General features: G+C 34.6%; 54 protein-coding genes (2 of these 54 running past the window's edge). 44 read left to right on the plus strand and 10 right to left on the minus strand.

Going from position 1 to position 57,671, the window contains the following annotated elements; genetic code table 11:
* Both DS830_RS08295 and DS830_RS08300 read left to right on the plus strand, forming a co-directional pair.
* On the plus strand, positions 1–418 hold the end of the coding sequence (locus DS830_RS08295; RefSeq protein ID WP_240366803.1) for an ABC transporter permease. Its footprint begins 668 nt before the window's first position; the window shows 418 of its 1,086 coding nt (coding positions 669–1,086); its start codon lies off the left edge, out of view; the stop codon is at positions 416–418.
* Positions 415–1,371: an ABC transporter permease gene (locus tag DS830_RS08300; protein WP_118908988.1), complete on the plus strand. Its 957-nt coding sequence runs from the start codon at positions 415–417 to the stop codon at positions 1,369–1,371. The genes DS830_RS08295 and DS830_RS08300 overlap by 4 nt, the downstream gene beginning before the upstream one ends.
* A gap of 54 nt (positions 1,372–1,425) precedes the next feature.
* On the opposite strand, the gene DS830_RS08305 is transcribed toward DS830_RS08300, so the two are convergent.
* Entirely contained in the window at positions 1,426–2,232 is an 807-nt protein-coding gene (locus DS830_RS08305) for a tyrosine-protein phosphatase (protein ID WP_118908989.1), read from the minus strand.
* Positions 2,233–2,373: 141 nt separating this feature from the next.
* Here DS830_RS08305 and DS830_RS08310 point away from each other — a divergent pair, with 141 nt between their 5' ends.
* The 11 genes from DS830_RS08310 (at position 2,374) to celB (ending at position 16,774) form a co-directional block, all read left to right on the plus strand.
* Positions 2,374–2,874, plus strand: coding sequence for a universal stress protein (locus DS830_RS08310; RefSeq protein ID WP_118899849.1), 501 nt, complete (start codon positions 2,374–2,376; stop codon positions 2,872–2,874).
* Between the two features lie 73 nt (positions 2,875–2,947).
* Positions 2,948–4,744: an oligoendopeptidase F gene (pepF, locus tag DS830_RS08315; protein ID WP_205526815.1), complete on the plus strand. Its 1,797-nt coding sequence runs from the start codon at positions 2,948–2,950 to the stop codon at positions 4,742–4,744.
* 45 nt (positions 4,745–4,789) lie between these two features.
* Positions 4,790–7,288, plus strand: a complete 2,499-nt coding sequence (locus tag DS830_RS08320; protein WP_118908991.1) for an excinuclease ABC subunit UvrA — start codon at positions 4,790–4,792, stop codon at positions 7,286–7,288.
* A 292-nt stretch (positions 7,289–7,580) separates the two neighbouring features.
* Positions 7,581–8,078: a hypothetical protein gene (locus tag DS830_RS08325; RefSeq protein WP_118899845.1), complete on the plus strand. Its 498-nt coding sequence runs from the start codon at positions 7,581–7,583 to the stop codon at positions 8,076–8,078.
* Positions 8,079–8,152: 74 nt separating this feature from the next.
* Positions 8,153–8,674, plus strand: coding sequence for a GNAT family N-acetyltransferase (locus tag DS830_RS08330; protein WP_118908992.1), 522 nt, complete (start codon positions 8,153–8,155; stop codon positions 8,672–8,674).
* A 76-nt stretch (positions 8,675–8,750) separates the two neighbouring features.
* Entirely contained in the window at positions 8,751–10,028 is a 1,278-nt protein-coding gene (locus tag DS830_RS08335; RefSeq protein WP_118908993.1) for a metallophosphoesterase family protein, read from the plus strand.
* A 90-nt stretch (positions 10,029–10,118) separates the two neighbouring features.
* On the plus strand, positions 10,119–11,390 hold the full coding sequence (locus tag DS830_RS08340) for a carboxylate--amine ligase (protein WP_162887576.1): 1,272 nt from the start codon (positions 10,119–10,121) through the stop codon (positions 11,388–11,390).
* An 18-nt stretch (positions 11,391–11,408) separates the two neighbouring features.
* Positions 11,409–11,882, plus strand: coding sequence for a universal stress protein (locus DS830_RS08345; RefSeq protein ID WP_118899840.1), 474 nt, complete (start codon positions 11,409–11,411; stop codon positions 11,880–11,882).
* 131 nt (positions 11,883–12,013) lie between these two features.
* Complete coding sequence (locus DS830_RS08350; protein ID WP_118908994.1) at positions 12,014–13,960, plus strand: M13 family metallopeptidase; 1,947 nt, start codon at positions 12,014–12,016, stop codon at positions 13,958–13,960.
* Positions 13,961–14,049: 89 nt separating this feature from the next.
* Positions 14,050–15,444, plus strand: a complete 1,395-nt coding sequence (locus tag DS830_RS08355) for a glycoside hydrolase family 1 protein (RefSeq protein WP_118908995.1) — start codon at positions 14,050–14,052, stop codon at positions 15,442–15,444.
* Positions 15,428–16,774, plus strand: a complete 1,347-nt coding sequence (gene celB, locus DS830_RS08360) for a PTS cellobiose transporter subunit IIC (protein WP_118908996.1) — start codon at positions 15,428–15,430, stop codon at positions 16,772–16,774. The genes DS830_RS08355 and celB overlap by 17 nt, the downstream gene beginning before the upstream one ends.
* Positions 16,775–16,837: 63 nt before the next feature.
* On the opposite strand, the gene DS830_RS08365 is transcribed toward celB, so the two are convergent.
* Positions 16,838–17,917 (minus strand): GntR family transcriptional regulator, encoded by a 1,080-nt coding sequence (locus tag DS830_RS08365; protein ID WP_118908997.1) that lies wholly within the window; start codon positions 17,915–17,917, stop codon positions 16,838–16,840.
* A 280-nt stretch (positions 17,918–18,197) separates the two neighbouring features.
* Here DS830_RS08365 and DS830_RS08370 point away from each other — a divergent pair, with 280 nt between their 5' ends.
* From DS830_RS08370 to DS830_RS08400, 7 genes are read left to right on the plus strand one after another with little or no spacing between them, the layout of a single operon-like run.
* Entirely contained in the window at positions 18,198–19,793 is a 1,596-nt protein-coding gene (locus DS830_RS08370) for a xylulokinase (protein WP_118908998.1), read from the plus strand.
* Positions 19,794–19,814: 21 nt separating this feature from the next.
* Complete coding sequence (locus DS830_RS08375) at positions 19,815–20,546, plus strand: L-ribulose-5-phosphate 4-epimerase (RefSeq protein ID WP_118908999.1); 732 nt, start codon at positions 19,815–19,817, stop codon at positions 20,544–20,546.
* A 19-nt stretch (positions 20,547–20,565) separates the two neighbouring features.
* Entirely contained in the window at positions 20,566–21,990 is a 1,425-nt protein-coding gene (araA, locus tag DS830_RS08380; protein ID WP_118909000.1) for an L-arabinose isomerase, read from the plus strand.
* A 28-nt stretch (positions 21,991–22,018) separates the two neighbouring features.
* Positions 22,019–22,993 (plus strand): glycoside hydrolase family 43 protein, encoded by a 975-nt coding sequence (locus DS830_RS08385; protein WP_118899822.1) that lies wholly within the window; start codon positions 22,019–22,021, stop codon positions 22,991–22,993.
* 15 nt (positions 22,994–23,008) lie between these two features.
* Positions 23,009–24,289 (plus strand): oligosaccharide MFS transporter, encoded by a 1,281-nt coding sequence (locus tag DS830_RS08390; RefSeq protein WP_118899820.1) that lies wholly within the window; start codon positions 23,009–23,011, stop codon positions 24,287–24,289.
* A 20-nt stretch (positions 24,290–24,309) separates the two neighbouring features.
* Entirely contained in the window at positions 24,310–25,809 is a 1,500-nt protein-coding gene (gene arfA / locus DS830_RS08395) for an arabinosylfuranosidase ArfA (RefSeq protein ID WP_240366804.1), read from the plus strand.
* Positions 25,810–25,836: 27 nt separating this feature from the next.
* Positions 25,837–26,979, plus strand: coding sequence for a sialidase family protein (locus DS830_RS08400; protein WP_118899818.1), 1,143 nt, complete (start codon positions 25,837–25,839; stop codon positions 26,977–26,979).
* Between the two features lie 848 nt (positions 26,980–27,827).
* Here the strand turns inward: DS830_RS08400 and DS830_RS08405 are convergent.
* A complete protein-coding gene (locus tag DS830_RS08405) occupies positions 27,828–28,832 on the minus strand; it encodes a LacI family DNA-binding transcriptional regulator (protein ID WP_118899814.1) in 1,005 nt (334 codons plus the stop codon).
* 113 nt (positions 28,833–28,945) lie between these two features.
* Here DS830_RS08405 and DS830_RS08410 point away from each other — a divergent pair, with 113 nt between their 5' ends.
* The 8 genes from DS830_RS08410 to DS830_RS08445 all read left to right on the plus strand — a co-directional run bounded on the left by DS830_RS08410 (position 28,946) and on the right by DS830_RS08445 (position 37,422).
* Complete coding sequence (locus tag DS830_RS08410) at positions 28,946–29,704, plus strand: sugar phosphate isomerase/epimerase family protein (protein ID WP_118909001.1); 759 nt, start codon at positions 28,946–28,948, stop codon at positions 29,702–29,704.
* A gap of 20 nt (positions 29,705–29,724) precedes the next feature.
* Entirely contained in the window at positions 29,725–31,179 is a 1,455-nt protein-coding gene (locus DS830_RS08415; RefSeq protein WP_118909002.1) for a PTS galactitol transporter subunit IIC, read from the plus strand.
* Positions 31,180–31,197: 18 nt separating this feature from the next.
* Positions 31,198–32,169 (plus strand): amidohydrolase family protein, encoded by a 972-nt coding sequence (locus DS830_RS08420; RefSeq protein WP_118899808.1) that lies wholly within the window; start codon positions 31,198–31,200, stop codon positions 32,167–32,169.
* 20 nt (positions 32,170–32,189) lie between these two features.
* Positions 32,190–33,146, plus strand: a complete 957-nt coding sequence (locus tag DS830_RS08425; protein WP_118909003.1) for an NAD(P)-dependent oxidoreductase — start codon at positions 32,190–32,192, stop codon at positions 33,144–33,146.
* A gap of 107 nt (positions 33,147–33,253) precedes the next feature.
* On the plus strand, positions 33,254–34,255 hold the full coding sequence (locus tag DS830_RS08430; protein WP_118909004.1) for a hypothetical protein: 1,002 nt from the start codon (positions 33,254–33,256) through the stop codon (positions 34,253–34,255).
* A 12-nt stretch (positions 34,256–34,267) separates the two neighbouring features.
* Positions 34,268–35,812, plus strand: a complete 1,545-nt coding sequence (locus DS830_RS08435; protein WP_118909005.1) for an FGGY-family carbohydrate kinase — start codon at positions 34,268–34,270, stop codon at positions 35,810–35,812.
* Positions 35,808–36,677 (plus strand): L-ribulose-5-phosphate 3-epimerase, encoded by an 870-nt coding sequence (locus tag DS830_RS08440; protein WP_205526816.1) that lies wholly within the window; start codon positions 35,808–35,810, stop codon positions 36,675–36,677. Before DS830_RS08435 ends, DS830_RS08440 begins: the two co-directional genes overlap by 5 nt.
* A gap of 13 nt (positions 36,678–36,690) precedes the next feature.
* On the plus strand, positions 36,691–37,422 hold the full coding sequence (locus tag DS830_RS08445; RefSeq protein WP_118909006.1) for an L-ribulose-5-phosphate 4-epimerase: 732 nt from the start codon (positions 36,691–36,693) through the stop codon (positions 37,420–37,422).
* Positions 37,423–37,464: 42 nt separating this feature from the next.
* On the opposite strand, the gene DS830_RS08450 is transcribed toward DS830_RS08445, so the two are convergent.
* From DS830_RS08450 to menB, 3 genes are read right to left on the minus strand one after another with little or no spacing between them, the layout of a single operon-like run.
* Positions 37,465–37,992 (minus strand): DUF308 domain-containing protein, encoded by a 528-nt coding sequence (locus DS830_RS08450; protein WP_118899799.1) that lies wholly within the window; start codon positions 37,990–37,992, stop codon positions 37,465–37,467.
* 58 nt (positions 37,993–38,050) lie between these two features.
* Complete coding sequence (locus DS830_RS08455; protein ID WP_118909007.1) at positions 38,051–39,496, minus strand: o-succinylbenzoate--CoA ligase; 1,446 nt, start codon at positions 39,494–39,496, stop codon at positions 38,051–38,053.
* 21 nt (positions 39,497–39,517) lie between these two features.
* Positions 39,518–40,333 (minus strand): 1,4-dihydroxy-2-naphthoyl-CoA synthase, encoded by an 816-nt coding sequence (menB, locus tag DS830_RS08460; RefSeq protein ID WP_118909008.1) that lies wholly within the window; start codon positions 40,331–40,333, stop codon positions 39,518–39,520.
* A gap of 26 nt (positions 40,334–40,359) precedes the next feature.
* Here menB and DS830_RS08465 point away from each other — a divergent pair, with 26 nt between their 5' ends.
* Positions 40,360–40,731: a PaaI family thioesterase gene (locus DS830_RS08465; RefSeq protein WP_118909009.1), complete on the plus strand. Its 372-nt coding sequence runs from the start codon at positions 40,360–40,362 to the stop codon at positions 40,729–40,731.
* A gap of 181 nt (positions 40,732–40,912) precedes the next feature.
* On the plus strand, positions 40,913–42,640 hold the full coding sequence (locus DS830_RS08470; RefSeq protein ID WP_118909010.1) for a pyruvate oxidase: 1,728 nt from the start codon (positions 40,913–40,915) through the stop codon (positions 42,638–42,640).
* A gap of 90 nt (positions 42,641–42,730) precedes the next feature.
* On the opposite strand, the gene DS830_RS08475 is transcribed toward DS830_RS08470, so the two are convergent.
* Entirely contained in the window at positions 42,731–43,060 is a 330-nt protein-coding gene (locus DS830_RS08475; protein WP_118899789.1) for a hypothetical protein, read from the minus strand.
* A gap of 63 nt (positions 43,061–43,123) precedes the next feature.
* Positions 43,124–44,320, minus strand: a complete 1,197-nt coding sequence (locus DS830_RS08480; protein WP_118909011.1) for an MFS transporter — start codon at positions 44,318–44,320, stop codon at positions 43,124–43,126.
* A gap of 93 nt (positions 44,321–44,413) precedes the next feature.
* On the opposite strand from DS830_RS08480, the gene DS830_RS08485 reads away from it, so the two are divergent.
* The 7 genes from DS830_RS08485 to DS830_RS08515 all read left to right on the plus strand — a co-directional run bounded on the left by DS830_RS08485 (position 44,414) and on the right by DS830_RS08515 (position 50,940).
* Positions 44,414–45,601, plus strand: coding sequence for a MalY/PatB family protein (locus tag DS830_RS08485; RefSeq protein WP_162887565.1), 1,188 nt, complete (start codon positions 44,414–44,416; stop codon positions 45,599–45,601).
* Positions 45,602–45,707: 106 nt separating this feature from the next.
* Complete coding sequence (locus DS830_RS08490; protein WP_118909013.1) at positions 45,708–46,424, plus strand: lantibiotic protection ABC transporter ATP-binding protein; 717 nt, start codon at positions 45,708–45,710, stop codon at positions 46,422–46,424.
* The gene (locus DS830_RS08495; RefSeq protein WP_118899782.1) at positions 46,408–47,172 is read left to right on the plus strand and encodes a lantibiotic immunity ABC transporter MutE/EpiE family permease subunit; all 765 of its coding nucleotides are present in this window, start codon (positions 46,408–46,410) and stop codon (positions 47,170–47,172) included. The genes DS830_RS08490 and DS830_RS08495 overlap by 17 nt, the downstream gene beginning before the upstream one ends.
* Positions 47,156–47,890, plus strand: coding sequence for an ABC-2 family transporter permease (locus DS830_RS08500; protein WP_118909014.1), 735 nt, complete (start codon positions 47,156–47,158; stop codon positions 47,888–47,890). Before DS830_RS08495 ends, DS830_RS08500 begins: the two co-directional genes overlap by 17 nt.
* Positions 47,891–47,894: 4 nt before the next feature.
* Complete coding sequence (locus tag DS830_RS08505) at positions 47,895–48,563, plus strand: response regulator transcription factor (RefSeq protein ID WP_118909116.1); 669 nt, start codon at positions 47,895–47,897, stop codon at positions 48,561–48,563.
* A 17-nt stretch (positions 48,564–48,580) separates the two neighbouring features.
* The gene (locus DS830_RS08510; RefSeq protein ID WP_205526784.1) at positions 48,581–49,897 is read left to right on the plus strand and encodes a sensor histidine kinase; all 1,317 of its coding nucleotides are present in this window, start codon (positions 48,581–48,583) and stop codon (positions 49,895–49,897) included.
* A gap of 50 nt (positions 49,898–49,947) precedes the next feature.
* Positions 49,948–50,940, plus strand: coding sequence for an aldose epimerase family protein (locus DS830_RS08515; protein WP_118909016.1), 993 nt, complete (start codon positions 49,948–49,950; stop codon positions 50,938–50,940).
* 61 nt (positions 50,941–51,001) lie between these two features.
* On the opposite strand, the gene DS830_RS08520 is transcribed toward DS830_RS08515, so the two are convergent.
* Entirely contained in the window at positions 51,002–51,424 is a 423-nt protein-coding gene (locus tag DS830_RS08520) for a Fur family transcriptional regulator (protein WP_162887566.1), read from the minus strand.
* Positions 51,425–51,530: 106 nt separating this feature from the next.
* Between DS830_RS08520 and DS830_RS08525 the strand changes: the two genes are divergently transcribed.
* From DS830_RS08525 to DS830_RS08550, 6 genes are all read left to right on the plus strand, one after another.
* Positions 51,531–52,424 (plus strand): metal ABC transporter solute-binding protein, Zn/Mn family, encoded by an 894-nt coding sequence (locus tag DS830_RS08525; protein ID WP_118909018.1) that lies wholly within the window; start codon positions 51,531–51,533, stop codon positions 52,422–52,424.
* Entirely contained in the window at positions 52,421–53,053 is a 633-nt protein-coding gene (locus DS830_RS08530; protein WP_240366805.1) for a metal ABC transporter ATP-binding protein, read from the plus strand. The genes DS830_RS08525 and DS830_RS08530 overlap by 4 nt, the downstream gene beginning before the upstream one ends.
* On the plus strand, positions 53,053–53,844 hold the full coding sequence (locus tag DS830_RS08535) for a metal ABC transporter permease (protein WP_118899768.1): 792 nt from the start codon (positions 53,053–53,055) through the stop codon (positions 53,842–53,844). The genes DS830_RS08530 and DS830_RS08535 overlap by 1 nt, the downstream gene beginning before the upstream one ends.
* A 159-nt stretch (positions 53,845–54,003) precedes the next feature.
* Positions 54,004–54,471 carry a DUF6978 family protein gene (locus DS830_RS08985; RefSeq protein WP_240366806.1) on the plus strand — a complete coding sequence of 156 codons (468 nt, stop codon included), beginning with the start codon at positions 54,004–54,006 and terminating at the stop codon, positions 54,469–54,471.
* A gap of 28 nt (positions 54,472–54,499) precedes the next feature.
* Complete coding sequence (locus DS830_RS08545) at positions 54,500–55,285, plus strand: DUF1828 domain-containing protein (protein WP_162887567.1); 786 nt, start codon at positions 54,500–54,502, stop codon at positions 55,283–55,285.
* 239 nt (positions 55,286–55,524) lie between these two features.
* Positions 55,525–56,169 carry a flavodoxin gene (locus DS830_RS08550; RefSeq protein WP_205526817.1) on the plus strand — a complete coding sequence of 215 codons (645 nt, stop codon included), beginning with the start codon at positions 55,525–55,527 and terminating at the stop codon, positions 56,167–56,169.
* A gap of 62 nt (positions 56,170–56,231) precedes the next feature.
* Here the strand turns inward: DS830_RS08550 and DS830_RS08555 are convergent, their stop codons facing one another.
* Entirely contained in the window at positions 56,232–57,110 is an 879-nt protein-coding gene (locus tag DS830_RS08555; RefSeq protein WP_118909020.1) for a LysR family transcriptional regulator, read from the minus strand.
* A 99-nt stretch (positions 57,111–57,209) separates the two neighbouring features.
* On the opposite strand from DS830_RS08555, the gene DS830_RS08560 reads away from it, so the two are divergent.
* Positions 57,210–57,671: the 5' portion of a carboxymuconolactone decarboxylase family protein gene (locus DS830_RS08560; protein ID WP_118909021.1), read on the plus strand. 234 nt of this gene lie beyond the right edge of the window; the window shows 462 of its 696 coding nt (coding positions 1–462); it begins with the start codon at positions 57,210–57,212; the stop codon falls past the right edge of the window.

The following is a 57,671-nucleotide window of genomic DNA, read 5'->3' on the forward strand; positions in this document are numbered from 1 at the left end:
CTATAATTCTCGGGCTGCCAAGTATGCTGGTATGAATGTACGTAAAACAATTATTGTATCGATGCTAATTTCGGGAATTTTAGCAGGCTTAGGTGGAGCTTTAGATGGATTGGGTAATTTTCAAAATATTTCAGTGTCTAATTCTTTACCTCAAGTAGGATATGATGGGATGGCAGTAGCACTTTTGGCAGCTTATAATCCATTAGGTATTATATTATCTGCTTTATTATTTTCTGCTTTACAAATTGGTGGAATGAGTATTTCAGTTTATTCTAGTACTCCTACTGAAATTGTGAATATCGTTACTGCGGCTATTATTTTCTTTATAGCGATTAAATATGCCTTCGAAATTATAATGAACAAATATAAATTTTCCCATTCAAAAAACAAAAATAAACGGAGAGTAGGGCAAATATGAATTTAACAACGATTTTAATGACAATTTTTTCTACTACTTTGGTTTATTCTGCGCCCCTCATCTTTACTGCGCTAGGTGGTACATTTTCTGAACGTAGTGGCGTGGTTAATGTTGGCTTAGAAGGTATGATGATTGTAGGTGCTTTTTGTAGTACTATTTTCACTTTGAATTGGACTTCAAAATTAGGCGCTGAAACTGTTTGGATAGCATTATTAATTGGTGGGATGTCCGGATGTTTATTCTCGTTACTACATGCGGTAGCTACTATTACCTTTAGAGCAGATCATATCATTTCAGGAACAGTACTAAATATGATTGCTCCTGCGCTTTGTGTGTTTTTAACGCGAATATTGTATGGTGGCAAAGGTCAGACTCCAATTATTAGTCAAGGATTAGGAACAATGACAATTGCTGGTTTAGCTAAGATTCCAATTTTGGGTAAAATTTTTTTTACACAAACTTCATTAATTGCTTGGCTAGCAATAATTATAGCGGTCATTTGTTGGTATGTTCTATATCGTACTTCTTTTGGCTTGCGACTTCGCTCAGTTGGTGAAAACCCTGCAGCAGCTGACACACTAGGAATTAATGTTAGTCGTTATCGTTATTTAGGAGTATTGATCTCTGGTTTTTTAGGAGGATTAGGTGGGGCTGTTATGGCTCAATCTATCACGTTGAATTTTTCTGTGAGCACAATTTCAGGACAAGGTTTTATGGCATTAGCTGCCATGATTTTTGGTAACTGGAATCCGCTGGGAGCTATGGGAGCTGCAATTTTCTTTGGCTTAGCACAAAGTTTGCCTATTATTGGTGCTTATATTCCTGGTTTAAATCATGTTAATTCTGTTTGGTTTCAAGTGGCGCCATATTTAATTACAATTATTGTCTTGGCAATTTTCTTTGGTAAGTCAGTAGGCCCTGCAGCAGATGGCAAAAATTATATTAAAAATTAATTAGGATATAAAATTAAAAACTTCCGCTGTATTCAATAACGGAAGTTTTTATTTTTATTGTAAATAGATTTTCTTTAAATCAGCAATTTCTTGGTCAGTAACTTTGATTTGTGTTTGCAAATAATTTATCCAACTGCCAGCTTCTTTTTTAACTTCTTCATCTGCAGCTTTAAGATAATCAGGACTCACTTGCATTAATGCTTTTACGGAATCATACATTAACGGATTATTAGTAAAAGGTTGTAGTTGTTCCTCGACAAAATCCTTAGTAACTTCATTAGTCATTAAATAATCGTTAAGAATAGTTTGGCGATCCACACCTAAAGCAGTCATAAAAAAGACTGCGCCCATACCGGTGCGATCCTTACCGGCTGTGCAATGAAAAAGTAGCACTTGGTCTGCTTGGTTGTTTTCTAGTAATTTATCGAAGAAAATCCGATAAGCCTTTTTGGCGCTATCTAAATGGATTAATTCGCGATAAGTATTGCACATATTTTCATGTCCATCACTAGGTATATCCGTTAAACCTTCGATATTGTGATCAGGAGTTGCGGCCTTTTCTTGGTCATCAAATTTTGATGCTTGCGTCAAATCCACTCCAAATACAGGATCGAAAAGATATTCAACATGTTCAGGTACTCGATCTGGTACTTTTTGTTGTTCGTCAGCCGAACGAAAATCGATATCATATTTCAGACCATAATCAGTTAAGAAGTTTAAATCATGGTCAGTTAATTGTCCTAAACTAGCTGAGCGTATGATTTTGTGATACTTAATAGTATTTCCATCTTTGGTTTGATATCCTCCTAACTCCCGAAAATTCCTGCCGGCTTCTAAGTTTAAAAGACGATTGTTTTTCATATAATTTCCTGCCTCTACTAAGATATTTACTTCATTCTATCAAATATTTTCCAGAAAATAACTAATTTGTTTTTAGCCTAAAATGATTGAAATTTCTAGCTAATAGACGTATTCTGATAGTATATGGAAAGGGTGAAGCCAATGTTACAAGAATACAAAAGAATCTTAGCTCCAGTTGATGGTTCAGATGAAGCTGAAATTGCTTTGAAAAAGGCGACCCAAATTGCGATTCGTAATCATGCAACTTTAGATGTATTAGATGTCTTAGATACGCGGCAATTTGTTGGTGCTTACGGTGGAATGCTAACAAGTGATGTTATTTATCAAATTACAGAAGATACACAAGATTATTTATCAGGACTACAAGAAGAACTTATAAAAGCGGGATTACCTAAAGAACAAATCAAAATTCATATTCGTTTTGGTGATCCTAAAACGATTATTTCTTTAGATTTTCTAAAAGATTATCATGACGATTTAATTATTTTGGGTTCTACTGGTTTGAATGCTGTAGAGCGTTTGTTAGTTGGGTCGGTATCCTCTTATGTAACCCGCAATGCTTTAACTGATGTTATTGTGGTTCGGACTGATTTGAATAATCAAGCTATTAAAAAAAGTAATAAAAAAAATAATAAGAAATAATCATTTAGACAAGCAATTTCAGTAGGTATTGATGCTGATATTGCTTGTTTTTTTAGGAGATATGATGAATAAAATTCAAAAACTGCCAACTCGCGCTGAAGTTCCAGTCGAATTAACTTGGGATTTAACTAAAATTTTTATTAATGATCAAGAATTTGAAGACAATTTGCAACAGGCAATAGATTCTAACCAGAAAATCACCCGCATTGCTGGAACTTTAGCACAATCAGCGTCAGCTCTAAAGAAAGGGATAGATGCAGTATTAGCTTTATATCGGCAAGTAGAAAAATTAGCCGTTTATGCAAGTATGAAAAGTGATCAAGACACTGCTAATAATCATTACCAAGCTTATCAAGCTCAAGTTAATAGCTTATTAGCCCAAGTAGATGCCAATGTAGCGTTTTTAGAGCCAGAAATTTTGGAGATTCCACCAGAAAAATTAAATAAGTTTAAACAAGATTTTCAATTGCAGAGCTATCAACATTTTTTAGATATGATTACAATTAATCGCAATCACGTTTTAGATGCTCAAAGTGAGGCATTACTTTCAGCGGCTGGTGATGTTATGCAGACCGCTAGTAACACTTTTAATGTGTTAGATAATTCGGATTTAAAATTTCCAGTGGTCACAGATGAAAAAGGGCAACAATATCAATTATCAGACGGTGTTTACAGTCGATTATTAGAGTCTGGAGATCAAAGTGTTCGCCAAAAAGCATTTATGGCTTTGTATCAAGTGTACGGTCAATTTAAAAATACTTTTGCCACGACTTTAGCCGGAGAAGTTAAAAAGAATAATTATTTAGCACAAGTACATCATTATTCCAGCGCGCGTGAACAAGCAATGTCCCAAAATTATATTCCGACTACAGTTTACGACACTCTGATTACAGAAGTTAATCAACACTTAGATTTACTCCATCGTTATGTTGCTTTACGCAAACAAATTTTGAATGTTTCAGAGTTGCATATGTATGATATGTATACCCCCTTAGTTGGTCAACCTCCTTTAACTTATACTTTTAGTAGTGCTAAACAAACGGCTAAACAGGCTTTAGCCGTGTTGGGTGCAGACTATTTGGAGCATGTCGATGAAATTTTTAATAATCGCGATATTGATGTGGTAGAGAATCAAGGTAAAGTTTCAGGAGCTTATTCAGGTGGTTCTTATGATACTGCACCCTATGAATTATTAAATTGGCAGGATAATTTGGACAATTTATATACATTAGTTCATGAAACCGGACATAGTGTGCATAGCTGGTATACTCGTCACTATCAACCTTATATGTATGGTGATTATCCGATTTTTATCGCAGAAATTGCTTCCACAACAAATGAAAATATTTTGACAGAATATTTATTACAGACGCAAACAGATCCCAAAGTTCGCGCCTATGTTTTAAATTATTATTTAGATGGTTTTAAAGGTACTATTTATCGACAAACCCAATTTGCCCAATTTGAACATTTTATTCATCAGGCAGATGCTCAAGGTAAAGCCTTAACAGCAGATTATATGTCTAGTTATTATGAGCAGTTAAATGCACGTTATTATGGTAATGATGTGATTAATGATCCGCAAATTGCGTTCGAATGGACACGGATCCCACATTTTTATATGAATTATTATGTTTATCAATATGCGACTGGTTTTGCGGCCGCTTCATATCTTAGTTCCCAGATTATGCAACAAAAGCCCCATGCACGTGACAAGTATCTCCATTATTTACAAACAGGAAGCTCAGAATATCCAATTCAAATTATGCAACAAGCAGGAGTAGATATGACGAAACCGGATTATTTAGAAGCTGCTTTTGCCACTTTTGCCCAAAGATTAGATGAATTAGAAAAGTTACTTAGCAAATAAAGAGACTATTTTGCTTAATTAATGAATCATTAAGGAAGTAAGAAATTGCAATCTATAGAAAAAATTGAAGTTATCGGCGGTCGCGTCCATAATTTAAAAAACATCAATGTCCAAATTCCCTTGAATAAGTTTGTCGCTATTTCAGGTTTGTCGGGATCGGGTAAGAGTTCTTTGGCAATGGGTATTTTATATGCTGAAGGTTCACGGCGATATTTAGAAGCATTGTCGACTTATACTAGACGCAGAATTAATCAAGCTAAACGTTCTCAAGTGCAAGAAGTTCGCCATATCCCAGCAGCAATAGCTTTGCGTCAACGCCCAACTGTGCCTTCAGAACGCTCCACAGTTGGTTCTATGAGTGAAATTTTTAATGTAGTGCGGTTGATTTTTTCTCGCTTAGGTTCGCCAGTTTGTCCTAATGGACATCGACTAAAACCCAATATTAAAATTGCCCAGGTGATGGATTTGCCAGATGAACGTATGGGACAATTGACTTGCCCTGTTTGTGGAATTAATTTTATGGCTAAATCTGCCGAAGATTTTGCGTTTAATGCTAGTGGTGCTTGTCCAACTTGTCACGGAAGTGGTCATGTTCAAGAAATTAATCCCGATAAATTGATTGGTGATCCTAATCTGAGTTTACAAGAAGGAGCTGTGGCTTCATGGCACTTACCAGGGCGTAATTTTATGCCGAAGGTAGTTCAAACTTTAGGGGTACGCATTGATGTTCCATATAAGGACTTGACTGCGCAAGAACAAGATATTGTCTTGCATGGAGCCAAAAAACAATACCCGATAGATTTGAATACATCCACGGGGCGAGTGTTTCATATGGAAAAAGCCCTTTATGAAAATGCTTATGAAGCAGTATATGACACAGCCAAAAAATCTTTAAGTGAGCGGGCTCAAAAACAATTAAATCAATTTTTTCATTTTTCTATTTGTCCAACCTGCCATGGCTCACGCTTAAATCCGCAATTATTGACGCAACTTAGTGGAAAATTAAATATTGCTCAAGTATCGGAATTGGATTTAGGACAATTACCACAATGGTTACAATCTGTTAAACAAGAATTACCTTCAAATATGCAAGCAATGGCAAAAATTCTATTTGAAGATTTGCAGGATAACTTGCGGCCCTTATTAGAATTAGGATTGGATTATCTTACTTTAGCTCGCAGTGGTAATACCTTATCAACGGGTGAATTGCAACGCATTCAATTAGCCAAAACATTGCGGACGCAAACGACAGGGGTGTTGTATGTTTTAGATGAGCCATCGATTGGTTTACATCCGGATAATGTCCAAGGCTTAATTAAAATTTTGCGCAGTTTGATTGCTCAAGGAAACTCATTAGTGGTAGTAGATCATGATGTTGATATTATTGCTGCAGCTGATTGGGTTATTGAAATGGGACCAGGTTCTGGTGCTGCTGGTGGTCAAGTGATTTGTCAAGGACCTCCCCAAGATTTAGTACATGATAAAAACTCATTAATTGGACCTTTTATTGCAGGTACTGCTAATATTTGGCATGAAAAAGAAGCTTCACCCGCTCAGCAAACAATAACTACAGATTTTACAGTTGAAAATTATTTTAATTTAAAAAATGTTCAAGTTAAGCTGCCTGAACAGCAAATTACAGCAGTTACAGGTTTTTCTGGAGCGGGTAAAACTAGTTTGATTTTAGATAGTTTGGTGCCGGCAATTAAGCAAGCGTCGCTGCCCAAACAGGTTACTCAATTACAAACGAATTTACAACAAGTTATTAGTGTTGATGCTGCTCCTATTGGCAAGAATGCACGTTCTACAGTAGCTACTTATACAAATATTATGGATAATTTACGGCAATTATTCGCTCAAGTATCATTAGCTAAGCAAAAGCATTATGGACGAGCTTATTTTTCTTACAATAATAAACAAGGTGCTTGTCCTAATTGTGGCGGATTAGGTACGATTACTTTAGACATTCAGTACTTACCTGATATGGAAGAAATTTGTCCAGTCTGCCATGGACAACGTTTTAATCCCGAAGTGCAGCAAATTAAATGGCACAATTTTAGTATTGTTGACCTCTTAGGCTTGTCAGTTCAAGAAGCATTACCGATATTTGTCTCAGTTCCAGCAATTGAGCGCCAATTAGTTTTGTTACAGCAGGTAGGATTAAGTTATTTACATTTGGGAGAAAGTACGCCCAGTTTATCCGGTGGAGAAGCACAACGGTTAAAGCTAGTAAAACATTTAAATAAACAACAGGCACACACACTTTTTGTTTTTGATGAGCCGTCGGTTGGCTTACATCCACTAGATGTTCAAACTTTATTAGGTGTGATTAATCGTTTAAAAGCTCAAGGAGCAACAGTAATTATTATTACGCATGATTTAGATATTATGGCTAATGCGGACTATTTGATTGATTTAGGTCCCAAGGGTGGTAATCAAGGTGGCCAAATCATGGCTGCTGGCCAGCCGAAAAAATTAATCAAGCATCCAAATAGTTTGACTTTGCAATATTTAAAAAAGCATTGGTATAAATATCAACGTTAACTTTCATAGATAGTTATGATACTGCTTTAAAAAAAGATATTCCGCAAGTATTTTCTAAAAAATAACGAGACTATTAATATGAGTTGGTTTCCTCAAGATTAATTACCACCATTAACCTTAAAACTAACTACTTATCAGCAATTAAAACAATTATTTATCCCGGATAGTTTGCAGGTTGATTAATTGGGCCAGTAATTACAGTGCAATTGCAAAATAAAAAACGATAGAAACTGGAAAGTAAGTACTAAAACAGTTATAATTTGCTAGTAAAGATTTTGGGGAGGCAATTATTATGCAAGCAGAAGCAGTGAGTCAAATGGCCGATTGGCTGGAAGATCATGTTTCCGAAATTGTAGCACACAAGACACAACTTGACGTCCAAAAAATTAATGAAATCATTGATGATTTGGCCATTTTGCGACACCCAGTCCAAGAATATCTAACAATGACTGAAGAACAATATTATGAAAATGAATCTGATCATCAATTAACGCTGCAAAACGATAAACAACCATTAAGTAAATTACAAGATCGAGTTTTGGTGAACCATGTTGATGGCAGTTTTGCTAAGAGTGAAATAAACTTCACTTATAATCATGAGCATCCCTTTGCTGGTGGACAATACGATGTTACTAACGATTTGCATACAATTGAATATGCATTAGAAGTGATTGGCGCAGTGGTAGCTAACACAATTATGGCGGATGTGCGTAATAATTTATCTCAAGATGCAGTTTTATCAATTGCTCTGGCTGCAGCTGCTGTAGATAATTGGCAGAAAAATAATTAACGAGTCTTTTTATTTGCAAAATAAAATTTAATTCGCTAATATATCCCGGTGTTTGTTTTTAGGAGGGATGTATTATGCCAGTAACATATTTACGTAAAGTACAAGCTGATGAATTAGATCAAGTAGTAGAAATTATTGAAGAAGCCAAGCAAGTTTTAAAAGGACGGGGCGTAGATCTTTGGCAAGATGGATATCCCGACCAAAAGATTTTGCGTAGTGATATTCAGCGTGGAATTGCTTATTTTTTGATTAAAGATGATAAAATAGCTGGTGTAGCTGCTTTGGAAGACCAAGGCGAATCAAGCTATGATCAAATTGAAGATGGCAGTTGGAGTCCTAAGTCACAAGAACGCTATGCTATTTTTCATCGGGTTGCTATTGCTCAAGGTCATCAAGGTGAAGGTCTAGCTTCTGTTTTTATTCAACATTTACTATCTATTACAGCTTCGTTGAATATTCATGATGTGCGAATTGATACTCATTTTGATAATTTAGCAATGCAGCATGTAATTGAAAAGAATGGTTTTCAAAAGTGCGGAACTATTCGGGATGCACAGCAACGTCCATTAGTTGCTTATCAACGTTTTATTCGCTGAGATAATCGTATGCTTAATATGGGGGGATTAGGACATGATTGTGTTCCAATCCCCTTATTTATAAAGAGGCTCAAAAATGAGATTTTGGGAATATTGTTTACAAACTATCTTATTTGCACCCTTACAAAAATTAGGTGTTTATCGAGTTAACTATTTACAACAACCATATTTATTACAGGTCAAAAAGCACCAACAAATTTTATGGCCACAAAATAGTACTGCAATTTATTATCGTAAACAGCATCAAGCACATTTTTTGCCAGTACCGGTGCAGATTCGCTTTTTTGTACAAGACTATTTGCGTAGTTTTAGCCAGTTTGTCAATACTTTAGTCGCAGACGAGGACTTGACCTTTGGTGTCATTACAGATACACATATTAAATTTGCAGATAGTCATAGTTATTATGGATTTAATGGTTTGCAACATGTTGGAGAATTTTTAACCTTACCTAACTTGATAAACTTAGACTTTGTGGCTCATCTTGGTGATATCATTGATGGCAGTGATGATGCTGTGACTGATCGGCAATTATTAGCTCAAGTGAGTCGTTATTTTTCCCAGCAAACTGGCCCATACTTTATTACTAAGGGTAATCATGATGACAATGATAAATATGATGAACATACTCTGAGTAAAAAGGCAACTTTTGCATCCCAGACTTTTGCAGATTTAATTTGGCAAACAATGTATCAACAACGTTCGGTAAAGAAGTTATCGACAAATTATGGTGTTAGTTATTTTGATAAAAATAATTTGCGAGTTGTATTTATTAATACAACTGACGTTCCGTATCACTTGGATGCTCAAGGTCGTAAAATTTATGACAGTAAGTTGACTTTAGCTGTTCGTAATGGACAACTAAAAGAAATTGTTCAAATCTTACAACAGTCAGCAAATAAAAAAATTATTGTTTGTGGTCATGGTAATTTAATGACAGTAAAGGGCAATAATGGATTACAATATAATGGTAAAGCTGTTCATGACTTGTTCAAAGCCTTCAATCAAGGATTAAGCGGTAGTCTGCAACATCAAGATAAAGATAATAATTTCTCCTTAGCGTTTGATTTTGATTTTACGAATAATCTTTCTGGGCAAGTAGTGGCTTATATTTGTGGTCATCGCCATGTAGAAGATCAATTTAAAATTGACGGTATTCAATATATTTTATTAAATGTTTCAGCCTTAATGGGTAAAAAGCACAGTTTAACTACTAAATATAATCGTTCTTGGGATCGAAAAAAAGATGAAGTCAGTGAATTTGCTGGATATGTTATCAATCTTAATCAAGCTGGTGATTCTTTAAAAGTTTTTGGCTATGGTGCTGCTACACCATTAAGAAAGTTTAAGATTTAGTAGAGTTTGTGGAATTTATTTCGTCATTAATAAACATTTGTTATAATAAGCACGGGATGCGAAGACCATTGTAAAGGAATGTGAACTCTTATCGATAATCAGAAAGTACCCCAATTTACTCCCATTTTGCTAGGTAGCGATATTAATGCTTATGGATTTGCTAGATCATTTTATGAATTAACCCATCAACCTGTTCAAGCTTATGCAGAAATGCCTTTGGCTCCTACTAAATATTCGCGTATTATTAATGTAAGTCTGCATGATGGTTTTGCGGAGGATCCTACTTTTATTGAAACTATGCGCTCCATTGCGCAAAAGTATACTAACCATCCAGAGCCAGTGATTTTATTAGCAATGGGTGACGGTTATGCAGAGTTAATTGCTAAACACAAAGAAGAACTATCGCAAACTTTTATTTGTCCTTACGTAGACTATGAATTATTACGCCGTTTGAATAATAAAGAATCTTTTTACCAAATTTGTAATGAATATCATTTACCGCATCCCCAAACTAAGATTATTACTCGTAAGATGTATCAAGAACAAACTAATTTAACTGTGCCTTTCGACTATCCAGTAGCTTTAAAACCAGCTAATAGTGTAGAATGGCTCGATATTCATTTTGAAGGTCGTAAGAAGGCTTTTACTATCCATTCACAAGCCGAATTTTTAGATATTGTTGGTAAAATTTATGATCATGGTTATAAATCTGATTTAATTTTGCAAGAATTTATTCCAGGTGATGATTCTCATATGCGGGTCTTAAATGCTTATGTTGATCAAAATCATCACGTCAAAATGCTATGTTTAGGACATCCTTTATTAGAAGATCCTACACCGGCATCTATTGGGAATTACGTAGCTATTTTGCCTGAGTATGACCAAAAATTATATGACTTAATTCAGAAATTTTTAGAAGATATTGAATTTACTGGTTTTGCCAACTTTGATATGAAATATGATGATCGTGATCATGAATTTAAGTTGTTTGAAATCAATTTACGTCAGGGTCGTAGTAGCTTTTTTGTAACGCTTAATGGTTATAATTTAGCCAAATATGTTATTGATGATTATGTTACAGGAACTCTAGAAGCACAATCAACCGTTTATGGTAATAAGAATAAAGCTCAACATCAATTATGGCTTGGTGTGCCTGTCCATGTGTTTAAAAAATATGCCTTAGAAAATCAATATAAAGAAGTAGCATTAGAATTATTACGTCAAGATCGGTATGGCACAACGGTTTTCTTTAAAGGTGATTTGGGGTTTAAGCGGTTCTTATTAATGAGTTATATGTTTTATCGCTATCGTGGCCGCTTTAAGCGCTATTTTGAAGAGAATAAAGGTCAAGATTTCAAATAGTTAAAGGAGGTTGATATAATGGAACCTGTTCAAGAACTAAAGGATTACCATGTTAATGAAATACATTTGCACAGAGTATTAGTAGCAATTGATGTTGATGACTTTACGTCTTCGGATCAAGCATTTGACTTTGCCTGCACCGTTGTCAAAAAGTCTAACGCAACATTAGGCATTGTTACAGTTGTAGAAAGTAAAGACATTAATGTGTTTGAGAGCTTGTCGCCAGCATCAATGGATGATAAGCGCTTAGAAGCATCACATGATTTATTAACTTATGTCAAAAAAGCCAAGGAATTTGGCGTGGAAAATGTCAAACCAATCTTGACTGAAGGTACACCTAACAAGGCAATTTTAGAAGAAGTTATCCCAGATTTTAAACCTGATTTGGTAGTTGTGGGTTCTGAAACTAAAAAAGTTTTAGGAAAAACTATCGGTTCTCAAGCTGAAGGTATCATTGAAAAATCACCTGTTAGTGTAATTGTTGCTAGATAATCTATTTTAATTATAAATTAAAGAAGCAGGACATTTTGTCCTGCTTCTTGTATATCGTTTAGAGCTTTAATCAGTTTTAAACTAAGTAAAATGATAAAATATCTTCAATGAGACAATTAGGAGGCAAGATTATGCAGCATAGAAATGCAAAGATTGTTGGTGGTACGGGTGATACAACTCAAGGAGCAACTGCTAGCTATCAAGATAACCTATATTTAGCAGTAAATGGCAAATGGTTAAAAACGGCACAAATTCCAGCAGATAAATCCCGCACAGGTGGTTTTTCTGATTTAGCTTTAGAAATTGAAGAGCAGTTAATGCAAGATTTTGCGGACTTTGCAGCTGGTAAGAAAGAACCGAACAATGAGCTGATGTCTGTTGCAGTTAGTTTTTATCAAGTAGCCGCGAATTTTGAGCGTCGGAACCAAGATGGTTTTGCTCCAGCAACGGCCGGTTATACCGAGATTAAACAGCTTACGAACTTTGCTGATTTTATCCAACAAATTCCACAATGGCTGCAGAAAGGGTATCCATTACCATTTGGTATAGGTGTAGACGCAGATATGAAAGACACTAGTAAAAATGTTGTCTATGCTGCTGCTCCTGGTTTAATTTTACCTGATACGAGTTATTATCAAGATAATCCTAGTGGTGAGCAACTATTGCAAATTTATCAGCAAGTGGCTGTCCAATTATTAGAAAAAATTGGTGAATCACAAGAACAAGCTCAACAAATTGTCCACGGAGCTTTGGCTTTTGATCGTTCTTTAGTTGATTATGTTAAAAGTGCTGAAGAACAAGCAGATTATGTCAAAATGTATAATCCCCAACTAATGGCTGACTTTGCTAGTCAAGGTGGTCAAATTGATTTTGCTAAATTGATTAATCAAGCAGTTGACGACCAAGTTGAACAGGTAATTGTCACAGAGCCACGTTATTATCAAAACTTTACTAAAATTGTAAATGCTGAGACTTTTGCCAACTTGAAAGACTGGTCTTTGGTTCAATATGTTTACAGTGCTAGTTCACTTTTAAGCCAGCAATTGCGTGAACTTGCTGGTCAATATAGCTTAGCATTAAATGGTAGCCAAGAATTGTCAGCACCAATTAAGCAAGCGTATAATCTGACGAGTTCGACTTTTAGTGAAGTAGTTGGTAAATATTATGGAGAAAAATATTTTGGAGCAAAAGCTAAATCTGATGTGGAACAGATGATTCACAAAATGATTAGTATTTATCAACAACGAATCAACAATAATACATGGTTAAGTACTGCTACGAAGCAAAAAGCAATTGTAAAATTAGATAAAATGGTACTGAAAATTGGCTATCCTGATCAGGTGAATCCCATTTATCAAAAATTTACAGTAGATAGTGATCAATCTTTATTTAGTAATGTCCAAGCTATTAATCAAATCATAATTGCGGATAATTTTGCTAAATATCATCGGCCGGTGGATCGTGATGAATGGGCAATGCCGGGCCATTTAGTTAATGCTTGTTATGATCCTTCACGTAACGATATCACTTTTCCAGCAGCAATTTTACAAGCTCCATTTTATAGCTTAGAACAATCAGCTAGTGCGAACTATGGTGGTATTGGAGCTGTGATAGCACATGAAATTTCGCACGGCTTTGATAATAATGGTGCACAATTTGATGAGTTTGGTAATATGAATAATTGGTGGACAGACGAAGATTATGCAACTTTTAAAGAGCTAACGCAGGCAATGATTGATGAATTTGAAGGTGTTGAATTTGCTGGTGGTAAAGTTAATGGCAAATTAGTTGTTAGTGAGAATGTTGCTGATGCCGGTGGATTAAGTTGTGCTCTAGAAGCAGCTAAGTCTGAAGCTGATGTTGATTTGAAAGAATTTTTTATTAATTGGGCACGGATTTGGCGGACTAAATCGACGCAACAATTGATGGAAATGTTTTTAAGTATTGATGTGCATGCACCATCACCTCTTAGAGCTAATGTGCAAGCACAAAATATGGATGACTTTTATACCACTTTTAATATTACTGAAAAAGATGGTATGTGGTTAGATCCCGATAAACGTGTTAATATTTGGTAATTAGTTTAAATGTATATTGCTATTCAAAATAAAACTGGTCGTATAAAATGAATACGGCCAGTTTTTTATTATGAAAGGGGAGAATAATTATGTTACCAGCTAATTTTTTATGGGGAGCTTCTTTGTCTGCTCATCAGACTGAAGGAGCAGCTACAGAGGATGGAAAGTCACAATCAGTTCAAGACGTGCGCCAGCGCAATCCAAAGATTGCAGATTTCAGCGTAGCGGCTGACCACTATCATCGTTATGCAGAAGATATTAATTTACTAGCAAAAGCTGGAATTAAAGCTCTTCGAATTTCTATTCCGTGGACACGTATTATTCCTGACGGTCTTGGTGATGTTAATCCATTAGCAATCAAGCATTATCACCAAGTGTTCAATGAAATGCATAATCAAGGAATTGAACCAATGGTCACTACTTATCATTTTGATTTGCCCCAGATTTTGCAGGAGCAAGGTGGTTGGATTAAGCAATCGACGGTCACGGCTTATGAAAAGTATGTTAAGGTCTTATTTAAGGAATTTGGTTCGGAAGTTAAATATTGGTTAACTATTAACGAGCCTAATGTAATGTTGTTGGCGGATCGTAAAATTTTAGGCTTTTCCTATACTCATCAAGAACGTTATCAAGCTTTTTATAACTTAATGATTGCTGAAAAGAAGGCTTTTCAAGCGTGTCATCAATTATGTCCACAAGCTCAAATTGGCCCAGTACCCAATATTTCTTATGTTTATCCTGGAAGCGCTAAGCCACAGGATATTCGCGCAGCCGAATATTTCAATGCGATTCGTAATTGGGCTTATTTAGATTTCTCTGTGCGCGGAATTATCAATCCTATTTTTCAAAATTATCTACACCAAACAGGGATTGATTTAAAAATCAAAGCAGAGGATGAGGAATTAGTACAGCAGAACTTCCCGGATTTTTTGGGAATGAATTATTATACAAGTGTTACTGTTGAATATCCAAAAGCTGGTCAAAATCGTACCAGTGGCGTGAGTGATCAACAATCTGAAGATGTTTATGAAAAAGGATTTTATAAAGGCTTAACTAATCCATATTTATCTAAAAACGATTTTAACTGGACAGTGGATCCTTTAGGCTTGCAAACAACTTTGGAAGTAGTTAATGATCGTTATCACTTACCAATTTATATTACAGAAAATGGCTTAGGTGCTTATGATGAATTAACTGCTGATTATCAAGTTCATGATGATTATCGAATTAATTATCTATCAGCACATTTGCAAAGTATTCAACAAGCCGTTGATGCGGGGGTTCCAGTTCAAGGATACTTGCCTTGGTCAGCGATTGATTTAGTGAGTGTACATGAAGGCATGAAAAAACGTTACGGTCTAATTTATGTTGATCGCACAGAGCAAGATTTGAAAACTTTAGCGCGTTATCCGAAAGATAGTTACTTCTGGTATCAGCAAGTAATTAAAAACAATGGAGTGAATAAGGATGCAAAAACTGTTTGATTTTCTTAATAAATATTTATTGCCCCCGCTAAATAAGGTAGCTAACACTAAAGTGGTACGCAGTATTATGAATGCTAGTTTAGCAGCTGTACCCTTTACGATTGTGGCTTCTATTTTTTTAATTTTGAATAATTTACCACAAATATTTCCTTTTGCGGCACATTTTTTTCAGCACACAATTCTTAAGTTTAGTGCCTTTTATATGCTGGGAAACACGATGGCATTAGGTTCTCTTGCTTTGTATTACTCTTTATCAGTAGGATATTATTACATTGAAGAATATCGTCGTGCGGGTGAACAACAATTAAATTCTTTCACCGGCGCATTATTGTCGATGTTTGCTTTTCTATTGACTATTCCGTCAATTTCTTGGAGTCATGGAAGTGCTCAAGCTGTCAGCAAAACAATTGCTCCTAATAATTATTTGGTGAGTGGAGTTAGTTTTGTGAATGGTTGGCTCCAGCGTTTTGGTGGTGTAGGAATTTTTATTTCAATTATTACTGGAATTATTGCAGTTCAGCTTTATCGTTTATGTGTTAATAAAAATATTACGATAAAAATGCCTGCTGGGGTTCCAGAAGGAGTAAGTCGTTCGTTTGCGTCATTAATTCCTGCCATTTTGGTTAGTTTTGTGATGATTGGGTTAGATATTGTTTTAGGATTAATGCATACGGACTTGCACAATTTATTATCGGCACCATTTGGCTTTGTCAAAAATATGACAGGTTCGTGGCTAGGAATGATGGTGATTTTGTTACTAATTCACTTATTGTGGGTAGTTGGAGTGCATGGAACTGCCATTGTTAAAAATAGCTTTGTCAATCCAATTTTATTGGTTGCTTTAAGTGAAAATGCTAATGGTGCTCATAATATTTTTGCCGGTGATTTTATTAATATGTGGGTGTTTATTGGCGGTGCCGGTGGAACTTTAGGATTAGTTCTGTTAATGGTTTTTGCTGCTAGATCTGATCAATTAAAAACGTTGGGCAAAACAGCAATTTTACCTGCTATTTTTAATATTAATGAGCCAGTAATTTTCGGAGCACCGATTGTTTATAATCCATATTTGATTGTACCTTTTATTGTTAATCCTATGGTTTTAGCCTCAGTAGCTTACTTTGCTATTAAATTCCATTTAATTAGTTATGTGACTAGTGCAATTGCTTGGATATTGCCGGTAGGAATGGGAGCTTGGCTTGGAACAAGTGGTAATTTAGGCGCAGTGATTGTTGCTTTTTTGAATTTGTTCTTATCGGTGATAATTTATTATCCGTTTTTTAAACTATATGATAATAATTTGTATAAGCAAGAACAGTTACATGGTGAATAATTTTAGATTTGATATACAAAAGAGCTGAAAATATTTTCAGCTCTTTTTTTATATTATTAATGTTTATTTCTTTGGTGCCGCTGTGGAATCTCTGATTTTGAGTTGGGGTTGATGGGTAATAGAGTTGAAAGGTTTGCCATGAATCAAATCTAGTATTCCTCGACCAGCTTCTTGACCCACAGCATAAGTTTCATAGGTCATAGTTGTTAAACTAGGCGTTATATAATTGACACCGTCATAATCATCAAAACCGGTAACTGATATGTCTTCTGGTATACGATAATGTGCTTTTTTGAGTTTATCAACAATACGAATAGCTAATTGATCATTATAGCAAGTTATCGCTGTGGGTAATTGATTACTATTAAGATATAAATCTAATTTTTGGCTAATAACTTCAAAATTATCATGCGAACTGTACATAATAATACTAGAATTCGATAAATCAATATCATTTTTTTGATAAGCTTCTAAAAAACCGTTCAATCGATGGACGCCTTGTCGATCATCAATTTGAAAAATTCCAATTATACGCTTATGTCCCAAATTTAAGAGATAATGTGTAAGTTCACTTTCTGATTGTAGGTCAGTATTTTGAATAACTGGAAAATCAACTTCAGGATAACTGGCATTTAAAAATAATAATGGAATTTTATTTTGAGCAATTACTTGATAAATATCTAGATTAGGATTAGGTTTAGCACTTTCGCTCGGTTCGACTATTAGGCCGGCAACTTGTGAATCTAGCATATTAATTAAGCGCAAACGTTCTCTATTAGTATCATTATGTGTATTAGCTACTAATAATGAGTATCCCTCCTTTGCAAGAATAGAATCAATATGTGAAATTATTTTTGGGAAAATATAATCTGCAATATGGGTACATATAAGTCCAACAGTTTTACTTTCAGAATTTCGAAACCACTTTTTATTCCAATCTTGTACATACATACCACTTCCTTGAACACGATAAATTAAATTTTCCTGCTCTAATTGACCTAATGCTTTGCGAATTGCATAACGTGATATCTGAAAATATTTAATAAATTCATCTTCAGTAGGTAGTTTTTCATTTGCTTTAAATTTTCCAGAAGTAATAGCTTGTTTTAATTTCTCCTTAACTACGTTAAATGCATTTTTCATAAAAAGGCCTCATATTATTTATTAGAATGAATATCTATATTTATCATATTTTAACATAAATAATATTCTATTGTAATTAACAAAATATTCTACAAAAAAATAAATATTTATTATTTCACTTATATTAGATGATTGCACTAATAAAAGGCTGTAAATATTTATTCGAATGAATTTTATTTATCGTTGATTTATGCTGATTTATCTTATAATATGTAGACGGTGATGAAAACGTTTGTTGTTTAGCATCTATGAAATATGGGTTAGAAAGGATTGTGCAAAATTGGACATTAAAACTACTATTTCAGATATTAAAAAAGGCAAAATCTCTTTAGGAATTGAATTAGGATCAACTCAAATTAAAGCAGTTTTAATTGATAATAATGCTAATCCACTTGCTGAGGGAAGTTATGTTTGGGAGAACAGTTATGAAGATAATATTTGGACATACTCTTTAGAAGATGCTTGGAAGGGAATTCAGTCAAGTTATCAACAACTAGCAGCAAATGTTCAAAGCAAATATCACGTTCAACTGCAAAAAATTGGAGCTATCGGTGTAAGTGCAATGATGCATGGTTATTTAGCTTTTGACCAAGCAGGGAAACAATTAGTTCCTTTTAGAACGTGGCGTAATAATATTACCCAGGATGCTGCTGATGAGCTAACGAAGTTATTTGACTTTAATATTCCATTAAGATGGAGTATTGCCCACTTGTATCATGCCATTTTACAACAAGAAAAACATGTCAGTCAGATTGACTTCATTACAACTTTAGCCGGTTATGTACATTGGCAATTGTCTGGTGAAAAAGTCATTGGTGTCGGGGATGCTTCAGGGATGTTTCCGATTGAAGAACATAGTAAATTTAATCAGCGGATGATTGATCAATTTAATGGTTTACCCAAAGTGCAGGCTTATGATTGGCAGCTGCCTGATATTTTGCCTGAGATTAAAGTTGCAGGACAACCTGCAGGACATTTAACTGCTGATGGTGCTAAATTACTTAATCCAACTGGGCATTTACAAAGTGGCAGTATTATGGCGGCTCCTGAAGGAGATGCAGGCACAGGAATGATTAGTACCAATAGTGTGCGATTACGAACAGGTGACATTTCTGTGGGAACTTCAGCTTTCTCAATGGTAGTCTTGGATAAGCCGTTGGTAAAAGTCCATCGAGATATTGATTTAGTAACTACACCAGATGGTTTACCAGTAGCCATGGTTCATATCAATAATTGTTCATCAGATATTAATGCTTGGGCTCATCTTTTTGCAGAATTTGCTGCGCGTTTGGGATTAAACTTATCAGCTAATAAATTATATGAAACTTTATTTTTAGATGTGGTAAAAAGCGATACTAATGCTGGTGGATTAGTTAATTATAGTTATTTATCTGGAGAAAATATTACTAATATTCAAGCCGGTCGCCCCTTATTTGTGCGGACTCCAGAAAGTAAGTTTAATTTGGCTAATTTTATGTTGGCTCAATTATATTCTGCTTTTGCACCTTTAAAGATTGGTATGGATATTTTGACCAAAGAAGAAGGCATTCATCCTGGCGTTATGATTGCTCAAGGAGGATTGTTCAAAACTCCTGTTATGGCTCAACAAATTTTGGCCAATGCTTTGAATATTCCGATTGCAGTTATGAACAATGCTAGTGTTGGTGGTCCATGGGGGATGGCAGTTTTAGCGCAATATACCGCAGCAGATACTGATCTTAACTTAGCAGATTATTTAGATACTAAGATATTTGCAGATTCCGAAACAATGACTTTAGGACCAGAGCCAGATGGTGTTAAGGGTTATCAAGAATATATTGAAAGATATCAACAAGCTTTACCAATTGAGTCTCAAGCTAGTATTTTAAAAGATTAATTTTAAGGAGGTGAGAAACATTTGTTAGAAGCTTTAAAAAAAGAAGTTTATGAAGCAAATATGCAGTTGCCCAAGTTGGATTTAGTGACATTTACTTGGGGAAATGTTTCTGGAATTGATCGAGAAAAAGGCTTGTTTGTGATTAAACCTTCTGGTGTCGACTATGAAGATTTAAAACCTGAGGATTTGGTAGTTGTAAATCTGCAAGGGGAAGTAGTAGAAGGAAAGATGAATCCTTCTAGCGATACGCCAACGCATACGGTTTTGTATAATGCTTTTCCTAATATTGGAGGGATTGTGCATACTCATTCACCATGGGCAGTCTCGTTTGCCGCTGCTGGGTTAGATGTTCCCGCATTGAACACGACTCATGCGGACACCTTTTATACCGCAGTGCCAGCAGCCAGAGCATTAACTCAAGCAGAAATCGAAGCAGATTATGAAGGTAATACTGGAAAAGCGATTGTAGAGACTTTCAAAGAACGGCAGTTAGATTATGAAGCAACACCAGCAGCTTTAGTCAGTCAGCATGGACCGTTTGCCTGGGGAGCAACTGCAGCCAAGGCAGTTTATAATGCTAAGGTTTTAGAAGTAGTTGCTGAAGAAGATTACCATTCCCTGCAGCTAACCCGAAGCAATATTGAGTTACCACAGTATTTATTAGATAAACATTATTATCGTAAGCATGGACAGAATGCGTACTATGGACAAAATAATGCCCAATCGCAGACACATGCCCAACATGAAAAATAAAAATTAAGGAGTGTTAAATATGTTACAAGTACCTAATTATGAATTTTGGTTTGCTGCTGGTAGTCAGCATTTATATGGTGAAGAAACTCTAAAGAGTGTAGCTAAAGATGCTAAAGAAATTGTAGCTGGACTAAATGCTAGCGGTAAATTACCATATAAAATTGTTTTTAAAGAAGTTTTAACGACTGCAGATGAGATTACTAAATTTATGAAAGAAGCAAATTACAACGATCAAGTAGCGGGTGTGGTTACCTGGATGCATACATTTTCACCTGCTAAAAACTGGATTCGTGGTACCAAGCTTTTGCAAAAACCATTGTTACATTTTGCAACACAATATTTAGATAATATTCCATATGATACGATTGATTTTGATTATATGAACTTAAACCAAAGTGCTCATGGTGATCGTGAATATGGTTATATCAATGCACGCTTGCAAAAGCACAATAAGGTGATTTATGGACACTGGAATGATAGTGAAGTTCAACAAGAAATTGCTGATTGGGAAGATGTTGCAGTTGCTTATGAAGAATCATTTAATTTGAAAGTAGCTCGCTTTGGTGACAATATGCGTAATGTTGCCGTTACCGAGGGTGACAAAATTCAAGCACAAATTCAAATGGGTTGGACTGTTGACTACTTTGGTGTTGGCGATTTAGTAGCTGAAATGAAGCAAGTTTCTGATGATGATGTTGAAAAAGAATATCAAAAACTTCAATCAGATTATGAATTGGTAGTTGGCGACAATGATCCAAAGACTTTTGAACATGCAGTACGTTACCAATTAAAACAATATATTGCTATGACTCGTTTCTTTGAACGTGGTGGGTATAGTGCCTTTACTACCAACTTTGAAGACTTGTGGGGCTTAGAAGAATTACAAGGCTTAGCAGCACAATTATTGATGCGGGATGGTTACGGATTTGCTGGTGAAGGTGATTGGAAGACAGCAGCTTTGTTGCGGACTTTCAAGATTATGACACATAATAAACAAACTGCCTTTATGGAAGATTACACATTAGACTTACGTCCAGGACATCAAGCAATTTTAGGTTCACATATGTTGGAAGTTGACCCTTCGATTGCTTCTACTAAGCCATGTGTAGAAGTTCATCCATTAGACATTGGTGGTAAAGATGATCCTGCACGTTTAGTGTTTACTGGATCTGAAGGACCAGCAATTGATGTTACAATGGCTGATTTCCGTGATGGCTTCAAGTTAATTAGCTATGAAGTGGACGCACATAAGCCTGAAAAAGAAACACCACACTTGCCAGTTGCTAAACAAATGTGGACACCAAAAACAGGTCTTAAAAAAGGTGCTACTGAATGGATTGAAAATGGTGGCGGTCACCATACAGTCTTCTCCTTTGCAGCCACAGAACAACAAGTACAAGATTTGGCAACATTGTATGGAATTGAATTAGTTAATATTAAATAGCTAATATGATTATTAGGAGGAAACACTAATGAATAAAGATAATAATTACATTAATCCATTAATTATCCAAAGAGCTGATCCTTTTATTTATAAACATACGGATGGATATTATTATTTTACTGCTTCTGTGCCAGCTTATAATTTAATAGAAATTAGGCGTGCTAAAACGTTGGCAGGTTTAGCACATGCTGCTCCTAGAACAATATGGCGAAAGCATGATTCTGGTCCAATGAGTCAATTGATTTGGGCACCGGAAATTCACTATATTGATAGTAAATGGTTTATTTACTTTGCTGCTGCTGAAACCACTTCTTTTGACGAAAATGGAATGTTCCAGCATCGTATGTTTTGTATTGAATGCGATAATGAGAATCCAATGGAAAGTGAAGATAATTGGATTGAACGGGGTCAAATTAAAACTCATTTAGATAGTTTTTCGTTAGACGCTACATGTTTTGAAGTAAAAGATAAATTATATTATGTTTGGGCGCAAAAAGACCCGCAAATTAAAGGTAATTCGAATATTTATATAGCTGAAATGGAAAATCCATGGACACTAAAAACTTCTCCGGTTATGTTATCTAAACCAGAATTTGATTGGGAAACTCGTGGCTTTTGGGTAAATGAAGGCCCTGCAGTAATTCATCGTAATGGTCGTTTTTTCTTAACCTATTCTGCTAGTGCTACTGATGAAAATTATTGTATGGGAATGTTGAGCGTTTCTGATCAAGCTGATTTATTAGATAAAGATAATTGGACTAAAAGTAAAGAACCAGTATTTCAAAGTGATTTAGCACAACGTCAGTATGGACCAGGACATAACTCTTTTACTGTAACTGAAGATAATCAAACTGATATTTTAGTATATCATTGTCGTGATTATACCGAAATCAAAGGTGATCCTTTGTATGATCCTAATCGTCATACAAAAATTCAAGCGTTTACTTGGAATGATGATGGGACACCTAATTTTGGCAAGCCAGTTCCTTATAATTATCAATAAAAGGAGATAATACTGATGGATACAACAAACAAAACAAAAAACAAACACTTTTGGGGATTTCCATTTTCTCATTTTAGCTATTTCTTTATTTGGGCTACAATTTATGGGTATTTAACTCTTTGGATGGAACAAGTGGCTCATCTAAATGGTGCCCAATCAGGATTAGTATTTTCAATGATGGCGGGAGTTTCTTTAATATTTCAACCATTTTTTGGAGTGATTTCTGATAAACTTCTATTTAAGAAAACTTTGATATTAACAATTGCTGCAGTCGCAATCTTTATAGGACCATACTTTCAATGGATATTTATGCCGTTATTGCATATTAACTCCTTTTTAGTTGCTTTGGTTACAGGTATTTTCCTAAGTTTCATACTTAATGGTGGTGTTAGTGTTATTGAGCAATATGTTCAAAGAGCTAGTTTGGCTAATGGTTTTGAGTATTCACATTCTCGTTTAGGTGGCTCTTTAGCTGGTATTGTTGCTTCTTTAGTAGCAGGAAGATTGTTCCTTTGGAAACCTAATTCTATTTTTTGGATGTGTAGTGTAGCTGCAATTGTCTTAGTTTGTTTATTATTATTTAGTGATAAAGTTAATCTAGAAAATGCTGCAGCAGCGGGTGATACCTCTAATTCATTAGATTTAAAAACTGTTGGAGCTGTGTTTAAAAATATGAATTTCTGGGTTTTATCAATCTTTTATATGGGTGCTTCTGCGATATTTGATGTTTTTGATCAGCAATTTATTATTTTCTTTAAAACTTTTTTCCATACGGCAGCTCAAGGAACAATTGTTTATAGTTATATGTCATCTGGTCAAACAATTATTGAATTTATTTTGATGTTTCCTATGCCTTGGATTATTAATAAGATTGGTTCTAGAAATGGATTAATTGCTTATGGATTTTTAACCTGTATTCGAATCTTGGGATCAGCTTTGTCGCCTTCATGGGGTTGGGTAGTCTTCTTTAGATTGATTGCTGGATTAGAGATGCCATTACTCTTAACCTCAATTATGAAATATATTGCTGGAGCTTTTGATATCAGAATTTATGCAACTGTCTATGCTTTAGCTTCTAATTTTGCTAAGCAAATATCTGTCTTTATTTTCTCAACAGTAGCTGGGAATTTGTATGATAAAATTGGTTATCAACATACTTATATTATGATGGGAATCTTTGTCTTCTTGATTACATTGTTTGCTGCATTTACTTTAAAGAAAGAAGATCCAGTTCAAGCAGGAGAAGTAGAAAATAATCAAGAAAAGCAAAGTAGTACATCAACTTCAACAAATTAATCTTTTAGAAGGTGAAAAGTATGCTAAAGGTTAATCTATTTATTGATCGTGATAATGTAATTGGTGAAATTGATCCACGAATGTGGGGTTCATTTACTGAACAATTAGGAAGATCTATTTATACAGGTATTTACCAGCCAGACCACCCTCAAGCTGATGATAAAGGATTTCGAAAAGATGTTATCCAGGCAATTTCACAACTAAATGTTCCATTAATTCGTTACCCAGGAGGTAATTTTGTCTCGGGATATAATTGGGAAGATGGCATTGGTCCTAAAGAAAAACGTCCAACTAGATTAGACTTAGCTTGGAAAAGTATAGAAACTAATGAATTTGGATTACATGAGTTTATGCAATGGTGTAAATTAGTGAATGCCCAACCAGATATGGCTATTAATTTAGGCACGCGAGGAATTGATGCTGCACGTAACTTAATAGAATATTGTAATTTTCCTAAGGGAACTTATTGGAGTGACTTAAGGCGTAAAAATGGTGCGGAAAATCCTTTCAATATAAAATTGTGGTCATTAGGTAATGAAATGGATGGCGATTGGCAAATTGGACATAAAACAGCTCATGAATATGGAAGATTAGCACACGAAGCTGCTAAGGTTATGCGTCTAGTTGATCCTAGTATTGAGTTAGTTGCTAGTGGAAGTTCTTTACATGATATGGAAACGTTTGGAAATTGGGAAGAAACTATTTTAGACGATGTATATGATGATGTAGAATATTTATCTTTGCATCAATATTATGACAATTATGAGCATGATATTTCTAAATTTTTAGCTAGTTCTGAAGATTTTGATGCTTTTATTAATGATGTGATTGCAATTTGTGATGCTGTTAAAGCTCGTAAACATAGTAATAAAATAATGTATTTGGCTATGGATGAATGGAATGTTTGGTATCATTCTAAATCAGCAGATGAAAAACAAAAACCTTGGCAAATAGCACCACATTTGCTAGAAGACCACTACAATTTTGCTGACGCATTAGTTGTGGGGGCACTAGCTATAGTATTAATGAAACATGCCGATCGAGTGAAAATTGGATGTTTAGCACAATTAGTTAACGTTATTGCTCCTATTATGACTAGAACCCATGGTAATCCATCCGTCTGGTATCAATCGATTTTTTATCCATTTATGCAAGTTTCCAATTTTGGACAAGGAACTGCATTAACAGTAAAAAATGATGTTTCTACTTATCATGTAGATAATCATGAAGTTCCTTATGTTGATGTAGCTGCTGTTTATAATGATAAACAACAAGAATTGATTTTATTCATTGAAAATAAGGCGAATGTTTCTGCACAATTATGTAGTAAAATAAATAATTTAGTATTAAAAAATGTAATTTCAGCAACTAAGTTTAGCGGTTACGATTTTGAATTGACTAATGAGAAACAAATTATGAAATTCCAAAATCTAACTATTGAAGTTAATGATAATAATCAAATTCAAGTAGAATTAGATCCTTATTCGTGGAACGTAATTAGAATTGCTGCTCATGATTAAGTAATTATCAGAAAGGACTTTACTGAAATGAAATTAGAAAAGCAAATAAAAGTTACTTTTATTTTACTAGTAACAATACTGGCAATGGTCAATTTAGAACCAAAGATAACCTCTGCTGCAACTAATAACAAAATAGTTACAATTGCTGATAAATTTCAATTTTCTGATACTAAGAGCCCCAGTTTTCTATATGGTAGAGGATTGGTTACTACTCATACTGATAAGAGGCATTATGGTCGTTTATATGCTACTTCTGAACATTATGTCAAAGGTGTTCCTTCATATTTAATATTTGAAAGTGTTGATAATGGGAATACATGGAATAAAATTAGTGAAGTACAAGAGCAGCATAATTTTACTGATAATCAGCCTTGGGGTACTAGATATCAACCATTTTTGTACGAATTACCAGAAAAAGTAGGAAAGATGCCTGCAGGAACAATTATTTGTATAGGAAACTCTATACCAGGTGATTTAAGTCAAACATCAATAGATTTATATTATAGTAAAGATCATGCTCAACATTGGAAGTATTTAAGTACTGTTGCTAAAGGTGGACATGCCGATATTAATACTAAACATAATGGACCAGTATGGGAGCCATTTTTAAAAGTTATTAATCATCAACTAGTTTGCTTTTATTCAGATGAAAGAGATAAACCTAAACATAGTCAAAAGTTAGTTCACCAAGTTTCTAACGATGGCATTTATTGGGGAGAAAAGATTGATGACGTAGCTTTTAAATCACCTAATGCGCGCCCCGGAATGGTTACTATTGCGCAAATGGCTAATCAAAAATATATTATGACGTATGAAGTTGTCAATGCTGGTGAATGGCGCACAAATTATAAAATTTCTAATGATGGTTTAAATTGGGATGCCGGTAGTGAAGGCAATAGATTAGCTTATGGTGGAGCTCCTTATGTAGTAACTATGAATGATGGTACTATAGTAGCTAATACTGATGGTAGTGATTATCTATATATAAATAGGGATAATTTGAAATCAGGTCAATGGCAAATTGTTAAGTGTCCTATGCCATTAGCTTATTCTCGTTCAATAACTGTTTTACCTAATAATCAATTGCTATTTGTAAGTGGTGGACCCCTAAAAGCTCCAACAGCCACTGATGATAACCAATTAACGTCAATGATTTTTAATTTAAAATAAATTATAATTTTTGGTAGTTTAATATGTAAAATTATTCCTTAATTCAATAAATAAAAATACCACTTTGATTTCTGTGTTTTGAAATTAGGTGGTATTTTTGTCTTTTGATAAAAAAACTCATGTAGAAGTAATTTACCTTAAATTATTGATTTTTTAGAAGTATTCCTAAAGCCTTTAAGAATATTTATGATTGAAATTGCATATATAATAGTAAAAAAGAAGTTGAATTTTTAAGTATAATAAAATTAAATATTTACTATATAGTTCAATCATAATTTTATTTTAAAGATCAAGTCCAGAACAACGATGATTATTGCAGTTTAGCTGATGTTTGTTTGATCTTGAGTTTAGCTTCTTTGGTTAATCATTAAATTATTACTGATTATATTTGACATTCTAAAGATTTTATAGCTTCCATTTATAGAACAATTTGGTTTTATGATTTGGGAACACCATATAACTATGTAACACTCAATTTTTGGTTATTATTGTTTTTTATGTTTTTATCAAAATTGTTTTAATAATTACGGTGTTAAAAAAGTATCTGTAGTGGTTTTACAAAATGTTATGCAATTTATTTCTGTAATTATTTTGAATTTTCCAAAATTTTAAACCTGTTTTATTTATTAAGGCTGAGTTTTTTCCATCATCAAAAAAATTATTTTTTTAATTCACAATAATAAAAGCATTTATAAATTGGAAAATAATAGTAAATTAAATAATTTAAAAAATAATTTGTGAAATTTAGCTATTAATTAAGCGCTTGACAATAAATGGAAAACGTCTACAATAAAATTGTAATCTTTAGTTAACCGGTTAACTAAAGATTACAAAATCAAAAGTTGATTTTAAAAACTGTTACGAAGAATTTGTTTTGTAGGAATGAGTTTTAACTTAGGTAAGGTTGAAATTTTATTTTCAATTTTGTGGTGCAAGCTATTCATTGCAACTTGACCAATAGAAAAAGAATCCTGCCGAATGCAGCTGATAGGAGGTGTCATTACTTTCATCCAGTCAAACTCTTCATAAGTAGCAACACCATAATCTGTTGGATAAGCAAAATTTAATTTTTGCATGGCTTGTAGAAGCCTGAGCAAAACACGAGCATTCATACAGAAAAATCCAATTTTTTCATTGCCTTTTTTATTCATGATTGTTGCAATGTTTTGCGTGAATTGCTGATATTCGGCTAATTTTCCATGGTGAGGGACCGTGACTAAATAATCTAAGGTAGAGTATTTAGTAGCTTTAATGAATCCTTGATAGCGTTGAGTTCTAGTACTAATGTTTTGAAAGGGCCAAGTAACAAAATAGATTTTTTGATAATTTTGTTTTTTCATTTGTTCTACTAGTTCTTGTACAGATTTAACGTTATCAGTAGCGATGGTATCAATAATTAAATTGGCTGATTGACGGTCAACCATTACAGTATTGGAATTTGATAAGGATTGGTAAATAGGGCTATCAGGATTAACAGGATCAACAATAATACCTGCTACTTTCTCGTTTTGTAAGCGTGTAATATTATCGATTTCTTTTTGTTCACTGTTGTTCGCGTTTGTGAATAAAACACGATAATTATAAGTATCACAACGTTCATAAATACCTGAAAGAACTTGAGAAGTAAATGGATTAGTAATGTCAGCAATGGAAACACCAATAGTTTTGTTTTCGTGTTTAGCCAGATTACGAGCTGTAGTATTGGGAATATAATTAGTATTATTAATGATATTAGCTAAATTTTGGCGTGTTTCTAAGGACATCCGTTCATAATTACCATTTAAGTAATTAGAAACTGTTGCTGTTGAAACATTAGCCATAACAGCGATATCACGGATAGTTAGTTTTTCCATAATTTTTCCTTGTTAATATATATTTACTATATTTATTATAACTTATTTTATTATTAACAATTGGGATATTTTTGATTTTTGGTTAACCGGTTAATATTGTAAATATATGAACAATGAAATGGGGTGGTAGTGTGAGTAAGACATTTATTATTAATACAGCAGCTTTTAAAACACCTGATTGTCAAAGTCTTAATCAACTGTCAAAAATTTCAGAAGCAAAACAATTAGGATATTCTGCAATTGAAATTAGAAACGAATTATTAACTGGTGATAATCAAGAATTAATAGCGATTGCTACCAAAGCCAAAGAATTAAACATAGAGGTTTATTTTAGTGTGGGTGATGTGTTATTCAGTAACAATGAATTAAATCCTAAATTAAGTAGATATATAGAACAAATGCATCTTTTAGACTCTAGAAATCTGAAAATTAATTTAGGAATATTTGATAGTACAAATCAAAACAATTTGGTAGAACAACTATCTCAAATAATAGATAATTCTTATTCGATATATATTGAAAATAATCAAACTCCTATAGAAAGCGATTTACAACAAACTATTGAATTTTTTAGAATTATTCCTAAAACTTTTAATATTAGTTATTGTTTTGATATTGCTAATTGGGAATGGCTTAATACAAATGTATATAATGCAGCCAAGGAACTAGCACCAGTGACAAGATATGTGCATTTGAAAAATATTAGCGATAAAAATGGTAAAAAAGAAGTTACATCTTTAAGCCAAGGAATTTTAGATTGGCAGCGGCTTATTCAGATTTTAAATATGACTGATAAATTTGGCTTTGAATATTATGCTGAACCAGATATTTTGAAATCAGATCTTGCCTTGGTTAAACACAGTTTATTATAAGAAACAGGAGGAACTGACAATTGTTAGAAACTGTCAATCATATTTTTCAAATTTTTGGTGCTAGTGTAGTTGTTCCAATCATGATTTTTATTGTAGCTTTATTTTTGAAGGTTAAGCCTAAAACAGCGATGATGAGTGCATTTTATGCTGGTGTTGGTTTAACGGGATTTGGTTGGGTGATTCAAGCTTTTACTCCAACTATTACTAAAATTATTAAGCAAATGGTTGATAATACAGGAATCAAATTACCAATTGTGGATATTGGTTGGCAAGCTGGATCTTTAGCCTCTTTTGGTTCTACTGTAGGTTTGAGTTTCTTTGTTTTTGGTTTAATTGCTGAATTATTATTATTTGCATTTGGTGTTACAAAAATTTTTATGGCTTCTAATCTATGGAATAATTTTGGTTTTATGATTTGGGGAACACTATGTTATTATGTAACACATAATTTTTGGCTATCATTAGGTTTATCGTTTTTCATGCTTTTATATGCTCTTGCTTTAGCAGAAATTCAGGCTGATCGTTGGTCTAATTATTATGGTGTTAAAAACGCATCAGTGGCCTCTCTGCACAATATTGAGCAAGTTATTCCTGCAATTATTTTGGATCCTTTATGGAATTTATTAGGATTTAATAAAATTAAAATGACTCCAGAATATTTCAAAAATAAATTAGGAGTGTTTGGTGAACCTACAACTCTGGGTGCTTTGTTGGGATTATTAATAGGAATTTTAGGAAATTTGAACTCTTTAGGTACTCTAAAAGCATGGGGACAAATTTTAACAGTTGCTGTCCAATTATCAGCAATTATGACTATTTTCCCATTGATTACTGACGTATTTTCAAAGGCTTTTACACCTTTAGCTGAAGAAATTGATAAAAATACTAAAAGTAAACATACGGGTTCTAATGAAAATGTTAATGAAGTTAAGAATAAAAAACGCTGGTTCTTAGGAGTTGATGATGGAGTCGGTTATGGTGAACCTGCAACAATCATTTCTGGTGTAATTCTTATTCCAATTATGGTATTGGTGGCATTTATCTTACCTGGAAATAAAACTTTACCTATTGTTGATTTAATATCATTACCTTTTATGGTTGAATCAATTGTGGCGATTACACGCGGAAATATTTTAAAAGTAATTGCTAATGGTGTAGTGTGGTTTAGTCTAGGATTGTATGCATCTAGTTGGCTTGGTACATTCTACACGGGTGCTGTATCACATTATGGAGTTGCATTACCTGCTGGCATTGTTTTAATTACTAGTTTTAACTTAATGGCACGACCATTAAATGCGCTGGTATTTGCTGCTTTTGTTTCGCAAAATCCAATTTTTATAGGCTTAGCTATTTTAGTATATTTGGTATTACTTATAGTATTGCGTCGTTATCGTCCACAAATTTGGGAATATTTAAATAATATGGCTGATAAAAATGCAGGCTATTCCGGTAGTAATGAAAAAATAACTTATTAATTAAAGGAGTAAAATATTATGAAAAAAATTGATGGACATTTACATTTAGTACGTTCAGTTGCTGGTTTAAATGGCAAAGGTAGAATGACACCTTTAGGCAATGGTCAAACGATTTGGGATGATGGTACGTTAATTAAATTGATTCCTGATGGTTGGGGCGATGATAATTTTTTGGCTGAATCAGCCTTAAACGTAATGGACGAAAATGGAATTAATAAAGCGGTCTTGCTACAGGGAAGTTTAAATGGTTATCAAAATTATTATTCTTATCAAACAGTAAAAAAGTATCCGGATAAATTTATTGCTGCTTTTTCAGTGGATCCGTTTGCAGATAATGCAATGCAGATTGTTCAACGACATGTAGAAGATTTGGGATTTCGAGCAATTAAATTTGAAATCAGCCAAGGTGGAGGTTTGCACGGTTACCATCAACCTTTCCGATTAGATACAACACCAGAATTAGGAAAGATTTTTCATTTTATTGCTGATTATCCAGGTTTTGTTGTGACTGTGGATTATGGAGATTATACACAATTTAGTTATGAACCAGAAGCTATTGCTAATTTGGCTCAGCGTTATCCAAAATTAGATTTTGTAGTTTGTCATTTATCATTTCCAAATGCTGATCATTTAGATCGTTTAGAAAATGCTTTGCAACAATGGCAACCATTTGCCAATATTTACACTGAAATATCGGCTATTCAAGATATCGAAGGTGAGACTGAATTCCCGTTTCCACGTTGTCAAAAAGATGTTGCTTTAGCTAAAAAAGTTTTAGGAGCTAAACGTATTTTTTGGGGAACTGATTCTCCTTGGTCTTCAACTTTTAATTCATATCACGATTTATCAACGTGGTTGGAAGCTACTGACATTTTTACTGAATCAGAACTAGAAGATGTTATGTATAATAATGCTGAACGGATTTATTTTAAGCCAGAAAATGTTCAAGCAATGAAAGACAGCGAAGACCCTGTATTTAAAAATAAATAATCTAAAGGAGATAATTATTAATGAAAAAAGCAAAAGTATTAGTTACAGGAATTATTCCAGAAGCAGGTTTGTCAGAATTAAAGAAGAATTTTGATGTGACTTATGATCCTGAAAAAGAAACGCGTTCATGGGTGTTAGAACATTTATCTGAATACGATGGTTTGTTAATTATGGGTATGAAAGGAGACCGCGAACTAATTGACGCAGGAACTAATTTAAAAATTATCACTGCTAATGGCGTAGGATTTGATCATATTGATATTGAATATGCTAAAAGCAAGGGTATTGTAGTTTCTAACTGTCCTCAAGGAGTACGAGTTCCTACAGCAGAAATGACTTTTACGCTTTTGCTAGCCACTGTTCGGCATCTACATTTTTACGATAAAGTTGTTCGCTCTGGTAATTGGATTGATGTTTCAGAACCCCAATACATGGGTATGAGTTTGCAAGATAAGATTTTAGGTGTTTATGGCATGGGCCGTATTGGTTCACAAGTTGCAAAATTTGCACAAGTATTTGGTATGAAAGTTATCTATAATGATGCACATCGTTTGGATTCTGATTTGGAACAACAACTGGATGTTAAATATGTAGATTTTGATACTTTAGTTAAAACTGCTGATGTTATTACGCTCCATGCCCCAGCTTTACCATCAACAGAGGGTATTTTTAATGCTGATATTTTTGATAAAATGAAAGATACAGCCTATATTATTAATGCTGCTAGAGGAGTGTTAATTAAGCAAGATGATTTAATTGAAGCTTTAAAAAATGGCAAAATTGCTGGTGCCGGTTTGGATGTTTTTGAAACAGAACCTAATATTCCACAAGCATTACGTGATTTAGATAATGTAGTTATGACTCCACATGCAGGAACGGGCACTTTAGAAGCACGGACTGCTATTGCTGCTGAGGCTTCTCAAAACTTAATATCTTATTTACGAGATAATCAACCGCGCAATCAAGTTAATAAATAATTGTTATAATTTGGAATTTTTATAATTCAAAGTGATCCCCATCGGGTTAAGCAACCTAGCGGGGATTTCTTTGTTCAAAAATAATAAATAATTTTGAGGTGTGCAAAATGCAGTTTAAACAAATTTTTAGTGATCAATTGGATCATTGCTATGCTATTATGAGATTAAAGGCACAAGGACATGATTTTATTATTGTAGCGTCAGAAGAGAATCAACCTTGCTATGCCTATGATTTGAATAATAATTATCAACGAATAACAGTTTGGCCTGACATTGGTGGAACTATGACAATGGTAGCAATTCCGGGTACTTTGAATTTTCTAGCAACACAACGTTTTTATCCTGGATTTAATTCTTCTCGGTGTCGAATTGTTAAAGAAACTTTTAACGGAAATGGCTGGGATCAAAGCGTTATTGGTGATTTTCCTTATATACATCGCTTTGATATTATTCCACAAAATCAAGGTCATAACTTTTGGTATGTAGGTTGTTCAATTGCTAATTCTAAAAAGAATACCGATGATTGGTCTGATCCAGGCAAAGTTTGGGTTGGAGAATATGATGATTCTCAAGAAAAAATTTATGATTTACATTCTTTATCTACTAGAATTACTAAAAACCATGGTTATCGTCGGATGAAGGACTATTCATTAATTACTGGAGCAGAAGGTGTTTATAAGTTAACGTATCCAGACAATCATCAAGACTGGGTACTTACACAATTATCTAGTTTTGAAACTTCTGATATCGCGGCAGCAGATATTAATCATGATGGTCAAAATGAATATTTAGCTATTGAAGGCTTTCACGGCACGAATTTAAGAATTTATGATACTAATTTTAAGACTTTAGCACAAAGTAGTACTGTAACACCCTTTGGACATGCAATTTGGGGTGGCAAGATTGGTGATCGTGAATACTTTTTGTTTGGTTGGCGTGCTGGCCAACAAGGTTTAGAATTAATTGAAGATAGTAATTTATCAGTACAATTAATTGCCGAACATATTGGTCCTAGCAATGTTACTGTTTACGAAAAAGATGGTCAATTATATTTACTATCTGCCAATCGTGAAGCTAATGAAGTGGCTATTTATACTGTTAGTGACTAAAAAGTGGGTGAAATGATGCATTATTTTTTAACTATTGATAATGGTGGAACTAATACTAAGGCTGTTATTTGCACTGACAATGGGCAACAAGTAGGAATGGCGTCTTTTCCAACCAAAAGAATAGAGCCGCAGCCAGGTTTTCAAGAAATTAAGCTATCCAATTTATTAAGTGATATTGGTCAAGTTATTCAACAAGCATTGAAAAAAGCTAATTTAAAAGCTGATTTGATTGAAGCAATAACAGTCGTTGGACATGGTAAGGGATTATATACTTTAGATCAAACAGGCAAAATTTTCATGAATGGTATTTTATCGACCGATAATCGTGCACAAAATATCGCTACTACATTACAATCACAGGTTAGTCGTATTTACTCGATTAGTCATCAACAAATTATGGCTAGTCAAGCTCCTGTCATTTTACGCTGGTTGAAAGAAAACCAGCACGAACAATATGATCGAATTGGATATATTTTGTCAAATAAGGATTTTATTCGTTATTTGTTAACAGATGAGATTAAACAAGAAATCGGAGATGCTTCCGGCAATAATTTAATTAATTTAGATACAGGAAAATACGATCAAAATTTGTATGATTTTTTTGGGGTTCCAGAAATTTATAATAAGTTACCACCTTTAATTAAAGCAACAGACTTAGCAGGTCATGTTACAAGCAAAGCAGCACAAGTAACAGGTCTGAAAAGTGGAACCCCAGTATATGCAGGTATGTTTGATATTGATGCTTGTGCTATTGCAACTGGAGTATTGAATGAACAAAAGTTTAGTATGATAGCTGGAACCTGGAATATGAATATCTTTCCTAGCTTACAGCGAGCACCGCAGTCTGCTGGTTTGATGAATTCAATATTTCCTACTGATTTAAATCTTATTGAAGCTTCTAGCCCTACATCGGCTGGTAATTTGGAACTTATGATTAAGATGTTGTTAGCAGAAGAGGTTCATAATGCCAATTTACATCAGAAATCTATTTATGATTATTTAGAGATGATGCTAGATAGTACGGATGCTGCCTATACACAGTTGTTATTCTTTCCTTTTCTATATGGAAGTAATTCAGATCCAGCAGCTGAAGGTGCATTTATTGGCTTACGTAGTTCGACCACGAAATCCGAAATGATTAGATCAGTTTATGAAGGAATTTGTTTTGCCCATCGGGATCATATAGAACAATTACTTAAGGTTTTAGGACATCGACCTGAAGTTATTCGGATGTCAGGAGGGGCTTGCAACTCTAAACATTGGGTACAAATGTTTGCGGATGTTTTAAATTTGCCAATAGAATTAACTGCTGCCAGTGAATTAGGTGGCTTGGGGGGCGCAATAACTTGTGCAGTTGGTGAAGGACTATATCCTGATTTTTCTAGCGCAGTTGCACAAATGACTCAAGTTATAGAGCGGTATGAACCTATTGCAGATCAAGTAGAAATTTATGAAAAAAAATATCAAATTTATGATTCACTACTACGAACTTTAGAGGGAAAATGGGAGAAGTTAAAAAATTTACAAAAGGAGTTGAATAAGCAAAATGACCATTAATGCTTTAGGTATTTATGAAAAAGCTTTACCGCCTAAGTTAAATTGGGAGCAAAAATTTAATTTAGTGCATGATTTGGGATTTAATTTTTTAGAATTTTCAATAGATGAAAGTGATGAACGTTTACAGCGACTTGATTGGTCCAAAGCGCAACGTTCTGAATTTCGTCAAGCAATGTGGAAAACTAATAGTCGAATTAACACACTCATGTTGTCAGGACATCGACGTTTTCCTTTGGGCTCTGCTGATGAACATGTTCGGGAACAATCTTTGGAAATTATGCAAAAGGCAATTGATTTAGCTGTTGATTTGGGTATTAGAAATATTCAATTGGCAGGTTATGATGTTTACTATGAGCCTAAGACTGTCCAAAGTCATGAACTTTTTTTAGAGAATCTACAAAAATGTGTCGATATGGCTGCTAAAAAATTAGTCATGTTATCAATTGAAACGATGGATGATCCCTTTTTGAATTCATTAACTAAAATTTCACAAGTTAAAACACAAATTAAAAGTCCTTGGCTACAAGGTTATCCAGATTTAGGAAATATTTCAGCTTGGCCCGAAAATGATGTGATTGTAGATTTAGAAAATAATGTCGATAATATCGCGGCCATTCATTTAAAGGATACTAAAAAAGTCACTCCCACATTTAAAGGACAATTCAAAGAGGTTCCTTTTGGCGAAGGCGATGTTGACTTTTTGGGATGTTTAAAAGCTTTAGTCCGTTTAGGATATTCTGGTAGTTATACAGTGGAAATGTGGACTGAAAGTGCAGCGGATCCAACAACGGAAATTAAACAAGCAAAATTATTCTTTGATCAATTGTTTAAACAGGTTGGTATTCGCCAAGAGGCTCTTAATTAGGAGGATTAAAAATATGTTAGAAGCTTTAAAGCAAGAAGTTTATGAAGCAAATATGCAGTTGCCCAAGTTGGATTTAGTGACATTTACTTGGGGAAATGTTTCTGGAATTGATCGAGAAAAAGGCTTGTTTGTGATTAAACCTTCTGGTGTCGACTATGAAGATTTAAAACCTGAGGATTTGGTAGTTGTAAACCTGCAAGGGGAAGTAGTAGAAGGAAAAATGAATCCTTCTAGCGATACGCCAACGCATACGGTTTTGTATAATGCTTTTCCTAATATTGGAGGGATTGTGCATACTCATTCACCGTGGGCAGTCTCGTTTGCCGCTGCTGGGTTAGATGTTCCCGCATTGAACACGACTCATGCGGACACCTTTTATACCGCAGTGCCAGCAGCCAGAGCATTAACTCAAGCAGAAATCGAAGCAGATTATGAAGGTAATACTGGAAAAGCGATTGTAGAGACTTTCAAAGAGCGGCAGTTAGATTATGAAGCAACACCAGCAGCTTTAGTCAGTCAGCATGGACCATTTGCTTGGGGAGCAACTGCAGCCAAGGCGGTTTATAATGCTAAGGTTTTAGAAGTAGTTGCTGAAGAAGATTATCATTCCCTGCAGCTAACCCGAAGTAATATTGAGTTACCACAGTATTTACTAGATAAACATTATTATCGTAAGCATGGACAGAATGCGTATTATGGACAAAATAATGCCCAATCACAGACCCATGCCCAACATGAAAAATAAATAAAAATGTGAACTTGACTGTAATAGTCAAATTCACATTTTTTATTTATATAATCTAGTATTAATAAATTCCATAATTGCTAAGCCAATTAGGCCAACACCTAACAGCCGGAAAAATAAGCGCAGCATATCAAAAGGATTAAAAACTAGGGTAATCCCCAGTACAATTAACAAAATGGAGTACAAGTAATCTAACCAGGGTGTAACATTAATATATTTTCGATTAACCCGAGCGTTAAAAAATTGATTAACACCATTGATTAATAAGATAATACCTAAAAGTATGGGCAGCAGCGGGAATAAAACATGTGCAATTGGAAAGATTAATAGCGCCATAATAATTGAAATAACTGCTGTAGCATAAGGACCAGTATTATCACTATGGGTTTTAGCCAGCAACCAACCATCATGAAGGGCAATCAATGCTAAACCAATTAAATAAGCGGAAATTAAATAAAGAATTGCATCCAAACTTTTGTCAGGATTAATCAGAATAATAATACCTGCAATTGCTAAAAAAAGAATCCGCAACCAACGATACCAATGAAATTGGCGTGAATATTGTTTCATAAGAACTCACCATTAACAAGAATTTAAATAATCACTTAATTCTAATCCCAATAATGTCTTAAAGCAATTTAAACTTTAAAAATCTTAATTTGTTACGTTGTATTTTCCCACTACCAGTTCTAGGGAAATGGTCAATTTGGCGAAATTCGACTGGCACCTTATAATGGGCTAAGTTTTGTTGACCAAAAGCTCGCAAAGTGGCATTACTTAATGAGTGCTGGTTACTCGTCAAATAGGCAATTGGGACGGCTCCATATTTATCGTTGGGCAAACTTGTAACCACAATATCAGCAATTGCAGATAGTTGATGATAGACATTTTCGACTTCATTAGGGAAAATATTTTCTCCACCAGAAATAAACATATCATCTAAGCGCCCCTTGACAAATAAATAACCCTGCGAATCCAGATAACCCACATCACCAGTGCAATACCAACCATCTTTTGTAAATTTACTATGATAAAGTTCCATTTGTTGCCAATAGCCCACCGCCAGTGCCGGAGACTTCAGCTGAATTTCGCCTATAGTTTGTTTATCAGCAATTCTGATTTGATTAGTAAAAAGCGCTTGTCCAGATGAGCCGCTTTTGCGGACAGCATCTTCTGGTTTTAAAGCAACAACATTGGAGCAAGTTTCCGTCATCCCATAAGATTGAACAGTAGGGATGTGAAATTGTTGGCACAGTTTTAAAGTTTGAGGATCAATTGGTCCCCCACCCAAAAACATAATTCGAAATTGAGTGTTGTAAGGTTGTGTCGATTGATAACTTGTTAATAGCTGTTTGAGCATTGTCGGTACCACAGAAAAAATTGTAATAGGTTCATTAATTAATAAGTGTTGGCAACGTTGAACATCAAATTTTGGTTCTAAATAAATAGTAATACCAAAAATAAGTGAACGCAGTAAAATAGAAAATCCTGAAATATGAAAAAGCGGAACGGTGCATAACCAAGCATCATTTTCAGTAATTTGAAAATTTAACATCGTATTCATTGCAGAATGCCAGTGATTACTCCAAGTTTGTAAAACTCCTTTAGGATGGCCAGTAGTTCCAGAAGTATACATCATGCTAGCAATTTGCGAACTTTCAATGTCATGGACCTCATAAAAAGTAGGTTTGGCTTGTTGCAAATCTTGTTGAGTAATTATACGTAAATTATTTACTTGAGCAATCGCACTATTTTCTAAAGTGGAATCCACCAAACAAGCTTGTATTTGGGAATTATTAACTTGATATTGCAGTTCCACAGCAGCCAGGCGAATATTTAAAAAGACAATCGGCAAACTCAGTTGCTGTAAAGCTAAAATGTTATAATAAGTTTCAAGATTATTTCTACCAAAAATAGCTACGGGCTGCTTAGGTTTCAAACCTAGTCCTTTTAATCTTTGAGCAGTTTGTTGCACAGTTTGTAAAACTTGGGCAAAAGTAAATTTTTGGTTTTGATAAACAACTGCTATTTTATGAGGTGACAGTTGAGCGCGTTTATTTAACCAGTTTTCCATAAATAGTAACTCTTTTCATAATTAAGGAAATTTAGGGAATTTATCAAAATCGGGTTGGCGTTTTTGAAGATAAGCGTCCCGACCTTCTTGAGCTTCAGGAGATTCATAAAAGAGCATTGTTGAGTCCCCAGCAATTTGTTGTAATCCTGCTAAGCCATCCGTGTCAGCATTCATAGCAGCTTTAATAAAGCGCAATGCAGTTGGAGATTTTTGAAGAATTTCCCGACACCAAGCTAGAGTTTCTTTCTCGACATCTGCTAAGGGAACAACTTTATTCACCCAGCCCATTTGATAGGCCTCTTCGGCGGTATAAGGATGACATAAGAACCAAACTTCTTTGGCTCGTTTATGCCCAATGACTCGAGCTAAATAAGCAGAACCATAACCAGCATCAAAACTGCCAACTTTAGGTCCAGTTTGCATGAATTTGGCGTTATCAGCGGCAATAGTTAAATCACAAACTAATTGTAAGATATTGCCTCCGCCAACAGACCAGCCTCGAACCATCGCAATGACAGGTTTAGGAATAATGCGAATAAGATGTTGCAAATCTAAAACATTTAGGCGAGCGATATGGTCTTTGCCGACATAACCGCCATTACCCCGTACTTTTTGATCGCCACCAGAACAAAATGCTAAGTCGCCTTGGCCTGTTAAGATAATGACACCAATACTAGCATCATCACGGCAATAATTGAATGCGTCAATCATTTCTTGAATAGTATCAGGGGTAAAGGCATTGCGAACTTCTGGACGGTTAATGGTAATTTTGGCAATTTTATCCTGACGCTCAAATAAAATTTCACTATAAGTTTTAATAGTTTTCCAGTCAGACATTTAATTCTCTCCTTTGAGGTAAAAATATGAATTTAATTGATTATTTGGGTATTAAAGTTATTAATCAATCATCACAAAAAGTTGAATTACAGTTAACTGTAACAGCAAATATTATGCAACCTTACGGTCTTGTTCATGGGGGAATTAATAGTGTTCTTGCAGAAACGGCAGCCAGTATGGGAGCTAACTTGAATTTAACTGCTCATCAAATAGCTGTGGGAATGAACATTAACACACAGCATTTACGGGCTGTGAAAAGCGGAGTTTTGTTAGCCCAGGCAACACCCATTAAAATTGGTAAACAAACTCAAGTTTGGCAAGCAGTTACTTATCAAGACGAACTTAATAACCCTACTAGTTATAGTACCATTACTTTATTAAACCAAAAACAGAATTAAACTATTTATTGATTCATATGCAAAAAAGCATCTTCTGAGATAATAGTAATTTCACAATTGAATCGATAAAAGATAATTTTTGGTTATTGTATCTAGTTATGACTTTATACTTTAGTTTGTGATTTTTTCGTGGTAAAGTAGTTATGATAATTAAAGAATACGAGTCGGGGATGAAAGTTATATGACAAAAATTAATGCAGCAGATAAAATGGTCCAAGTAATGGAAGCTTGGGGTATTGATAACGTTTATGGCTTACCAGGTGATTCTGTTGACACGACAATTGAAGCGTTGTATCGCGAGCGTGCAAAAATTAAATTTACACAGGTGCGCCATGAAGAAGTAGCGGCTTTGGCCGCAGCTGCTTACGGCAAACTAACTGGGAGAGTTAGTGTTTGTCTATCTATTGGTGGACCCGGAGCAATTCACTTACTTAATGGATTATACGATGCCAAGATGGATCATGCACCAGTTGTTGCTATTTTGGGTCAAATTCAGTCACACTTATTAAATACAGGCTTTTTCCAAGAAGTAAATACACCTACTTTGTTTGAAGATGTAGCTGTTTATAATAAGTTAGTTACCAATCCCGCTACTTTACCTAACGTGATGGATGAAGCAATTCGAATGGCTTATACCCATAAGGGAGTTGCCGTATTAACGATTCCTGATGATGTGCCAGATCACAAAATTGCAGACACTTTTGTGCCGACAGCAGGTCAATTTCAATTAGAGCAACCACAAGCAAGAATTCAAGATGTTGATCGGGCTTTAGCAATGATTAAGAAAGCTAAAAATCCAGTTGCTCTCATTGGTAAAGGTGCTGAGAACGCGCAATTAGAAGCCAAAGAATTTGTTGAACGTTATGCTATTCCTTTTATTCAAACAATGCCTGCTAAAGGAACAATTGCCGACGATCATCCTAATGCTCTAGGTCAAATTGGAAAATTGGGAACTAAACCAGCTTATGAAGCAATGTTCAATGCAGATTTGTTAATTTTAATTGGAACAGATTATCCATATGCTCCATATATTAATCATAAAATTCCCGCTATTCAAATTGATGCTGATGCCAGTCATATCGGCCATCGTCATAATGTAGATTTAGCACTTGTTGCCGATTCGAAGTCAGCTTTAACTTTGCTAAATGCTCGTGGTGAAGTAGTAGCACAAAGAGCATTTTTAGAAGCTTGCCAACAAAATATGCGGATTTGGCGGGCTTGGATGAGTGATGTTCAATCGAAAAAACATACTGGTGTTTTACCATCCAAACTATTTTCAACAATGAGCCAAATGGCTCCTGAAGATGTTGTTTGGTCAATTGATGTCGGAACAGCAACCTCCTTCGGGGCTCGCTTTATTACTGCTAAGCCAACCCAAAAATATACAATTTCTGCTTGGTTAGGAACTATGGGTTGTGCTTTGCCTGGGGCAATTGCAGCTAAGAGTGCTTGGCCAAATCGTCCTGTATATGCAATTTGTGGTGATGGAGCTTTTGCTATGGTGATGCAAGACTTCGTGACAGCTGTTAAGTATGATTTACCTATGGTTTTGGTAGTATTAAATAATCAAATGTTGGCCTTTATTGAATATGAACAACAATCAGCTGGACAACAAAATTATGGTATTGATTTAGCTGATATTGATTATGCTAAATTTGCTGAAGCCTGTGGTGGTATTGGGGTCAATGTTAAAACGGATGCTGAATTTAAAGCAGCTATGGAACAATATCAAAATCCTACCAAGCCAGTCTTAATTAATGCTGCTGTGTATGATGAAGCACCATTACCTGGTAAGATTGTAATGGACGAAGCTAAAGGTTATATGAAATTTGGCTTTGAATACTTTAAAGATAAATTCCAAATTCCAAAGATGCCGCCATTAAAAGAAATTATGCGTCAATTTTTATAAAATAATGTAAAAAGTTGAGACATTGCGTCTCAACTTTTTGTTTACTTTTAATAAAAAAACAGCCAGCGAATTTTGCTGGCTATTTTGCAGTTATCTTTCAGGATCATTAATTTGAGCTTTTTGCGCGCGATACCAATTTTCCCAAGCTTGCGGAGTATCGAGTTGTTCCATATCTAAATGGGCGTTAGTAACTAAATCCTCCAATAAGTGATTAATGATCTCGTAGTGTTGCTTCATTAAAACTGGGATAATGTCTTTCATTCGAAAATTGCGATCATGTAAGATAAAAACATTTAATTCGGTAACGTGATGATCAAAATCATATTGAGAGACAATTTCTAAATCATTGTCACGTAAATGACGAACATAAAATGTTAAAAAAGCAGCAACTGACTTTTCACTGTAAGTTGTAGTAGACAATTTTACTCCTTCTTTCTTTAGCACATACACATTTATCATTGCATGATTCTCAGCAATTGTAAATCATTTTATCAAAACTTTTTTCAATTGGGAGCGATTAGCTGTAAGCAAAAGGATAATAGTCATCACTAAGGCAATTATAATTTGCAGTTGATAAGTTCCTTGTAAAATATGTTTACTAAAAATAGGGACTACATTGTTGAAAACTAAAGCTGAACTAGAAAAGCCCAAACTAGTAATTGCTGAAAAGAATCCCATAACTAATGGATAACGTTTGGCAGTGGCTAAAGTCGATAAAATATAAGGTACGGTTGTTAACATAGTGGCGCTCGCACCACCAATTATAAAAGTAGCAAGGCCAATACTCCAAGTATTGTGCCACACTAATAAGAGTATACCGCCAATAGTATTAGCTGCAAAACAAGCGGCCAATAAATACTGTTTAAAAAAGCGACGAATCCATTTTAAAGTAACACCGACTACAATGGCAGCTGCACCATCTAACATAATAATTTGTCCAGAAAGTGCTGGCGAACCTAAATGAAAATGTTGAATGTAAATGGCATTTTTATTATATAAGACAGCTTCTAAAAAGACCATCAAGCTAGCAGTAATTAAGTAAGCGATAATTGAGATAATAGTTTGTTTAGACATGACAGTTGGTTGTACTTGGGTGACATTATCTTCTTCTTGACCAGGATGTGTGCGTGGCAAAGCCCAAATCACAATTACTAAACTAATTAAAGCTAAAAAGAATAAATAATAGTTATGTAACCAGTATTGGCTGGCTAATAAGCCTCCCAAAAAGAGTAACACCATCGAAGAACCATTCTCTAAGGCAACTACACGTCCTAACATGTTGGCCAATGATTCGCCACTATAAATATAAGACTGCAGGCTAGGTAAAATTGTAGTGATTCCCCCAGCACCTAAACCAGCCATAAAACCAGCAATAAGCAGGTTAGTAATAGACGTATGCCAAATTAAAGGCGACAAGCCGCCAACTGCTAAAATAGTTACACTGATAATTGCTAGACGTTTAAAAGTCCAATGGTCCAATAATTTGCCAAAGATTAAGGCTGAAATCGCTGCTGCTAAATCACCAATAGTAGCAACAGACTCTACTTGAGTAGCGCTAGCATGAGGGAAAGCATGCCCAATGACCGCAATAGCTGGCGAAGTAGAAACAGTTAAGCGGGCAATAACAGCTAAAGCGATAATTCCAATGAGAATTTTATTTTTCGAGGTGTGTTGAGACATAGCGGACCTTCCTTTTCTAATATAAAATTAACTATGATTGCTACTGACTCATAATTTAACTACAATGAAGGTAGTTAAATGGAGGTAATTAATATGAATTTTGATCAGGTAAACCAACGTTATGGAACATACAGTATGAAATGGGATGGGGCTCAAAATGTTTATCAAAATCCAGATGTAATTCCAATGTGGATTGCTGATATGGACTTTCAGTCACCTCAACCAGTAATAGACGCCATAAAAAAGCAAGCTGCAACTGGCATTTATGGCTATACAACAGAACCGAATATGACGGCTATTCCCCAGATTATTGCCACTTGGTTACAACAACAAAATCATTGGACAATTAATCCCGATAATCTGGGATATAGTGCGGGAGTGGTTAATGGCTTGGGTTTAGCCATTAGAGCACTGACTCAAAAAGGAGACGCTATTATCACTCAAACTCCATTATATGGGCATTTTAAGATAGCTGTCGAAAATAGCAAACGGCAATTAATTAGTAATCCGCTCATTAAAAAGGATGGCACTTATAGTTTTGATTGGGATAATTTAGAAAAACAAATTAGCGATAATCAAGTGAAAATGGCAATTTTATGCAATCCCCATAATCCAACTGGTCGAGTATGGACTAGTGAGGAATTAAAGCGCTTTGCCCAAATTTGTCAACAACATCAAGTAATTATACTTTCAGATGATATTCATAGTGATTTAATTTTACCAGGAAATACTTACCAACCACTAGCTAAGATTTATCCTGAATACCAAGATCATATTATTACTTTTAAATCACCATCAAAAACTTTTAACTTAGCTGGATTACAGTTTGCATATTATTATACAACTAATCCTGATTATCAAAAGCAAATGCAATCGGCAGCCGCTTATGCTTCTAATCCAGATTTTCCGACCGCTTTTGCACTGCCGGCTTTAACTGCAGCATATCAAGATTCTCAAGATTGGTTACATGAACTATTGGCTTATTTAGCTGATAATCTGCAATGGTTAACCGAAGAAATTGAAACTCAAACGCCAGCGCAGGTTACACGCAGTCAAGCCACTTATTTATCTTGGATTGATGTTAGTTATTTGCGCTGTTCTGAAGATGAATTATTAACCGCGTTAGATGCTGGTGGCATTGGGGTACAGACTAATCGTGAATTTGGTTTAGATGAACAAGTTGGATTATTTATTCGTTTAAACTTTGCAACGCCACGAGAACTTTTAGAAACTGGGGTCATTCGACTGATTAAAGTTTTACAACAGTTAGAAAAAGATTAAGAAATTGAAAAATTACAATAATGGCTGAGATAATTATTTGTCTCAGTCATTTTTAGTTATAAATTAGTTATTTTTCAAGCTTATTATTTGTGCTGGAGGTAATAAGATGACCAATATTATCGAAACACATAATTTAACTAAACAGTTTAAACATGAAAAAATTTTAAATGAGGTTTCTTTACATGTGCCCGAAAATTCGGTTTATGGTTTATTAGGACCAAATGGAGCGGGTAAGTCGACATTACTAAAATTATTAACCGGTGTGTGGCATCCAAACTCAGGGGAAATCTTTTTTAAGAATCATCCTTTACAGACTAGTGATCTACAGCAAATGGGAGCTATGATTGAAGGACCAGCAATTTATTCGAATTTGACGGCTTATGAGAATTTGAAAGTCATGGCGTTGTTATTACACGCTAATGACCAAAGAATTGATCAGGTTTTAAAGATTGTTAACTTGACGAATACAGGTAATAAAATTGTGAAACAATTTTCCGTGGGGATGAAACAACGATTAGGTATTGGAATGGCTTTAATGAATAATCCCCAATTATTAATCTTGGATGAACCGACTAATGGTTTAGATCCTCTGGGGATTCAAGAATTGCGGGATTTTATTAGTTCTTTGCCCGCCCAAGGCATTACGGTTATCGTATCGAGTCATATCCTCAGTGAAGTTCAACAAATGGCAGATGTTGTGGGAATTATTGTTCAGGGTCGCCTTTCTTATGAACAAGCTAATGATAAGCAAGCTGAAAATTTAGAGCAAGTATTTATGCAAATTGTAGAACAGGAGCACAAAAATCATGCTAGCAATTATTAAAGCCGAATTTCTCAAAGAAAAGCGGGCTGCCAATGCTAAATTACTCTTAATTGCACCCGTGATTTTTATCGGGTTCATTTTATTGTTAAATCTGTTAATGGGTCCTAGTCCAAAGGGCAAAAGTTATCTAGTAGCTGCGGCCTTTAATTGGTGGCCAATGATTATTTTACCAGCTATGATTACCTTAATGGTTGCAAACATTTGCGATAAAGAAAAATCCGTCCAGCAAATTTTTTTGAAGTCTACCGGTATTCCAGCAAAAAGCTTGTTAATAGCTAAAAATTTAATAATTTTTATGGAGACATTAGTTATTTTAGTGATTTTGGGGTTGTTGGTTTTTTTCATTGGCAAAGTGATACTCCAACAAGATATTTTAGGCAAACAATTATTGAAAGCTACTATTTGTCTATTTGTAGGTAGTTTACCTATTATTGAAATGAGTTTTCTCGCGAAAAGATATTTTTACTTTTTAGTGATTATTATTGCAAATTTTGTTTTAAGTATTGTAGGCGCTGTTGTTGCCGTTAAAAGTTACTGGTGGTTATTTCCTTGGTCTTATAACTTGCGTATGATGGCTCCGCTTTTAGGTGTTCATCCTAATGGAACTTTTTTAAATACAGGGGATTCGTTATTAAATTTGACAGCTGTGCCGCAAGCAATTATTAGTGCTAGTATTTGGAGTATTTGTTTGTTGGCTTTACAATTAGCCCTGCAATGCAGAGGTGAAAAACATGATTCAATTAATTAATGCGCAATTTAAAAAAACTCACCGGACAGCGATTCAAGGGCTTAGTTGGAGCTTACCCTTTTTATATGCAGTAATAGTATTTTTTTATTTTGTAGGTCGTCATAGTCATCCACGAGTAATTTATTCGGCTTTTTTCCTAGGGTTTATTGTCTGTGCTGAATTTGCCTTGAGTATTTTGGTTCCAATGATTTATGCAGCTGAACGCAGTGCAGGTAATTTTGCTAATGAGTTACGTATTGGTGTTTCCCGTAAACGACTGTGGTATAGTCGTTTTGGGATGCTAGTATTGATGCTCATTGGTATCGAATTAGTTGCTGTAGTAACATTTATCGGTTTAGAAACAATCTTTGCCAGACACATATTAGGAATAAATGAATTAGTTTATGCCTGCTTAATGCCGTTTTTTTTAATACCTGTCATTGTAATTTATCAAGTTATGGCTTGTCTTTTTAGTTATACAGGTACTTTAATAACGGGTATTATCTTTACATTATCAGCTATTTTGTTAGGTACTACTGATTTAGGCAATCAAATTTGGTATTGGGTGCCTTGGACTTGGGCAGTTAAGTTGCTTTATCAAGGGTATGGGCAATTTAATATCGGATTTAGACATTTATACTGGTTAATGGCACTAGTAGCCGTGATTTTAACTCTTGGCGAATTGATTCTCTCCAGTGTTTGGTATAATCGCTGGGAAGGAATAAGTAAAATGGAGTAAGAAAATGAGCACAATTTTAGTGATTGATGACGATGATGATTTATTAAAATTAATCCAAAATATTTTAGCTGAGCAAAATACAATTATTACGCGCAATTCTGTTATTGGAATTAGTCAAACAGAATTAAATCAAGCTGATTTGATTATTTTAGATGTAATGATGCCCCAAATAGATGGCTTTCAATTTTTGCGGACGCATCGGCAATTTATTGATGTTCCAGTTCTGTTTTTAACTGCCAAAGATTTTGAACAGGATAAGTTGGAAGGCTTTGCTTCTGGTGCTGATGACTATATTACGAAGCCTTTTTCTATCCAAGAATTGCGCGCCCGCGTGGCAGCTAACTTGCGGCGCGAACAACGTAATAAGCATACGCGCTTAAGTGATCCACCGGTGACTTGCGATTTAATTCAGCGCCAGTTTTATGTACAGCAACAATTAATAACATTGACGGCTTCAGAATATGATATTTGTTTGTTTTTGTTGCAGCATGCACATCAAGTATTTTCGAGAGAAGATATTTATACGGCAGTTTACGGCTATGATGCTCCAGGAGATAGCAAATTCACAATTACTGAGCGGATCAAGAAAATCCGCGATAAATTTAATAAGGCACATGTTAGTCCAATTCAAACAGTTTGGGGTATTGGTTATAAATGGGAAATAAATCTTTAAAACAAATACTTATACTAATGTCTTTACTAGAAGTCGGTTATACAATTTTATTGGTGCTAGGATTAGTAGGTGTGTTTAACTTTTCTTTGCGCCAAGGTTGGGTTTATCCTGCTAATTATCCCGAACAGCAAGTATCTCAAGTTAAAAAAGATTTACAAAAATCCGATGGAAAACAGTTAACTATTCCTAATATTTATGAATATCGTTTGGAACAAAATGGACATTTAATTCACAATACGCTTCCTAAGCATTATTACCAAGAACTCACCGAAGCACGCCACAAGGGTTATGCTCAAGCGCATACCTTATTTGCACCGCGAATTTTTTGGTATTTGACGCAGCAAAAAACGCATTTGATTCTATCATATCGACTAACAGCTGATTTTACTTCTGCACGGCTGCGACATTATTTGCCCTCAGCAGAAATGGTAGGTCTATTGACTTTAGGAATTTTGTGGATTATCGGTTTAGTAGTAATTATTTCTTGGACAGTTACAATGGTGAATCAAGAATTGAAAAAAATAACTTTTGCTAACCAACAAATTCAAAACTTAAATTTGAATTTTACAGAACAACAAAGTGATATTAAAGAAATTGAACTAATTTTACAATCCATCAATCAAATGAAGTCAGCTTTACAAAAGTCACTGGAACAACAATGGTCCTCCCAACAGCAATTACAACAATTAGTCCAAGATGTGACCCATGATATTCGGACACCAATCACTTTAATTAAGGGCAATTTAGAGCTGTTGGAAGAAAGAGCTATTACTAATCAGCAACAGGCATTAATAAAGGATGCTAATAATGGAGTTCAACGACTAGAAGAATATGTTGCTTGGTTGAAAGTAAATAGTCATTTACAAACCAGCTCTCATACCACTGAAAAGATTACTCAAGACGTGATTAAGCATTGGTTAGATTGGGTTTCTAGTTTAGCACGGGCGAAACAATTAACAATTAAAGTAATACGAATGGATGAAAGTGACCTGCAAGTGAATTTGTTTCAAGTGGCGCAAGCCTTTCAAAATATTATTTTGAATAGTGTTGAGTTTTCTCAGCCGCAAGGTGTCTTAAAATTAGACTTTTGCAATCAATCAGATAGTTATCTCATTACGGTACTGGACAATGGGCCTGGCTTTAGTGAAGCAACTTTAACAGCTGCTACAAAGCGCTATTATACACAAAGGTCACAAAAAAATGAGCATATGGGCTTGGGTTTGACGATTGCACAACAAATTATGAGTCAAAATAATGGACGTCTAGTTTTAAAAAATGAATATTACAAACAACAAATAAGCGGTGGCAAAGTGCAATTAGTTTTTAATAAGTAAGCGCTTTGCTTAATTTTTTGGTACAATTGACCTTATGAGGAGGCCTTGAAATGGTAGTAACTAAAAAACAAATTGGTCGGACCAAAAATGGCAATATTGAACTGTTTACAATTACTAATAATCACCACACTCAAATTAATCTTTTGAGTTATGGTGCAACTTGGCAAAATTGGCAAGTTCAAGACAATAATCAACTGCAATCATTAATTACCCATTATGATGATTGGACAAAATATCAAGAAAGTACGTATTTTGCAGGTAGAACTGTAGCCCCAGTAGCAGGACGGATTACAAAGGCGCATTTTCAGTTGCAGGGACAAGATTATCAGATGCAACCTAATGAAAATGACGATTTATTACACAGTGGGACTACTGGTTTTCAACATCAAAATTTTGTAGGACAAGCAGTTGATGATCATACCGTAGAGTTTGCTTATACTTTGCAGGCTTCAGACAATTATTTTCCCGGAACTTTACAATTGCGAGTACAATATCAACTAACAGATAGTGATTGTGTGCAAATTACTTATTGGGGAACCAGTGATGTCACAACATTATTTAATCCAACTTGCCATGTGTATTTTAACTTAGATCAAAATACCAGCATTAATGAACAACAATTACAAATTAATGCAGACCAATACTTAGAATTAACTGCAGAAAAAGTTCCAACGGGTCAACTTTTACCAGTGGATGCAGCAACTGACTTTCGCCATAGTAAAACCTTGGCATCAGGATTAGAATCCATCCAACAACAAACGGGTAAAACAGAATTTGATCATGTTTATTACACACCTAACAAATTAGTAGCAACTCTGCAAACTACTCAACGAGCAGTAGATTTATATTCAGATCGTGATGCTTTGGTCATTTATACAGGTAGCCCAGAGGCAACAGAGTCTGATTGGCACCATTACACAGGATTAGCCATGGAAATGCAGAGTTTACCAGATGCTATTAATCATCCTGATTTTGGTGATATTATTTTGCCAGCAGGCAAAACCATCAGTTACAGCAGTAGTTACCAATATCGCAAACTATAAACAATAAAAGACAAAAATAAACCTTGAGGTTAGCTGTTTTAGCTATCTTGAGGTTTATTTTTTAAATTTGACATTGATCACAGATACCCCAAATTTCCACATGATAATTCTTAATTTTATAATTAGATAATTGCTGTTCAATTGCAGTAAAGTCGGGCAATGGCAATTCCAACGCACGGCCACATTGCTCACAAATGAAATGACTGTGTTCTTTTTTTGCAAAATCACATTGAAATTTAACACGTAAACCATTCGTAAACATTTTAGTTTCTAGAATACCAATTTGCTGCATTTCTTTGACATTCCGATAAATAGTATCATGGCTCATTTTAGGAAAAAAGGCGCGCATTTGTTGATCAAGTTGGGATAAGGCAATATAAAAATCGGCTTGCTGAGCCAAGTATTCTAATAAATATTGCCGCTGTTTGGTAATTTTAAAGTTATTTTGTTGCAAAATTTTTAAAGCTACGTCGATGGTAGACATGAAAATTCCTCCAGATATTTTCATAGACATCAGAAAACGGCTATGCTAAAATGTAAAACGTAACAATTACTATTTAGATTATAGAAGCTGATGGGAGAAGAGTCAATTGTTAACATTACGACGTCGCTTAGGACTAATAATCGGGGCTTTACTGTTGGTAATTACTCTGAGTGGTTGTCAGTCTGTACATAAACAAACTGCCAACTCCAAATTACAAATTGTAGCTTCTACTCCGACCTATGGACAAATGGCTACTCAAATAGCTGGCAAATATGCTCAGGTAACCACCATTATGGATAATCCCAACGTTGATCCCCACGATTTTGAACCGACAGTGCAAAATGCCAAACAAACCAGCCGAGCTCAAATTGCAATTTATAATGGCTTAGGCTATGACTCATGGATGAATCGGCTGTTAGTTAATAATCAACAAGCAACTAAAATTAATATTGGGCAATTGATGCATAAACAAGTAGGTGATAATCCACACTTGTGGTATCATCCCCAAACAATGCCTACAGCAGCACAACATTTGGCTGAGGTTTTAAGTCGCCAAGATCCTACCCATCGTGCTTATTACCAGCAACGTGCACAAAAATATCTCCAATCTTTACAACCATTACAGCAACAGATTCACCAAATTAAAATTCATCGTCAACAAAAGTTAGTAGCTGTCAGTGAGCCAGTTTTTGATTATTCATTACAGAAGATGGGCTATCAAATTGCCAATCCACATTTTGCACAAGCCATCGAAGAAGGTGCTGATCCAGCTCCACAAGATATTAATAAATTACAACAGTTAATTAAAACCAGGAAAATTGCTTTTTTGGTTGATAATCAACAAGCTGCCAATCCGGTAGTGGCTAACTTAGTTAAACTAGCTCAAAAATATCAAGTTCCAGTGGTTAAGGTAACTGAAACCCAACCAGCCAACCTTTCTTATCTTCAATGGATGGAGCGGCAATATCACAAAGTTTTGACAATCGAGGTTCAAAAATGAAGTCAACCCCTTTAATTAAAGCTCATGATCTAATGGTCAAATTCGATCAACAAGTTGTTTTTCAAAAATTGAATTTTTCTATCAATCGTGGCGATTTCTTTTGCATTGTGGGACCTAATGGCTCGGGTAAAACCACTTTACTACGAGTTATTTTAGAAGAATTAGCGCCCACTAGTGGTGAACTGCAACGTTATTTAACCAGCAAACAGATTGGTTACGTGCCCCAATTTCGCAATTTAGAAACAGATTTTCCTTTGTCTGCGCAAGCTTTTGTAGAGTTGAAACTGATTCAAAAGCCTTGGCCCTGGTTAACAACCACTGAAAAAACTCAAGTTCAACAAGCTTTATCCAAAACACATCTAACTGCCAAAAAAGATTGGCGGATTGGGCAAATGTCTGGTGGCGAAAAACAACGAGTCTACCTGGCACAAGCTATTGTGAACCAGCCACAATTATTAATCTTGGATGAACCCACAGCTAGTTTAGACGTTCAAGCTAAATACGAGATAATGGATGTGGTCCAGGAATTGAATCAGCAAGGAACAACAATTATTTTTATTACACATGATCCGCAATTATTAGAAAAATATGGCACCAAAACTTTACACTTAGGCGAGGAGGGGCAATAATGCTGCAATATGAATTTATGCAAAATGCGGCAATTGTCGCAACAGTTATTTCGATTTTATGTGGCGTGATTGGCGTTTTTATTACAGCTCGGCATTTGTCTTTTTTAACGCATACGATGTCAGAAATTGGTTTTTCTGGAGCTAGTTTTGGCTTGTGGATGGGGTGGACACCCTTAAATGGGATGTTACTTTTTACAATTTTAAGTGCTTTGGTAGCTGGTTCTTTTAATAAGAATAAGCCGTTAAAAAGTACGGTAATTAGCTTAATTTCGGCTTTTTTCATGGGATTGGGAGTTTTATTTTTATCGATTTCTCAAGCTAGTTCTTCTTATGCTACTAATATTTTATTTGGCAGCATCGTCGGTATTAGCCGAGGTGATGCGATTCAAATTAGTTTGATTGCCTTCATTGAATTAATAGTGATTGTTTTAATGTATCGCCAATTAAAATTTGATTTTTTTGATCCAGTAGGGGCCCAAGGCGGGATTCGCTTTAGTGGCACGATTAATTTGATTTTTTTAATGATGATGTCTTTAAGTGTTAGTATCGTTTCTCAAATTGTGGGCGCTTTGTTAGTTTTTGCCCTTTTGACTTTACCAGCCGCAGCGGCTCAGTTTTGGGGGAAAACAGTGCATTCGCTGATTATTTGGAGTATTATATTTGCTTTGATAGGTACTTGGTCAGGGTTGGCACTAGGATATTGGACTAATTTGCCGGTAACATTTTTTATTACCACCATTGAAACGTTGATTTATTTAGTAGCTTGGGGCAGTAGTAAAATTTTAAATTAATACATCAAAAAGCAGTCTTATATTAAGTTATAAGGCTGTTTTTATATTTATGAAACTTATTGTTCAGCGACATTCAGAGATTTGAGTTTGTAAATATAACTAGTAATGTATAAAATAATGATTAATAGCTGAATCTTTATTTATAGGAGAACTACGATTTTGAATCTTAGTAATTTAACTCTTGATGATGCATATAAATTAATAGCATATGAAAAAAATCCACATTACTTATTAGAATACAATGAAGTCTACAATCAAATCGTAAACACAATTACATATGATAATGAAACATATAAATGTCAAATAGATGATCATCGTAATAGTGTTTTTTATGCATTAAATGTTCATACAACACCTGTTGAAACCATTTTTTCTATTGGATTAAGAGATATTGAGAGTAATATACACTTAATAAGATTTGATTTTGGCAATCACTTAAGACATACGAACAATCAAGGAAAGAAAAACGAAAAAATCATTCATGGTTCACATGTCCATTTTATGTCTGTTCCAGATAAATATTCTGTTAAAAACGTTATAGCAGTTGGGTCTATAGAAGAGTTTAAAAATTTAAAACGTATTAAAGAGACTTTTCTAAAATTTATAGATTATACTAACATTAGATAATTGCTAAACAACAAAGGAGGTGATGATATTGGATAATGCTGAAAAGTTAAGAAATGTTTATATGGATTGGATAAAAGAAGATCTTGAATTTCAAAATTTAGATGAAAATTATGTTTCTATTAGTACTCCTTTTATTGATAATGATTACGATAATATTAATTTATATGCTTCTTTTGTCAACAAAAATATAGTCAAGGTTTCAGATTTTGGGTTCACTCTTTATAATTTGACAGAATTAGGAATTAACTTAACGCCAAAATTTAAAACTGGCTGGTATATTTTTAGGGAAATTCTGGATGATTTTGGCATAAGTAATGATAAGGGGACTTTATGTGTGCAAACACCTATTGAAAACTTTCCTATGGCAAAAACACGCTTGCTTCAAGCAGTTATGCGGGTTAATGATATTTTTTATCTAAGTAAGCATAACGTAGTAAGTTCTTTTAATGATATCATCGCTGAATTTTTTAATAAAAATAATATTTTATATACTCCTTCATTTGAAATACCTAATCCATTTGGCGCGTCTTCCCATTTTGATTTTGCCATTCCTAACCGTAAAGATGGAGAAAGGGTAGTTAAGACAGTTTCTCGGCCTAATGATATCAATCAGGCTAAAATATTCAACTTTGACGTGCATGCAACATCTAGAAGTAGGAATGCCAAATTTATTTTATTGGTTAATAATACAAAAGAAAAAAAGTTAAATGGTTCTTTAGTGGCTACAGCAATGAACGAGTTAAGCGATACGACAGCTTCAGTTTTAGGTTTTAAAGAAGTTCAGGAAAATAATACTGAATTAATTAATGCTTAATCTGATAAAAGAATCTCTATTTTGAAGTGTTGATAGAAAAGATATCAACGCTTTTTTAGATTGTTTAAGTACTATTATCGCTAATAATATAAAATTTCTTTTTGCTTACGTTCATAATATTAGGCTGGCTAACTTTTAACTATTTATTCATTTTATTTACGGTTGATTTTGCATTACAGTACACTCTAGGCTTTATAATCAATTTATCAAAAAGTGAGGAGATAATAATTTTGTCTGGAATGGAAAAAATGAACTTTGATTTACAAGCTGATGCAGCCAAAGCTGTCCAACTGCAACGAGATGATGCTGTATGGCAACATGGCCGTGGCAGTGTCTCTGATGGGCAGGATACCAATGCTGATGGTCAACCAACTTGTGTCTTGACTGATACTGCTAATGCAATTGTTATTTATTTTTCAAGATCGGGGAGTACCGAGCTATTGGCCCACATGATTGCTATGCAGGTGGCAGCTGATAGTTTGGAGATTGTCGTACAAAAGCCTTATAGCCAAAACTATCAACAAACACTAAATCGAGCGAATTATGAACGCTTAAATCAGCGTTATCCAGCATTAAATATGCAGGTACCTAATTTGGACCAATATCAAACTGTTTACCTAGGCTATCCCGTATGGGCAATGACTTTATCACATCCCATGACTGCGTTTTTGAAAAGTTATGGTTCACAATTGAATAATAAAAAGATTGTTCCTTTTATGACGCAAGGTGGTTATGGGGCTGGCGACAGTGTGCAGCAAATTCAAGCACTCTTGCACAATCAAGGTATTCATAATGAAATGGCTCCCTCTTTAGTTATTGATGGTAACAAAGTTAATCGGGCATCAAGTCAAATTAGTCAATGGTTGAATTTAGTTAACCGTTGATTAATGAAAAATTTGCTACTCAGCCAGAATTATCGTTTTAATAACAAATCCGTGATAATTATTTAAGCAGATATTATTTTTTGTAAAACTTTCAAAAAGGCTTCCGCAGCACTAGAAAGCGGCCGATTTTTGCGCCAAACAAAATTAATTTTGGTGGTTAATTGCGGTGCTAATGGGCGAAAAACTAAGTTAGGGATGTCTATGGCATTGATGAGGTGATCTAGACAATAAACTATGCCAACATCTGCTTGAACTAACATTGCTGCGTTAAATAACAAATTATAAGTACCAATTATGTTTTTTGAAGCAATAGCATGTCCAAACCAATTCTCTAATTGACCAAAAGTGTAAGGTTGCCTCGGAAAGATAGCAGGAGTGCCATCTACATCTTCTGGCGTAATGACTTGCTGTGTTGCCAGCTGATTAGTAGGATGCATTAAGATGCCCCAAGTATCTACATAGGGCAAAACCATAAAATTATACTCTTGCATATTAGTAGGATCTAACAACAGGGCAAAATCTAGAAAACCAGATTTCATTTTATAACGTAATTCTTCGCCACTACCGCTAAATAAGTGAATATGCACTTGGGGATACTGAACATTCATTATTTTAAGAGCTTGAGCTACAGGTTTTAAAGCTTGGGTCTCACCACAACCTATATATAAATCGCCACTTATAACTTGTTGATCAGTTAAGTCGCTTTTAGTTTTATCAATCATTGTGATAATTTCTTGGGCGCGTTGCAAAAGATAAGTGCCTTGTGCAGTAAGGCTAATATGTCGACTGCCACGCTGAGCTAATGTTACCCCGAGCTCAGCTTCTAATGCGCTTAGTTGACGAGATAATGCTGGTTGAGAAATATGTAAAACTTGTGCAGCCTTAGTAATATTCCCTGATTCAGCAATAACAATAAAATTTTTAAGTGTTTGTAATTCCATTATTAGCTCCTTACATGCATTTTAAACATAGTATAGATTAAATATAAGTATTTTACATTAAATAGCTATCAATATAAGATAAATACAGAGATGATATTAATGACACAAAATGAATTAATTATAGAATTGAACAACTTAACTGCCAACTGGCTTCAAGATGTTGATGAAAACTGCGCCCAACATTTAACGACGGATCGATTATTGATACCGATTATTGCCTGTACAACCCAAGGGACAACAACGAAGATCGAAGTTTTAACAAAAAAGGCTTTGAATTCCGCAATTAAACCAGAAATTATAGTGGAAGTAGTTCTACAATTGGCGCCAATTGTAGGTATTTTACGTGTTCAACAAGCGTTAGAGTGTCTGCAACAATGTTTTGATAAGGAACATATTATTTATCAAAGACCAACTGCTGAAGCTCATTCTAACTATGGCGCTCAAATACAGGCCAAATTATATGGCACAGAAATTAAAGATTTACTCAAGAATTTACCAGATAAAGCAGGTGAATTTATTCCTACAGCTTTAACAGAACATTTTTTTAACGATTTTTATGGT

It is taken from the genome of Bombilactobacillus bombi (assembly GCF_003522965.1).
In the GTDB taxonomy this organism is placed as follows: Bacteria; Bacillota; Bacilli; order Lactobacillales; family Lactobacillaceae; genus Bombilactobacillus; species Bombilactobacillus bombi.

Coding starts and splice junctions, on each gene's coding strand:
- DS830_RS08490 (WP_118909013.1), top strand. CDS start 45,708: ATGACCAATATTATCGAAACACATAATTTAACTAAACAGTTTAAACAT.
- DS830_RS08535 (WP_118899768.1), top strand. CDS start 53,053: ATGCTGCAATATGAATTTATGCAAAATGCGGCAATTGTCGCAACAGTT.
- menB (WP_118909008.1), bottom strand. CDS start 40,333: ATGTCTGACTGGAAAACTATTAAAACTTATAGTGAAATTTTATTTGAG.
- DS830_RS08495 (WP_118899782.1), top strand. CDS start 46,408: ATGCTAGCAATTATTAAAGCCGAATTTCTCAAAGAAAAGCGGGCTGCC.
- DS830_RS08550 (WP_205526817.1), top strand. CDS start 55,525: ATGGAAAAAATGAACTTTGATTTACAAGCTGATGCAGCCAAAGCTGTC.
- DS830_RS08410 (WP_118909001.1), top strand. CDS start 28,946: ATGAAATGGGGTGGTAGTGTGAGTAAGACATTTATTATTAATACAGCA.
- DS830_RS08450 (WP_118899799.1), bottom strand. CDS start 37,992: ATGAAACAATATTCACGCCAATTTCATTGGTATCGTTGGTTGCGGATT.
- DS830_RS08335 (WP_118908993.1), top strand. CDS start 8,751: ATGAGATTTTGGGAATATTGTTTACAAACTATCTTATTTGCACCCTTA.
- DS830_RS08305 (WP_118908989.1), bottom strand. CDS start 2,232: ATGAAAAACAATCGTCTTTTAAACTTAGAAGCCGGCAGGAATTTTCGG.
- DS830_RS08300 (WP_118908988.1), top strand. CDS start 415: ATGAATTTAACAACGATTTTAATGACAATTTTTTCTACTACTTTGGTT.
- DS830_RS08485 (WP_162887565.1), top strand. CDS start 44,414: ATGAATTTTGATCAGGTAAACCAACGTTATGGAACATACAGTATGAAA.
- DS830_RS08455 (WP_118909007.1), bottom strand. CDS start 39,496: ATGGAAAACTGGTTAAATAAACGCGCTCAACTGTCACCTCATAAAATA.
- DS830_RS08480 (WP_118909011.1), bottom strand. CDS start 44,320: ATGTCTCAACACACCTCGAAAAATAAAATTCTCATTGGAATTATCGCT.
- araA (WP_118909000.1), top strand. CDS start 20,566: ATGTTACAAGTACCTAATTATGAATTTTGGTTTGCTGCTGGTAGTCAG.
- DS830_RS08350 (WP_118908994.1), top strand. CDS start 12,014: ATGCAGCATAGAAATGCAAAGATTGTTGGTGGTACGGGTGATACAACT.
- DS830_RS08405 (WP_118899814.1), bottom strand. CDS start 28,832: ATGGAAAAACTAACTATCCGTGATATCGCTGTTATGGCTAATGTTTCA.
- DS830_RS08330 (WP_118908992.1), top strand. CDS start 8,153: ATGCCAGTAACATATTTACGTAAAGTACAAGCTGATGAATTAGATCAA.
- DS830_RS08365 (WP_118908997.1), bottom strand. CDS start 17,917: ATGAAAAATGCATTTAACGTAGTTAAGGAGAAATTAAAACAAGCTATT.
- DS830_RS08465 (WP_118909009.1), top strand. CDS start 40,360: ATGAATTTAATTGATTATTTGGGTATTAAAGTTATTAATCAATCATCA.
- DS830_RS08345 (WP_118899840.1), top strand. CDS start 11,409: ATGGAACCTGTTCAAGAACTAAAGGATTACCATGTTAATGAAATACAT.
- DS830_RS08400 (WP_118899818.1), top strand. CDS start 25,837: ATGAAATTAGAAAAGCAAATAAAAGTTACTTTTATTTTACTAGTAACA.
- DS830_RS08430 (WP_118909004.1), top strand. CDS start 33,254: ATGCAGTTTAAACAAATTTTTAGTGATCAATTGGATCATTGCTATGCT.
- DS830_RS08435 (WP_118909005.1), top strand. CDS start 34,268: ATGATGCATTATTTTTTAACTATTGATAATGGTGGAACTAATACTAAG.
- DS830_RS08445 (WP_118909006.1), top strand. CDS start 36,691: ATGTTAGAAGCTTTAAAGCAAGAAGTTTATGAAGCAAATATGCAGTTG.
- DS830_RS08555 (WP_118909020.1), bottom strand. CDS start 57,110: ATGGAATTACAAACACTTAAAAATTTTATTGTTATTGCTGAATCAGGG.
- DS830_RS08420 (WP_118899808.1), top strand. CDS start 31,198: ATGAAAAAAATTGATGGACATTTACATTTAGTACGTTCAGTTGCTGGT.
- DS830_RS08500 (WP_118909014.1), top strand. CDS start 47,156: ATGATTCAATTAATTAATGCGCAATTTAAAAAAACTCACCGGACAGCG.
- celB (WP_118908996.1), top strand. CDS start 15,428: ATGCAAAAACTGTTTGATTTTCTTAATAAATATTTATTGCCCCCGCTA.
- DS830_RS08520 (WP_162887566.1), bottom strand. CDS start 51,424: ATGTCTACCATCGACGTAGCTTTAAAAATTTTGCAACAAAATAACTTT.
- DS830_RS08470 (WP_118909010.1), top strand. CDS start 40,913: ATGACAAAAATTAATGCAGCAGATAAAATGGTCCAAGTAATGGAAGCT.
- DS830_RS08515 (WP_118909016.1), top strand. CDS start 49,948: ATGGTAGTAACTAAAAAACAAATTGGTCGGACCAAAAATGGCAATATT.
- DS830_RS08530 (WP_240366805.1), top strand. CDS start 52,421: ATGAAGTCAACCCCTTTAATTAAAGCTCATGATCTAATGGTCAAATTC.
- DS830_RS08385 (WP_118899822.1), top strand. CDS start 22,019: ATGAATAAAGATAATAATTACATTAATCCATTAATTATCCAAAGAGCT.
- DS830_RS08390 (WP_118899820.1), top strand. CDS start 23,009: ATGGATACAACAAACAAAACAAAAAACAAACACTTTTGGGGATTTCCA.
- DS830_RS08510 (WP_205526784.1), top strand. CDS start 48,581: ATGTCTTTACTAGAAGTCGGTTATACAATTTTATTGGTGCTAGGATTA.
- DS830_RS08355 (WP_118908995.1), top strand. CDS start 14,050: ATGTTACCAGCTAATTTTTTATGGGGAGCTTCTTTGTCTGCTCATCAG.
- DS830_RS08310 (WP_118899849.1), top strand. CDS start 2,374: ATGTTACAAGAATACAAAAGAATCTTAGCTCCAGTTGATGGTTCAGAT.
- DS830_RS08325 (WP_118899845.1), top strand. CDS start 7,581: ATGCAAGCAGAAGCAGTGAGTCAAATGGCCGATTGGCTGGAAGATCAT.
- DS830_RS08425 (WP_118909003.1), top strand. CDS start 32,190: ATGAAAAAAGCAAAAGTATTAGTTACAGGAATTATTCCAGAAGCAGGT.
- arfA (WP_240366804.1), top strand. CDS start 24,310: ATGCTAAAGGTTAATCTATTTATTGATCGTGATAATGTAATTGGTGAA.
- DS830_RS08505 (WP_118909116.1), top strand. CDS start 47,895: ATGAGCACAATTTTAGTGATTGATGACGATGATGATTTATTAAAATTA.